Source organism: Streptomyces sp. NPDC059564 (assembly GCF_042735575.1).
Lineage (GTDB): Bacteria > Actinomycetota > Actinomycetes > Streptomycetales > Streptomycetaceae > Streptomyces.
Window position 1 is genome coordinate 1 of record NZ_JBHWBP010000012.1, and the last position, 55,774, is coordinate 55,774.

At 67.6% G+C, this 55,774-nt stretch carries 60 protein-coding genes and 1 tRNA gene (1 of these 61 cut by a window edge); 53 read left to right on the forward strand and 8 right to left on the reverse strand.

From position 1 onward, the window contains the following. Positions 1-127: 127 nt before the first annotated feature. Positions 128-1,354 (reverse strand): pyridoxal phosphate-dependent aminotransferase, encoded by a 1,227-nt coding sequence (locus tag ACFV0Q_RS04695; RefSeq protein ID WP_385000446.1) that lies wholly within the window; start codon positions 1,352-1,354, stop codon positions 128-130. Positions 1,355-1,546: 192 nt separating this feature from the next. Between ACFV0Q_RS04695 and ACFV0Q_RS04700 the strand changes: the two genes are divergently transcribed. The 11 genes from ACFV0Q_RS04700 to ACFV0Q_RS04750 all read left to right on the forward strand — a co-directional run bounded on the left by ACFV0Q_RS04700 (position 1,547) and on the right by ACFV0Q_RS04750 (position 15,902). After that, a tRNA-Trp gene (locus ACFV0Q_RS04700) sits at positions 1,547-1,619 on the forward strand. A gap of 105 nt (positions 1,620-1,724) precedes the next feature. Then, complete coding sequence (gene secE, locus ACFV0Q_RS04705) at positions 1,725-2,006, forward strand: preprotein translocase subunit SecE (RefSeq protein WP_030230573.1); 282 nt, start codon at positions 1,725-1,727, stop codon at positions 2,004-2,006. A gap of 84 nt (positions 2,007-2,090) precedes the next feature. After that, complete coding sequence (gene nusG, locus ACFV0Q_RS04710) at positions 2,091-3,020, forward strand: transcription termination/antitermination protein NusG (protein WP_385000450.1); 930 nt, start codon at positions 2,091-2,093, stop codon at positions 3,018-3,020. Positions 3,021-3,189: 169 nt separating this feature from the next. Further along, positions 3,190-3,624: a 50S ribosomal protein L11 gene (gene rplK, locus ACFV0Q_RS04715; RefSeq protein WP_351821568.1), complete on the forward strand. Its 435-nt coding sequence runs from the start codon at positions 3,190-3,192 to the stop codon at positions 3,622-3,624. Positions 3,625-3,710: 86 nt separating this feature from the next. Further along, complete coding sequence (gene rplA, locus ACFV0Q_RS04720) at positions 3,711-4,439, forward strand: 50S ribosomal protein L1 (RefSeq protein ID WP_266574562.1); 729 nt, start codon at positions 3,711-3,713, stop codon at positions 4,437-4,439. Between the two features lie 192 nt (positions 4,440-4,631). Further along, entirely contained in the window at positions 4,632-5,597 is a 966-nt protein-coding gene (locus ACFV0Q_RS04725; protein WP_385000454.1) for a hypothetical protein, read from the forward strand. Positions 5,598-5,649: 52 nt separating this feature from the next. Further along, complete coding sequence (locus tag ACFV0Q_RS04730) at positions 5,650-6,534, forward strand: hypothetical protein (protein WP_385000457.1); 885 nt, start codon at positions 5,650-5,652, stop codon at positions 6,532-6,534. Between the two features lie 289 nt (positions 6,535-6,823). Further along, entirely contained in the window at positions 6,824-7,354 is a 531-nt protein-coding gene (rplJ, locus tag ACFV0Q_RS04735; RefSeq protein WP_385000460.1) for a 50S ribosomal protein L10, read from the forward strand. Positions 7,355-7,464: 110 nt separating this feature from the next. Continuing rightward, positions 7,465-7,845: a 50S ribosomal protein L7/L12 gene (gene rplL, locus ACFV0Q_RS04740; RefSeq protein ID WP_385000463.1), complete on the forward strand. Its 381-nt coding sequence runs from the start codon at positions 7,465-7,467 to the stop codon at positions 7,843-7,845. A gap of 577 nt (positions 7,846-8,422) precedes the next feature. Next, positions 8,423-11,905 (forward strand): DNA-directed RNA polymerase subunit beta, encoded by a 3,483-nt coding sequence (gene rpoB / locus ACFV0Q_RS04745; protein ID WP_385000466.1) that lies wholly within the window; start codon positions 8,423-8,425, stop codon positions 11,903-11,905. Between the two features lie 97 nt (positions 11,906-12,002). Continuing rightward, the gene (locus ACFV0Q_RS04750; RefSeq protein WP_385000469.1) at positions 12,003-15,902 is read left to right on the forward strand and encodes a DNA-directed RNA polymerase subunit beta'; all 3,900 of its coding nucleotides are present in this window, start codon (positions 12,003-12,005) and stop codon (positions 15,900-15,902) included. A 59-nt stretch (positions 15,903-15,961) separates the two neighbouring features. Here ACFV0Q_RS04750 and ACFV0Q_RS04755 read toward each other — a convergent pair whose 3' ends face one another. The 6 genes from ACFV0Q_RS04755 to ACFV0Q_RS04780 form a co-directional block, all read right to left on the reverse strand. Beyond that, positions 15,962-16,909: a M48 family metalloprotease gene (locus ACFV0Q_RS04755; RefSeq protein ID WP_385000472.1), complete on the reverse strand. Its 948-nt coding sequence runs from the start codon at positions 16,907-16,909 to the stop codon at positions 15,962-15,964. Between the two features lie 2 nt (positions 16,910-16,911). Next, positions 16,912-17,943, reverse strand: a complete 1,032-nt coding sequence (locus tag ACFV0Q_RS04760; protein WP_385000475.1) for a hypothetical protein — start codon at positions 17,941-17,943, stop codon at positions 16,912-16,914. Between the two features lie 16 nt (positions 17,944-17,959). Continuing rightward, positions 17,960-20,080, reverse strand: coding sequence for a hypothetical protein (locus ACFV0Q_RS04765; protein ID WP_385000477.1), 2,121 nt, complete (start codon positions 20,078-20,080; stop codon positions 17,960-17,962). Next, a complete protein-coding gene (locus ACFV0Q_RS04770) occupies positions 20,077-20,835 on the reverse strand; it encodes a hypothetical protein (protein ID WP_385000480.1) in 759 nt (252 codons plus the stop codon). Before ACFV0Q_RS04770 ends, ACFV0Q_RS04765 begins: the two co-directional genes overlap by 4 nt. 107 nt (positions 20,836-20,942) lie before the next feature. Continuing rightward, positions 20,943-21,650: a Crp/Fnr family transcriptional regulator gene (locus ACFV0Q_RS04775; RefSeq protein ID WP_385000483.1), complete on the reverse strand. Its 708-nt coding sequence runs from the start codon at positions 21,648-21,650 to the stop codon at positions 20,943-20,945. 90 nt (positions 21,651-21,740) lie between these two features. Beyond that, positions 21,741-24,236, reverse strand: a complete 2,496-nt coding sequence (locus ACFV0Q_RS04780; protein ID WP_385000486.1) for a YfhO family protein — start codon at positions 24,234-24,236, stop codon at positions 21,741-21,743. A 402-nt stretch (positions 24,237-24,638) separates the two neighbouring features. Here ACFV0Q_RS04780 and rpsL point away from each other — a divergent pair, with 402 nt between their 5' ends. The 41 genes from rpsL to glmM all read left to right on the forward strand — a co-directional run bounded on the left by rpsL (position 24,639) and on the right by glmM (position 53,681). Then, positions 24,639-25,010, forward strand: a complete 372-nt coding sequence (rpsL, locus tag ACFV0Q_RS04785; RefSeq protein ID WP_007265893.1) for a 30S ribosomal protein S12 — start codon at positions 24,639-24,641, stop codon at positions 25,008-25,010. A 2-nt stretch (positions 25,011-25,012) separates the two neighbouring features. Beyond that, positions 25,013-25,483 (forward strand): 30S ribosomal protein S7, encoded by a 471-nt coding sequence (gene rpsG, locus ACFV0Q_RS04790; RefSeq protein WP_007265894.1) that lies wholly within the window; start codon positions 25,013-25,015, stop codon positions 25,481-25,483. 39 nt (positions 25,484-25,522) lie between these two features. Further along, positions 25,523-27,652, forward strand: a complete 2,130-nt coding sequence (gene fusA / locus ACFV0Q_RS04795; RefSeq protein ID WP_385000489.1) for an elongation factor G — start codon at positions 25,523-25,525, stop codon at positions 27,650-27,652. A 150-nt stretch (positions 27,653-27,802) separates the two neighbouring features. Next, a complete protein-coding gene (tuf, locus tag ACFV0Q_RS04800; RefSeq protein WP_266841135.1) occupies positions 27,803-28,996 on the forward strand; it encodes an elongation factor Tu in 1,194 nt (397 codons plus the stop codon). 187 nt (positions 28,997-29,183) lie between these two features. Further along, on the forward strand, positions 29,184-30,353 hold the full coding sequence (locus ACFV0Q_RS04805; protein WP_385000492.1) for a hypothetical protein: 1,170 nt from the start codon (positions 29,184-29,186) through the stop codon (positions 30,351-30,353). A 464-nt stretch (positions 30,354-30,817) separates the two neighbouring features. Next, positions 30,818-31,126, forward strand: a complete 309-nt coding sequence (gene rpsJ, locus ACFV0Q_RS04810; RefSeq protein ID WP_003948644.1) for a 30S ribosomal protein S10 — start codon at positions 30,818-30,820, stop codon at positions 31,124-31,126. A 14-nt stretch (positions 31,127-31,140) separates the two neighbouring features. Then, on the forward strand, positions 31,141-31,785 hold the full coding sequence (gene rplC / locus ACFV0Q_RS04815; protein WP_007265899.1) for a 50S ribosomal protein L3: 645 nt from the start codon (positions 31,141-31,143) through the stop codon (positions 31,783-31,785). A gap of 4 nt (positions 31,786-31,789) precedes the next feature. Next, positions 31,790-32,440, forward strand: a complete 651-nt coding sequence (gene rplD / locus ACFV0Q_RS04820) for a 50S ribosomal protein L4 (RefSeq protein ID WP_030388861.1) — start codon at positions 31,790-31,792, stop codon at positions 32,438-32,440. Continuing rightward, positions 32,440-32,763 carry a 50S ribosomal protein L23 gene (gene rplW, locus ACFV0Q_RS04825; RefSeq protein ID WP_030154694.1) on the forward strand — a complete coding sequence of 108 codons (324 nt, stop codon included), beginning with the start codon at positions 32,440-32,442 and terminating at the stop codon, positions 32,761-32,763. Before rplD ends, rplW begins: the two co-directional genes overlap by 1 nt. Before the next feature lie 39 nt (positions 32,764-32,802). Next, positions 32,803-33,639, forward strand: a complete 837-nt coding sequence (rplB, locus tag ACFV0Q_RS04830) for a 50S ribosomal protein L2 (RefSeq protein WP_008739715.1) — start codon at positions 32,803-32,805, stop codon at positions 33,637-33,639. 12 nt (positions 33,640-33,651) lie between these two features. Then, complete coding sequence (rpsS, locus tag ACFV0Q_RS04835) at positions 33,652-33,933, forward strand: 30S ribosomal protein S19 (protein WP_008739713.1); 282 nt, start codon at positions 33,652-33,654, stop codon at positions 33,931-33,933. A 43-nt stretch (positions 33,934-33,976) separates the two neighbouring features. Next, a complete protein-coding gene (gene rplV, locus ACFV0Q_RS04840; protein ID WP_007265904.1) occupies positions 33,977-34,324 on the forward strand; it encodes a 50S ribosomal protein L22 in 348 nt (115 codons plus the stop codon). Then, complete coding sequence (gene rpsC, locus ACFV0Q_RS04845) at positions 34,324-35,166, forward strand: 30S ribosomal protein S3 (RefSeq protein ID WP_030230639.1); 843 nt, start codon at positions 34,324-34,326, stop codon at positions 35,164-35,166. The genes rplV and rpsC overlap by 1 nt, the downstream gene beginning before the upstream one ends. 5 nt (positions 35,167-35,171) lie before the next feature. Continuing rightward, positions 35,172-35,591, forward strand: a complete 420-nt coding sequence (rplP, locus tag ACFV0Q_RS04850) for a 50S ribosomal protein L16 (protein WP_008739704.1) — start codon at positions 35,172-35,174, stop codon at positions 35,589-35,591. Continuing rightward, positions 35,591-35,815, forward strand: a complete 225-nt coding sequence (rpmC, locus tag ACFV0Q_RS04855; RefSeq protein ID WP_008739703.1) for a 50S ribosomal protein L29 — start codon at positions 35,591-35,593, stop codon at positions 35,813-35,815. Before rplP ends, rpmC begins: the two co-directional genes overlap by 1 nt. Then, positions 35,815-36,096 carry a 30S ribosomal protein S17 gene (gene rpsQ / locus ACFV0Q_RS04860; protein WP_030008467.1) on the forward strand — a complete coding sequence of 94 codons (282 nt, stop codon included), beginning with the start codon at positions 35,815-35,817 and terminating at the stop codon, positions 36,094-36,096. Before rpmC ends, rpsQ begins: the two co-directional genes overlap by 1 nt. Positions 36,097-36,234: 138 nt before the next feature. Further along, positions 36,235-36,603 (forward strand): 50S ribosomal protein L14, encoded by a 369-nt coding sequence (rplN, locus tag ACFV0Q_RS04865; RefSeq protein WP_008739701.1) that lies wholly within the window; start codon positions 36,235-36,237, stop codon positions 36,601-36,603. 2 nt (positions 36,604-36,605) lie between these two features. Beyond that, a complete protein-coding gene (gene rplX, locus ACFV0Q_RS04870) occupies positions 36,606-36,929 on the forward strand; it encodes a 50S ribosomal protein L24 (protein WP_030230645.1) in 324 nt (107 codons plus the stop codon). Continuing rightward, entirely contained in the window at positions 36,929-37,480 is a 552-nt protein-coding gene (gene rplE, locus ACFV0Q_RS04875) for a 50S ribosomal protein L5 (protein ID WP_030154702.1), read from the forward strand. Before rplX ends, rplE begins: the two co-directional genes overlap by 1 nt. 5 nt (positions 37,481-37,485) lie before the next feature. Continuing rightward, complete coding sequence (locus ACFV0Q_RS04880; protein WP_003956452.1) at positions 37,486-37,671, forward strand: type Z 30S ribosomal protein S14; 186 nt, start codon at positions 37,486-37,488, stop codon at positions 37,669-37,671. Between the two features lie 223 nt (positions 37,672-37,894). After that, a complete protein-coding gene (rpsH, locus tag ACFV0Q_RS04885; RefSeq protein WP_007265911.1) occupies positions 37,895-38,293 on the forward strand; it encodes a 30S ribosomal protein S8 in 399 nt (132 codons plus the stop codon). A gap of 20 nt (positions 38,294-38,313) precedes the next feature. Beyond that, positions 38,314-38,853 (forward strand): 50S ribosomal protein L6, encoded by a 540-nt coding sequence (gene rplF / locus ACFV0Q_RS04890; RefSeq protein WP_385000496.1) that lies wholly within the window; start codon positions 38,314-38,316, stop codon positions 38,851-38,853. Between the two features lie 2 nt (positions 38,854-38,855). Next, positions 38,856-39,239 carry a 50S ribosomal protein L18 gene (gene rplR, locus ACFV0Q_RS04895; RefSeq protein WP_030008471.1) on the forward strand — a complete coding sequence of 128 codons (384 nt, stop codon included), beginning with the start codon at positions 38,856-38,858 and terminating at the stop codon, positions 39,237-39,239. A gap of 45 nt (positions 39,240-39,284) precedes the next feature. Continuing rightward, positions 39,285-39,887, forward strand: a complete 603-nt coding sequence (gene rpsE, locus ACFV0Q_RS04900) for a 30S ribosomal protein S5 (RefSeq protein ID WP_266574523.1) — start codon at positions 39,285-39,287, stop codon at positions 39,885-39,887. Next, positions 39,887-40,069 carry a 50S ribosomal protein L30 gene (gene rpmD, locus ACFV0Q_RS04905; protein ID WP_053682614.1) on the forward strand — a complete coding sequence of 61 codons (183 nt, stop codon included), beginning with the start codon at positions 39,887-39,889 and terminating at the stop codon, positions 40,067-40,069. Before rpsE ends, rpmD begins: the two co-directional genes overlap by 1 nt. A gap of 1 nt (position 40,070) precedes the next feature. Further along, positions 40,071-40,526 carry a 50S ribosomal protein L15 gene (gene rplO / locus ACFV0Q_RS04910; protein WP_267012759.1) on the forward strand — a complete coding sequence of 152 codons (456 nt, stop codon included), beginning with the start codon at positions 40,071-40,073 and terminating at the stop codon, positions 40,524-40,526. A 188-nt stretch (positions 40,527-40,714) separates the two neighbouring features. Beyond that, on the forward strand, positions 40,715-42,028 hold the full coding sequence (secY, locus tag ACFV0Q_RS04915) for a preprotein translocase subunit SecY (protein WP_385000501.1): 1,314 nt from the start codon (positions 40,715-40,717) through the stop codon (positions 42,026-42,028). After that, positions 42,028-42,675, forward strand: a complete 648-nt coding sequence (locus tag ACFV0Q_RS04920) for an adenylate kinase (RefSeq protein WP_385000504.1) — start codon at positions 42,028-42,030, stop codon at positions 42,673-42,675. Before secY ends, ACFV0Q_RS04920 begins: the two co-directional genes overlap by 1 nt. A 93-nt stretch (positions 42,676-42,768) precedes the next feature. Then, positions 42,769-43,620, forward strand: a complete 852-nt coding sequence (gene map / locus ACFV0Q_RS04925) for a type I methionyl aminopeptidase (protein WP_385000507.1) — start codon at positions 42,769-42,771, stop codon at positions 43,618-43,620. A 138-nt stretch (positions 43,621-43,758) separates the two neighbouring features. After that, a complete protein-coding gene (infA, locus tag ACFV0Q_RS04930) occupies positions 43,759-43,980 on the forward strand; it encodes a translation initiation factor IF-1 (protein WP_003956442.1) in 222 nt (73 codons plus the stop codon). Between the two features lie 74 nt (positions 43,981-44,054). Beyond that, the gene (gene rpmJ, locus ACFV0Q_RS04935; RefSeq protein WP_003956441.1) at positions 44,055-44,168 is read left to right on the forward strand and encodes a 50S ribosomal protein L36; all 114 of its coding nucleotides are present in this window, start codon (positions 44,055-44,057) and stop codon (positions 44,166-44,168) included. A 199-nt stretch (positions 44,169-44,367) separates the two neighbouring features. Then, the gene (gene rpsM, locus ACFV0Q_RS04940) at positions 44,368-44,748 is read left to right on the forward strand and encodes a 30S ribosomal protein S13 (protein ID WP_007265919.1); all 381 of its coding nucleotides are present in this window, start codon (positions 44,368-44,370) and stop codon (positions 44,746-44,748) included. A gap of 54 nt (positions 44,749-44,802) precedes the next feature. Continuing rightward, on the forward strand, positions 44,803-45,207 hold the full coding sequence (gene rpsK / locus ACFV0Q_RS04945) for a 30S ribosomal protein S11 (protein WP_003956432.1): 405 nt from the start codon (positions 44,803-44,805) through the stop codon (positions 45,205-45,207). Between the two features lie 195 nt (positions 45,208-45,402). Continuing rightward, a complete protein-coding gene (locus tag ACFV0Q_RS04950; RefSeq protein ID WP_008739666.1) occupies positions 45,403-46,425 on the forward strand; it encodes a DNA-directed RNA polymerase subunit alpha in 1,023 nt (340 codons plus the stop codon). A 105-nt stretch (positions 46,426-46,530) separates the two neighbouring features. After that, positions 46,531-47,004, forward strand: a complete 474-nt coding sequence (gene rplQ / locus ACFV0Q_RS04955) for a 50S ribosomal protein L17 (RefSeq protein WP_030653663.1) — start codon at positions 46,531-46,533, stop codon at positions 47,002-47,004. Positions 47,005-47,105: 101 nt separating this feature from the next. Beyond that, positions 47,106-47,957: a tRNA pseudouridine(38-40) synthase TruA gene (gene truA, locus ACFV0Q_RS04960; RefSeq protein ID WP_385000511.1), complete on the forward strand. Its 852-nt coding sequence runs from the start codon at positions 47,106-47,108 to the stop codon at positions 47,955-47,957. 53 nt (positions 47,958-48,010) lie between these two features. Then, positions 48,011-49,630 (forward strand): ATP-binding cassette domain-containing protein, encoded by a 1,620-nt coding sequence (locus tag ACFV0Q_RS04965; protein WP_385000514.1) that lies wholly within the window; start codon positions 48,011-48,013, stop codon positions 49,628-49,630. A gap of 66 nt (positions 49,631-49,696) precedes the next feature. After that, the gene (locus tag ACFV0Q_RS04970; RefSeq protein WP_385000517.1) at positions 49,697-50,950 is read left to right on the forward strand and encodes a glycosyltransferase family 87 protein; all 1,254 of its coding nucleotides are present in this window, start codon (positions 49,697-49,699) and stop codon (positions 50,948-50,950) included. Between the two features lie 234 nt (positions 50,951-51,184). Then, the gene (rplM, locus tag ACFV0Q_RS04975; RefSeq protein ID WP_073912858.1) at positions 51,185-51,628 is read left to right on the forward strand and encodes a 50S ribosomal protein L13; all 444 of its coding nucleotides are present in this window, start codon (positions 51,185-51,187) and stop codon (positions 51,626-51,628) included. 42 nt (positions 51,629-51,670) lie between these two features. After that, a complete protein-coding gene (gene rpsI / locus ACFV0Q_RS04980) occupies positions 51,671-52,186 on the forward strand; it encodes a 30S ribosomal protein S9 (protein WP_266574493.1) in 516 nt (171 codons plus the stop codon). Between the two features lie 136 nt (positions 52,187-52,322). Continuing rightward, a complete protein-coding gene (glmM, locus tag ACFV0Q_RS04985; protein WP_385000521.1) occupies positions 52,323-53,681 on the forward strand; it encodes a phosphoglucosamine mutase in 1,359 nt (452 codons plus the stop codon). A 149-nt stretch (positions 53,682-53,830) separates the two neighbouring features. Here glmM and coaA read toward each other — a convergent pair whose 3' ends face one another. After that, positions 53,831-54,850, reverse strand: coding sequence for a type I pantothenate kinase (gene coaA / locus ACFV0Q_RS04990; protein WP_385000524.1), 1,020 nt, complete (start codon positions 54,848-54,850; stop codon positions 53,831-53,833). A 278-nt stretch (positions 54,851-55,128) separates the two neighbouring features. Between coaA and ACFV0Q_RS04995 the strand changes: the two genes are divergently transcribed. Further along, a protein-coding gene (locus tag ACFV0Q_RS04995) for a hypothetical protein (RefSeq protein ID WP_385000527.1) crosses the window boundary here: on the forward strand, positions 55,129-55,774 show its 5' portion. Its footprint extends 140 nt past the window's final position; only the first 646 of its 786 coding nucleotides appear in the window; it begins with the start codon at positions 55,129-55,131; the stop codon falls past the right edge of the window.

Sequence of the window (55,774 nt, forward strand, 5' to 3'; positions counted from 1 at the left end):
ACACCACCCCCGCCCCCGGGGGGGGCGCGCGGGTGGTGTTGGGGGGGTTGTTGGGGCCAAACCCCCCGGCGCCCGGGGGGGCCGGCGCGGCCCCCCCGGGGGCCCCCCCCCGCTCAGGGGGGGGCTGCTAGGCCTTGGCTTCTGCCAGGAGCTTCTGGAGGCGGGAGACGCCCTCGACCAGGTCCTCGTCGCCCAGGGCGTAGGAGAGGCGCAGGTAGCCCGGGGTGCCGAAGGCCTCGCCGGGGACGACCGCGACCTCGGCCTCGTCCAGGATCAGGGCCGCCAGCTCGACGGAGGTCTGCGGGCGCTTGCCGCGGATCTCCTTGCCGAGGAGGCCCTTGACCGAGGGGTACGCGTAGAACGCGCCCTCGGGGGTCGGGCAGAAGACGCCCTCGATCTCGTTCAGCATCCGCACGATCGTCTGGCGGCGGCGGTCGAAGGCGGTCCGCATCTCGTGGACGGCGTCCAGGTTGCCGGAGACGGCGGCCAGCGCCGCGACCTGGGCCACGTTGGAGACGTTGGAGGTGGCGTGCGACTGCAGGTTGGTCGCGGCCTTCACGACGTCCTTGGGGCCGACGATCCAGCCCACGCGCCAGCCGGTCATCGCGTACGTCTTGGCGACGCCGTTGACGATGATGCACTTGTCGGCCAGCTCGGGGACGATCGCCGGCAGGGAGACGAACTTGGCGTCGCCGTAGACGAGGTGCTCGTAGATCTCGTCGGTCAGGACCCACAGGCCCTTGTCGGCGGCCCAGCGGCCGATCGCCTCCGCGTCGGCCTCGCTGTAGACGGCGCCCGTCGGGTTGGACGGGGAGACGAACAGGACGACCTTGGTGCGCTCGGTGCGCGCGGCCTCCAGCTGCTCGACGGAGACCCGGTAGCCGGTGGTCTCGTCGGCGACGACCTCGACCGGGACGCCGCCCGCCAGGCGGATCGACTCCGGGTAGGTGGTCCAGTAGGGAGCCGGGACGATGACCTCGTCACCCGGGTCGAGGATGGCGGCGAAGGCCTCGTAGATGGCCTGCTTGCCGCCGTTGGTCACCAGGATCTGGGAGGCGTCCACCTCGTAGCCCGAGTCGCGCAGCGTCTTCGCGGCGATCGCGGCCTTCAGCTCGGGCAGGCCGCCGGCCGGCGTGTAGCGGTGGTACTTCGGGTTGCGGCAGGCCTCGACCGCGGCCTCGACGATGTAGTCCGGGGTCGGGAAGTCGGGCTCGCCCGCGCCGAAGCCGATCACCGGGCGCCCGGCGGCCTTGAGGGCCTTGGCCTTGGCGTCCACGGCGAGGGTCGCGGACTCGGAAATGGCGCCGATACGGGCGGACACCCGGCGCTCGGAGGAAGGCGTTGCAGAGGTCATGCGGCCAATCGTCCCAGACGGCCGAGAAGCCCCGCACACCGTTTCAGGTACCGGACGGAGGACGTCCGGATGTCTTCTGTTCGACGTCAGGGCCCGGACCACGTACACTCACCTGTCGTTGGCCCTCGCCAGCCGCCCCAAAGCGTGAGCACTCCGTGCACCCGCTCGGATGCGGTAGGTTGGGGAACGCAAAGGGTCGTAGCTCAATTGGTAGAGCACTGGTCTCCAAAACCAGCGGTTGGGGGTTCGAGTCCCTCCGGCCCTGCTCCACACTCCTTCTCGGATGTGTGCGCAGGTACGTACTTCGATGCAACGCCGTGCGGCGCAACCGGGCGCGGCTACGGCCACGACCCGGATTCAGGTGAGAGACGTGACGGACGCCCTGGGCTCCATCGACATGCCTGACGCCGAGGACGACACTCGCGAGAAGAAGGCCCGCAAGGGCGGCAAGCGCGGCAAGAAGGGCCCTCTGGGCCGGCTCGCGCTGTTCTACCGCCAGATCGTCGCGGAACTCCGCAAGGTCGTATGGCCCACCCGTAACCAGCTCTCGACGTACACCACCGTGGTGATTGTGTTCGTCGTCATCATGATCGGTCTGGTGACCGTGATTGACTATGGGTTCCAGGAAGCCATCAAGTTCGTCTTCGGCTGATCCCCGCGGAGGGCGGCGCCTTGATGGGTGCCGCCCGTTTTCGCATGTTCGACCACCTTTTGTATCCAGGAAGAAGCAGCCACCGTGTCTGACCCGAACCTGAACGCGAGCCACGACTCCGTCGAGTCCGTCGAGGACGCGCTCGACATCGTCGAGGCGGCGGACGCGGACCGCGACGAAGTCGAGCTCGCCGACGCCGAGGCCGGTGGCGCTGCTGAGGAAGCCGCGCTCCACGTCGAGTCCGCCGCGGGCGAGGATGCAGACGACGCCGAGGCTGAGGACGACGCCGAGGTCGAAGAGGCCGAGGACGACGAGGACGCCGACGACGAGGGTGCCGCCGAGGCCGAGGCCGACGAGGAGGCCGAAGAGGCCGCCCCGGTCGAGCCCGCCGAGCCGGTCGACCCCATCCAGGCCCTCCGCGACGAGCTGCGCCTGCTCCCCGGCGAGTGGTACGTGATCCACACCTACGCGGGCTACGAGAAGCGCGTGAAGGCGAACCTGGAGCAGCGTGCCGTCTCGCTGAACGTCGAGGAGTTCATCTACCAGGCCGAGGTGCCCGAGGAAGAGATCGTCCAGATCAAGAACGGCGAGCGCAAGAACGTCCGGCAGAACAAGCTGCCCGGTTACGTTCTCGTCCGCATGGATCTGACGAACGAGTCCTGGGGCGTCGTCCGCAACACGCCTGGCGTCACCGGCTTCGTCGGCAACGCGTACGACCCGTACCCGCTGACCCTCGACGAGATCGTCAAGATGCTCGCCCCCGAGGCGCAGGAGAAGGCCGCCAAGGCCGCCGCGGAAGAGGCCGGCCTGCCCGCGCCCGCCGTCAAGCGCACCATCGAGGTCCTGGACTTCGAGGTCGGCGACTCGGTCACCGTCACCGACGGCCCGTTCGCCACGCTCCAGGCGACGATCAACGAGATCAACCCTGACTCGAAGAAGGTCAAGGGCCTCGTCGAGATCTTCGGCCGCGAGACCCCGGTCGAGCTGAGCTTCGACCAGATCCAGAAGAACTGACCCAGGTCTTCTGAGCGACGCTTCCGGACAGGTCAGATCGCCCCGCAAAGGGTGGTCTGACCTGCTCGGTTTTTAGCCCCGCGCCTATACCCGTTATCGTGGTGCGGTATGCCTCCATCCGGATGACCGGTTGGCGGCTGAAAACTCTCACTAGGACCCGGAGAGAGCAATGCCTCCCAAGAAGAAGAAGATCACGGGGCTTATCAAGCTCCAGATCAAGGCCGGTGCGGCCAACCCGGCTCCGCCGGTCGGCCCCGCGCTCGGTCAGCACGGCGTCAACATCATGGAGTTCTGCAAGGCCTACAACGCCGCGACCGAGTCGCAGCGTGGCATGGTCGTGCCGGTGGAGATCACGGTCTACGACGACCGTTCCTTCACCTTCATCACCAAGACTCCGCCGGCCGCGCGCCTCATCCTGAAGAGCGCGGGCGTGGAGAAGGGCTCCGGCGAGCCGCACAAGACCAAGGTCGCGAAGCTGACGCGTGACCAGGTCCGCGAGATCGCCACGATCAAGATGCCCGACCTGAACGCCAACGACATCGACGCCGCCGAGAAGATCATCGCCGGCACCGCGCGTTCGATGGGCATCACGGTCGAAGGCTGATTCAGCCACCCCAGCACCACAGTGGTAGGACCAAGCGCTGGTCCGCACCACGACTCCACGCCTGAAGTCACTACACAGGAGCAGAAGTGAAGCGCAGCAAGACTCTCCGCGCTGCGGACGCCAAGATCGACCGGGAGAAGCAGTACGCCCCGCTCGAGGCCGTCCGTCTCGCCAAGGAGACCTCCGCGACCAAGTTCGACAGCACCGTCGAGGTCGCCTTCCGCCTGGGTGTCGACCCGCGCAAGGCCGACCAGATGGTCCGTGGCACCGTGAACCTCCCGCACGGCACCGGCAAGACCGCCCGGGTCCTGGTCTTCGCGACCGGTGACCGTGCTGCGGCCGCGGAAGCCGCCGGCGCCGACATTGTCGGCGACGACGAGCTGATCAACGAGATCGCCAAGGGCAACCGCCTCAACGAGTTCGACGCCGTTGTCGCCACCCCGGACCTCATGGGCAAGGTCGGCCGCCTCGGCCGCGTGCTCGGTCCCCGTGGCCTCATGCCGAACCCGAAGACCGGCACCGTCACGATGGACGTCGCCAAGGCTGTCACCGAGATCAAGGGTGGCAAGATCGAGTTCCGCGTCGACAAGCACTCGAACCTGCACTTCATCATCGGCAAGGTCTCCTTCTCCGATGAGCAGCTGGTCGAGAACTACGCGGCGGCCCTGGACGAGATCATCCGTCTGAAGCCGTCCGCCGCGAAGGGCCGCTACATCAAGAAGGCCGCCCTGAGCACCACGATGGGTCCCGGCATCCAGCTGGACTCCAACCGCACCCGGAACCTCCTCGTCGAGGAAGACCCGGCTGCTGTCTGATCTCCGCTGAGCCCCCGGCTCATCTGAGGGACCGAAACGGGCCCCTCGCCCCCTTCACAGGGCGGCGAGGGGCCCGTTTTACGTGTTTCGGGCCACAAATGCCGAACTGGGCGGTAACCCGCGCGCGAGGGCCCGGCGGGGAAACGTAGGGTCGGCGTGAAAGCGAACGATCACACAGGGGTGGGGATCTCTATGTCTGCATACCGCAGGAAGGCCGCGGGCGCGGCGCTGGCCGCAGTGCTGCTCGTGGGCGGGGCCACGGCGTGCGAGAACGGCAAGAAGGACGACTCCGGCAAGGCCGCCGGAGCGCCGTCCGCGCAGCCCACCGCTGCGGTGGCGGGCGGTTCGGCCACCGAGGCCCTCACCGCGGCCTACAAGAAGACCTCGGACGCCAAGTCGGCCAAGGTGCGCATGACGATGAAGATGTCCGGCGCGCTCGGCGGCGAGAACATCGAGATGACCGGCGTCCAGGGATGGGACCCGCAGGTCATGGACATCACCATGAAGGGCGGGCTCGGCAAGTCCGGCATCGACTCCATGCGCATGGTCATGTCCGGGGACGTCATGTACATGGAGCTGCCGGCCGACTCGCCGATGTCCGCGGGCATCGACGGCAAGCGCTGGATGAAGCTCGACATGAAGGCCGCGGCCGAGGCCTCGGGAGACGCCGGGGCACTGAAGGAGCTCGGCGGCATGGGCGGCATGGGCGGCATGAGCGGGATGGAGCAGAGCCAGGACCCCGCCAAGCAGCTGGCCCTGCTGCTCGCCTCGCCGAACGTGAAGCTCGTCGGGTCCGAGAAGGTCGAGGGCGCCGACACCCAGCACTACAAGGGCACTCTGACCTTCGAGGAGATGCTCGCCGCGAACGAGGGCTCCAAGGCGCTGCCGGAGGCCGACCGCGCGAAGCTCACCGAGGCCATGAAGAAGGCCGGCATCAAGGGCTACGACATGGACGTCTGGGTGAACAAGGACGGCTACCCGGCCCGTATGAAGGTCGCCATCGGCACGCCCGGGGGCTCCCTCGACGTGGACGCCTCCTACTCGGACTACGCCGCGACGGCCACCGTCCGGACCCCGCCCGAGAACGAGACCCTCGACCTCTTCGCCATGCTCAAGGACCTCGGCGCCAAGGGCGCCGGCTCCGGAGCAGGGGCCTGACCAGCCCCGCAGTGCCTTTCGCGACACCAGAACCACCCATGGGGGAGAACCAATGAACACGGCTGTACTGACCCGGGCCGGCATCGCCGCGGCGGGGGCCGCACTGCTCGTGGGCGGCCTCACCGCCTGCGGGACCGACAAGGCCGAGGGGACGGCCGAGGGCAAGCCGGCGGCGGCGAAGGCGGAGACGCCGGCGGACGCGGTGAAGGCGTCCTACGTGAAGACGGCGGCCGCCAAGTTCGCCAAGTTCGAGATGACCATCACCCCGGGCAACGGCAAGGCCGAACAGCTCGCCGGCACGAAGGGCTGGTACCCGTCGAGCACCGGCATCGACGCCGGCGGCGCCGACGACCAGATCATGCTGGGCGACGTCATCTACACCCACTCGGACAAGCCCCTGGAGGGCAAGTCCTGGATGAAGATGAACCTGAACAAGGACGGCAAGCCCCGCTCCCGGTTCAACGACGACCCGGCCGACTACCTCGCCGTGCTCCTGGGCCAGCAGAAGCTGACGCTGGTCGGCACCGAGCAGACCGACGGCGGGGAGGCCCGGCACTTCAAGGGCAGCCTCACCAACGCCGACCTGCTCGCGGCGGACGAGTCCACCAAGGTGATGGAGGCGGCCAACCGGCAGTACCTCCACGAGGCGCTGAAGGACTACGTCAGCCTGGACGTGGACGTGTGGATCGGCAAGGACGGCTACCCCGTCCGCGTCGAGTCCGTGCAGGGCACCAAGGACCGCACGACGAAGATCTCGGCGAAGTTCTCCGGCTACGGCACGACCGCGCCGGTCACCGCGCCGCCCGCCGACCAGGTGGCCGACTTCGACGACGTGATGAAGGGCATCGACGACAAGCTCAAGGGCGTCGACGACACGCTGAAGGAGGCCGACCAGACCCTGAAGGACGCGGGGCTGGGCGGTCTCGGCGGCTCCTGAGTGCCTCGGGAGCGCCCGGAATTCCCGGGCGCTCCCGAGGCGATTTGCCTCGTACGGTTGCCTTCGCGTACGCTTCCGGAGAAGCCAAAGACCGCTGGTCGTTGCCGTGCTCGAAAGAGAACGGTGGCCGAAGGATTCGCTGCGAGCGGACGTCCTGCGCAGGTGTTCGAGGAAAGTTCCCGGAATTTCATTTCGGTTGAGCCGTGCCCCGTGCGCCATGCGCCGGGGCGTTTTGCTTGTCCAGCCCCTTCTGAGCGGTCCTCATCACCCGGAAGGAGGCCGACGCTCTATGGCAAGGCCCGACAAGGCTGCCGCGGTAGCCGAGCTCACGGACGCGTTCCAGAGCTCGAACGCCGCCGTGCTGACCGAGTACCGGGGTCTCACCGTCGCGCAGCTCAAGACGCTGCGTCGTTCGCTCGGTGAGAACGCCCAGTACGCCGTGGTGAAGAACACGCTGACCAAGATTGCGGCCAACCAGGCCGGGATCACCGCGCTGGACGAGCACTTCGCTGGTCCGACCGCGGTCGCCTTCATCACCGGTGACCCGGTGGAGTCGGCGAAGAGCCTGCGTGACTTCGCCAAGGACAACCCGAACCTCATCATCAAGGCGGGTGTCCTTGATGGTAAGGCGCTCACCGCCGATGAGATCAAGAAGCTTGCGGACCTCGAGTCCCGCGAGGTTCTGCTCAGCAAGCTGGCCGGCGCGTTCAAGGGCAAGCAGTCCCAGGCTGCCTCGCTCTTCCAGGCGCTGCCGTCGAAGTTCGTCCGCACTGCGGAAGCGCTTCGCGTCAAGCTCGCCGAGCAGGGCGGTGCCGAGTAATTCGGCTCGCGCACTGATCTACGCCGCCTAGTGCGTGGGTCGTAGCGGGCCGTTACGCCCGCCTCTCTATACATCCGGCACCTGCCGAATTAGTGGAAGGATCGCCCATCATGGCGAAGCTCTCTCAGGACGACCTCCTCGCCCAGTTCGAGGAGATGACCCTCATCGAGCTCTCCGAGTTCGTGAAGGCCTTCGAGGAGAAGTTCGACGTCACCGCCGCCGCGGCCGTCGCCGTTGCCGGTCCGGGTGCCCCGGTTGCCGCTGAGGCCGCTGAGGAGCAGGACGAGTTCGACGTCATCCTCACCGGTGCCGGCGACAAGAAGATCCAGGTCATCAAGGTCGTGCGCGAGCTGACCTCCCTGGGTCTGAAGGAGGCCAAGGACCTCGTGGACGGCGCCCCGAAGCCGGTTCTCGAGAAGGTCGCCAAGGAGGCCGCTGACAAGGCCGCCGAGGCCCTCAAGGCTGCCGGCGCTGGCGTCGAGGTCAAGTAACACCTCTGAGGCCGTCTGACGGCCTCTGCCAAGGGCGATCACCCGTAAGGGTGGTCGCCCTTTGGCGTACCCACAGTGCCTGACTTGCCCTGGTCTCGTTGGGGAGTAGGGTGATCATCGTTGCTCCTGAGCAGGGTCCCGAGATGATCCGCTCGGAGCACGGGGCCTTGACGAACGGCCAGCGGCGCGCAATTCTCAGAGCCGTCGCCAGCTCGGTCGGTCCGATCCGAGATCCGAGGCATGGATCGACTACGAAGAGGGCAGTACTGATACGCGCTCTGTGTGCGAGAGAGCGCCGCAGCGTTGGATGCAGGGTTGGTTCGAAACAACATGGGGAAGGCCTGTTGCCGGTTTCCGGAAACCTGGTCTGGACATCAGTGAGCCAAGTGGCTACACTGACCCTTTGCGCTGCCTGTTAGCTGACCCCTGCCCGTCGCCAGGGTCATGCCCACGCTTGAGCACACTTGATTGATACGCCCCGACCTGGTCTTTTCGTCCGGCAGGGGAGGCTCCGTCTTCTGTGTCGGCTGGGACCGGTACGCGCGTAGTGAGTCCGAGCCCTCGGAAGGACCCCCTCTTGGCCGCCTCGCGCAACGCCTCGACCAATACGAACAACGGTGCCAGCACCGCCCCGCTGCGCATCTCCTTTGCAAAGATCAAGGAGCCCCTCGAGGTTCCGAACCTCCTGGCGCTGCAGACCGAGAGCTTTGACTGGCTGCTCGGCAACGCCGCCTGGAAGTCCCGCGTCGAGTCGGCGCTTGAGAGTGGACAGGACGTCCCCACCAAGTCCGGTCTGGAAGAGATCTTCGAGGAGATCTCGCCGATCGAGGACTTCTCCGGGTCGATGTCGCTGACCTTCCGCGACCACCGTTTCGAGCCGGCGAAGAACTCTGTCGACGAGTGCAAGGACCGCGACTTCACGTTCGCGGCGCCGCTGTTCGTCACGGCCGAGTTCACGAACAACGAGACCGGAGAGATCAAGTCTCAGACGGTCTTCATGGGCGATTTCCCGCTCATGACCAACAAGGGCACCTTCGTCATCAACGGCACCGAGCGTGTCGTCGTGTCGCAGCTCGTCCGTTCCCCCGGTGTCTACTTCGACTCCTCCATCGACAAGACGTCCGACAAGGACATCTTCGCCGCCAAGATCATCCCGTCCCGGGGTGCCTGGCTCGAGATGGAGATCGACAAGCGCGACATGGTCGGTGTCCGCATCGACCGCAAGCGCAAGCAGTCCGTCACCGTCCTCCTGAAGGCTCTCGGCTGGACCACCGAGCAGATCCTCGAGGAGTTCGGCGAGTACGAGTCCATGCGCGCCACCCTGGAGAAGGACCACACCCAGGGCCAGGACGACGCGCTGCTCGACATCTACCGCAAGCTGCGTCCGGGCGAACCGCCGACCCGCGAGGCCGCTCAGACGCTGCTCGAGAACCTCTACTTCAACCCGAAGCGCTACGACCTCGCCAAGGTCGGCCGCTACAAGGTGAACAAGAAGCTCGGCGCGGACGAGCCGCTGGACGCCGGTGTGCTCACCACCGACGACATCATCGCGACGATCAAGTACCTCGTGAAGCTCCACGCGGGCGAGACCGAGACCACCGGTGAGTCGGGCCGTTCGATCGTCGTCGAGACCGACGACATCGACCACTTCGGCAACCGTCGTCTGCGCAACGTCGGCGAGCTCATCCAGAACCAGGTCCGTACGGGTCTGGCTCGTATGGAGCGCGTCGTCCGCGAGCGGATGACGACCCAGGACGTCGAGGCCATCACGCCGCAGACCCTGATCAACATCCGGCCGGTCGTCGCCTCCATCAAGGAGTTCTTCGGCACCAGCCAGCTGTCGCAGTTCATGGACCAGAACAACCCGCTGTCGGGTCTGACGCACAAGCGTCGTCTCTCGGCGCTGGGTCCCGGTGGTCTGTCGCGTGAGCGGGCAGGCTTCGAGGTCCGTGACGTGCACCCGTCGCACTACGGCCGCATGTGCCCGATCGAGACCCCTGAAGGCCCGAACATCGGTCTGATCGGCTCGCTCGCCTCCTACGGCCGCGTCAACGCGTTCGGTTTCGTCGAGACCCCGTACCGCAAGGTCATCGACGGCGTCGTCACCGACGACGTCGACTACCTGACGGCCGACGAGGAAGACCGCTTCGTCATCGCCCAGGCCAACGCCGGCCTGTCCGACGACATGCGCTTCACGGAGAACCGCGTACTGGTTCGCCGTCGTGGCGGCGAGATCGACTACATCGCCGGCGACGACGTCGACTACATGGACGTCTCCCCGCGCCAGATGGTGTCCGTCGCGACCGCGATGATCCCCTTCCTGGAGCACGACGACGCCAACCGTGCCCTCATGGGCGCGAACATGATGCGCCAGGCCGTTCCGCTCATCAAGGCGGAGGCCCCGCTCGTCGGCACCGGCATGGAGTACCGCTGTGCGGTCGACGCCGGTGACTCGATCCGTGCGGAGAAGGACGGTGTCGTCCAGGAGGTCTCGGCCGACTACATCACCGTCGCCAACGACGACGGCACGTACACCACGTACCGCGTCGCCAAGTTCTCCCGCTCGAACCAGGGCACCTCGGTCAACCAGAAGGTCATCGTCAACGAGGGTGACCGGATCATCGAGTCCCAGGTCCTCGCCGACGGTCCCGCGACCGAAGAGGGCGAAATGGCCCTCGGCAAGAACCTGCTCGTCGCGTTCATGCCGTGGGAAGGTCACAACTACGAGGACGCGATCATCCTGTCGCAGCGCCTCGTGCAGGACGACGTCCTCTCCTCGATCCACATCGAGGAGCACGAGGTCGACGCCCGTGACACCAAGCTCGGCCCCGAGGAGATCACCCGGGACATCCCGAACGTCTCCGAGGAGGTCCTCGCGGACCTCGACGAGCGCGGCATCATCCGCATCGGTGCGGACGTCGTCGCCGGCGACATCCTGGTCGGCAAGGTCACGCCCAAGGGTGAGACCGAGCTGACCCCGGAGGAGCGCCTGCTCCGCGCGATCTTCGGTGAGAAGGCCCGCGAGGTGCGTGACACCTCGCTCAAGGTTCCTCACGGTGAGATCGGCAAGGTCATCGGTGTCCGCGTCTTCGACCGCGAGGAGGGCGACGAGCTTCCTCCGGGCGTGAACCAGCTGGTCCGCGTCTACGTCGCCCAGAAGCGCAAGATCACCGACGGTGACAAGCTCGCCGGCCGCCACGGCAACAAGGGTGTCATCTCCAAGATCCTTCCGATCGAGGACATGCCCTTCCTTGAGGACGGCACGCCGGTCGACATCATCCTGAACCCGCTGGGTGTCCCGTCCCGAATGAACCCGGGACAGGTCCTGGAGATCCACCTCGGCTGGCTCGCCAGCCGCGGCTGGGACGTCTCCGGCCTGGCGGAGGAGTGGGCCGAGCGGCTGAAGGTCATCGGCGCCGACAAGGTCGCGCCGGGTACCAACGTCGCCACCCCGGTGTTCGACGGTGCGCGTGAGGACGAGCTCGCGGGCCTGTTCGAGCACACCATCCCGAACCGCGACGGTGACCGCCTGGTCCTCCCGTCCGGCAAGGCGCGTCTGTTCGACGGCCGCTCCGGCGAGCCGTTCCCGGACCCGATCTCCATCGGGTACATGTACATCCTCAAGCTCCACCACCTGGTCGACGACAAGCTCCACGCCCGTTCGACCGGTCCGTACTCGATGATCACGCAGCAGCCGCTGGGTGGTAAGGCACAGTTCGGTGGCCAGCGCTTCGGTGAGATGGAGGTGTGGGCGCTCGAGGCTTATGGCGCCGCTTACGCCCTCCAGGAGCTGCTGACCATCAAGTCCGATGACGTCACCGGCCGCGTGAAGGTCTACGAGGCCATCGTCAAGGGCGAGAACATCCCCGAGCCGGGCATTCCCGAGTCCTTCAAGGTGCTCATCAAGGAAATGCAGTCGCTCTGCCTCAACGTGGAGGTGCTGTCCTCGGACGGCATGTCCATCGAGATGCGCGACACCGACGAGGACGTCTTCCGCGCGGCGGAGGAGCTCGGTATCGACCTGTCCCGGCGTGAGCCGAGCAGCGTCGAAGAGGTCTGACGGGCCTGACGGGGGGCTCGCTCAAGAGCCCCCCGTCATCCCCGGGACCGTTCAGACCATGATTGAGACTCGACCCCGAAAGAGGGATTGACGCACAGTGCTCGACGTCAACTTCTTCGACGAGCTGCGGATCGGCCTTGCCACCGCGGACGACATCCGAACCTGGTCGCACGGCGAGGTCAAGAAGCCGGAGACCATCAACTACCGCACCCTCAAGCCCGAGAAGGACGGACTCTTCTGCGAGAAGATCTTCGGTCCTACCCGGGACTGGGAGTGCTACTGCGGTAAGTACAAGCGTGTCCGCTTCAAGGGCATCATCTGTGAGCGTTGTGGCGTAGAGGTCACGCGTGCCAAGGTGCGCCGTGAGCGGATGGGCCACATCGAGCTTGCCGCTCCCGTGACCCACATCTGGTACTTCAAGGGCGTCCCGTCGCGCCTGGGCTACCTGCTGGACCTCGCGCCGAAGGACCTCGAGAAGGTCATCTACTTCGCCGCGTACATGATCACGTTCGTGGACGACGAGCGCCGCACCCGCGACCTCCCGTCGCTGGAGGCGCACGTCTCCGTCGAGCGCCAGCAGATCGAGAACCGCCGTGACGCGGACCTCGAAGGCCGTGCCAAGAAGCTCGAGACCGACCTGGCCGAGCTTGAGGCCGAGGGTGCGAAGGCCGACGTACGCCGCAAGGTGCGCGAAGGTGCCGAGCGCGAGATGAAGCAGCTGCGTGACCGCGCCCAGCGCGAGATCGACCGCCTCGACGAGGTGTGGGCCCGCTTCAAGAACCTCAAGGTCCAGGACCTGGAGGGCGACGAGCTCCTGTACCGCGAGCTGCGTGACCGCTTCGGCACGTACTTCGACGGCTGCATGGGCGCCGCCGCGCTGCAGAAGCGCCTGGAGTCCTTCGACCTCGACGAGGAGGCCGAGCGCCTCCGCGAGATCATCCGTACCGGCAAGGGCCAGAAGAAGACCCGTGCGCTCAAGCGCCTCAAGGTCGTCTCCGCGTTCCTGCAGACCAGCAACAAGCCCAAGGGCATGGTTCTGGACTGCGTGCCGGTGATCCCGCCGGACCTGCGTCCGATGGTGCAGCTGGACGGTGGCCGCTTCGCGACCTCCGACCTGAACGACCTGTACCGCCGCGTGATCAACCGCAACAACCGTCTGAAGCGTCTCCTCGACCTCGGTGCCCCCGAGATCATCGTGAACAACGAGAAGCGCATGCTTCAGGAGGCCGTGGACGCCCTCTTCGACAACGGTCGTCGTGGTCGTCCGGTGACCGGTCCCGGTAACCGTCCGCTGAAGTCCCTGAGCGACATGCTCAAGGGCAAGCAGGGTCGATTCCGTCAGAACCTCCTCGGCAAGCGCGTGGACTACTCCGCGCGTTCCGTGATCGTCGTCGGTCCGCAGCTGAAGCTGCACCAGTGTGGTCTGCCCAAGGCCATGGCGCTGGAGCTCTTCAAGCCGTTCGTGATGAAGCGCCTGGTCGACCTGAACCACGCGCAGAACATCAAGTCGGCGAAGCGCATGGTCGAGCGTGGCCGTACGGTCGTCTACGACGTGCTCGAAGAGGTCATCGCCGAGCACCCGGTTCTCCTGAACCGTGCGCCCACGCTGCACCGCCTCGGCATCCAGGCCTTCGAGCCCCAGCTGGTCGAAGGCAAGGCCATCCAGATCCACCCGCTCGTCTGCACCGCGTTCAACGCGGACTTCGACGGTGACCAGATGGCCGTGCACCTGCCGCTCTCCGCGGAGGCGCAGGCCGAGGCCCGCATCCTGATGCTGTCCTCGAACAACATCCTCAAGCCGGCCGACGGCCGTCCGGTCACGATGCCGACCCAGGACATGGTCCTCGGTCTGTTCTTCCTGACCACCGACGGTGAGCTCCGCGACGTCAAGGGCGAGGGCCGCGCGTTCGGCTCCACGGCCGAGGCGATCATGGCGTTCGACAACGGCGAGCTCGCGCTGCAGTCGTCCGTCGACATCCGCTTCCCGGTGGGCACCATCCCGCCGCGCGGCTGGGTGGCGCCGGTCGCCGAAGAGGGCGAGCAGGAGTTCCAGCCGGGTGACAGCTTCCGTCTGAAGACCACGCTGGGTCGTGCGCTCTTCAACGAGCTGCTGCCCGAGGACTACCCGTTCGTCGACTACTCGGTGGGCAAGAAGCAGCTCTCCGAGATCGTCAACGACCTGGCGGAGCGCTACCCCAAGGTCATCGTGGCGGCGACGCTCGACAACCTGAAGGCGGCCGGCTTCCACTGGGCGACCCGTTCGGGCGTCACCGTGGCCATCTCCGACGTCGTCGTTCCCGAGGCGAAGAAGGAAATCGTCGCGGGCTACGAGGCCAAGGACGAGAAGGTCCAGAAGCAGTACGAGCGCGGTCTGATCACCAAGGAAGAGCGCACTCAGGAGCTCATCCAGATCTGGACGCAGGCGACCAACGAGGTCGCCGAGGCGATGAACGCGAACTTCCCCAAGACGAACCCCATCTTCATGATGGTTGACTCGGGTGCCCGAGGAAACATGATGCAGATGCGACAGATCGCCGGTATGCGTGGTCTGGTGTCGAACGCGAAGAACGAGACCATCCCGCGTCCGATCAAGGCGTCCTTCCGTGAGGGCCTCACCGTTCTGGAGTACTTCATCTCCACGCACGGTGCCCGTAAGGGTCTGGCGGACACCGCCCTGCGTACCGCCGACTCGGGTTACCTCACCCGTCGTCTGGTGGACGTCTCGCAGGACGTCATCATCCGCGAGGAGGACTGCGGCACCGAGCGCGGCCTCAAGCTCAAGATCGGTGTCAAGGACGAGGCGGGTGTCCTCCGCAAGGCGGACGACGTCGAGACCTCCGTGTACGCCCGCATGCTGGCCGAGGACGTCGTCATCGACGGCAAGGTCATCGCGCCGGCGAACGTGGACCTCGGCGACGTGCTCATCGACGCCCTCATCGCGAACGGCGTCGAGGAGGTCAAGACCCGCTCGGTCCTGACCTGCGAGTCCGCGGTCGGCACCTGTGCCTTCTGCTACGGCCGCTCGCTGGCCACCGGCAAGCTGGTCGACATCGGTGAGGCGGTCGGCATCATCGCCGCCCAGTCCATCGGTGAGCCCGGTACCCAGCTGACGATGCGTACCTTCCACACCGGTGGTGTGGCCGGTGACGACATCACGCAGGGTCTGCCGCGTGTCGTCGAGCTCTTCGAGGCCCGTACCCCGAAGGGTGTCGCCCCGATCTCCGAGGCCGCCGGCCGCGTGCGGATCGAGGAGACCGAGAAGACGAAGAAGATCGTCATCACGCCCGACGACGGCAGCGAGGAGACGGCCTTCCCGATCTCCAAGCGCGCCAAGGTCGTGGTGTCCGAGGGCGAGCACGTCGAGGTGGGCCAGAAGCTCACCGCGGGTGCCACCAACCCGCACGACGTGCTGCGCATCCTCGGCCAGCGCGCCGTCCAGGTCCACCTGGTCGGCGAAGTCCAGAAGGTCTACAACTCGCAGGGCGTGTCGATCCACGACAAGCACATCGAGATCATCATCCGGCAGATGCTGCGCCGCGTGACGATCATCGAGTCCGGCGACGCGGAGCTCCTGCCGGGCGAGCTCGTCGAGCGCTCGAAGTTCGAGACCGAGAACCGTCGTGTGGTCACCGAGGGCGGTCACCCCGCCTCCGGCCGTCCGCAGCTGATGGGTATCACCAAGGCCTCGCTGGCGACGGAATCCTGGCTGTCGGCCGCCTCCTTCCAGGAGACGACCCGAGTCCTGACGGATGCGGCGATCAACGCCAAGTCCGACAGCCTCATCGGCCTCAAGGAGAACGTCATCATCGGTAAGCTCATCCCGGCCGGTACGGGTCTGTCCCGCTACCGCAACATCCGGGTCGAGCCCACCGAGGAAGCCAAGGCCGCGATGTACTCGGCCGTCGGCTACGACGACATCGACTACTCGCCCTTCGGCACCGGCTCCGGCCAGGCTGTCCCGCTGGAGGACTACGACTACGGCCCGTACAACGGCTGAGTCGCAGCAGAGCAGTAACCGCAGGGCGGTCACCCGAGAGGGTGGCCGCCCTGCGGCGTTCACCGGCCCCGTGTCGGCACCAGGTACGGCTGGAGGCGGTGCAGGCGGGTGCGGTGGTGTGGATGCGGGGAGAGCATCAGCCGCAGTGTGCTCGGTGCGTCCTCCTCCGGTTCCACGGCGAGGACCTCGGCGAGCTGGGGTGCGAAGCCCAGCGCCGCCGCGTGCCGGTCCGCCCGCAGTTCCGCACGTCGGCCCACGGCGGCCGTCAGGAACGGGAGAGCCACCAGGAGCAGCGGCAGTCCGAAGGTCAGGGTCAATGCCCGGTACGAGACGCACCCCAGGATGGCCAGGATGGCGAGGGCGGCGGGCACGGACACGCGTTTCGCGCCGCGCAGCGCGGAGCGTGCGGCGGTTACCAGAGCCAGCCCCAGAAGCCGGCCCGGGAGGGCGTACCACCAGCTGAGCAGCCGTGTCCAGGTGTGACCGGCGGTGTGGTGCCCCAGCTCGTGGGCGAGGACCGCCGCCAGCTGCGAGGTGGACAGGGTTTCCAGGGAGTGGCGCGTGACGATCACGAGGTGTCCACCGGCCGACGTGGCGGTCACCTCCGCGCTCTCCTCGATCCACAGGGCGTACCGGCTGCCTTCCACCCCGGCCCGGGCCGTCACCTCGCGCCATACGGGTGCCAGTACGGCGACCTCGTGGGGCAGCGGATGCTTCAGATGGAGCAGGTACCGGGCGAGCAGCGTCTCGGTCGGCCGGTGGAGGCCCAGGACACCGGCCGCCAGCCAGAGAGCCGCGGGTATCCAGTACGGGACTCCCGAGGCTGATTCCAGCCCCCGGCTCAGCAGCAACACGATCAACAGACTGAAGGCGATGCCGGGCAACTGCAGGACGAGTCCGCCGACGGCCGTGAGGTCGGTGGTGCGCTGGTGTGCCCGGTAGTGCACGCGGGTGCCCGGAGCATGCCGGTAGTCGAGGTCGTCGTCGCGCTCGGGGGGCTTCCGCATGGTCATTCCCTGCCCGGCTCGACCGGGGTCCGGCCGTAGCCGGGAGGCAGGTCTCGGGAAGGGGACTCGTCCGTGACCTCGGGCTCGGCGGAGGCCGTACTGCCCGGGAGCCGCTGGGTGAGTACTTCGTTCAGCGTGCGGAATGCGTGCCGGCGGGGCTCGGCCAGCTCGTGGGTCTCTGCCTCGGCCTTGTCGAACAGTTTCGTGACCAGTTGCAGCTGGGCCGTGACCAGGCTCTGCTGGTCCGCGCGGAGGTTGGCCATCACGAGTTGGGTGTCCTCGGGGTGCTGGCTCAGGTACCAGGCCAAGGCCTTCACTCCGCCCTCCTCCAAGTGCTCCTGGTAGAGCTCGATCTTCTCCGCGCGCAGGCGCAGCAGGGCGGCCCGTCGCCGTTCCTCCGCGGCGTCGGCCTGTTCCCCGAGCACATGGCCGAGGATCTGCTCGCTGTTCTGGTGCTGGATGCCCTGCATGCGGATCTCGTGGTCGATCGCTTCCTGGTTCCGGTGCAGGCGCAATGTCCATGAGGCCTTCAGCCCCGCGCAGGCCCCCAGCGGAGTCCAGGCGGTGGCCGCCTTCAGCAGTTCCGCCTCGGCGATCGCGCTGTCGGTCACGGAGTGGTGGCGTGAGATGCCCCGGGCAGACTGTTCCAGCTCCTCCAGCAGCAGGCGGGGAACGTCCCGGAGGCCGCTGCCGACGAATCGGACCGGATCGCTTACCCGCCACCGCAGGTCCACGTCCGCCTGGAACTCCAAGGCGTCGTTCGAGCTGGGGAGGCTCAGCCCGGCCCGGACGGGGTGGAGGCCCATGTCCACCTCGTACACGGCGCTGTAGCGGCTGGTGGCTCTCGGGCGGTGCGGTGGACGGAAGACCACGTATTCGCCCTGCTTGGTCGCATAGACCAGACAGTGGTCGAAGCGGGTCAGGCGCTTGCGGCGCAGGTCCAGGCGAGCGAGCTGGCGGACGCTGATCACCGGGTCGATCAGCTCGGTGTGGCGGTCGGCGGTCTGTAACCAGTCGAAGGCGGTCGGAGACATCGTTTTCTCCTTGGGATCAGGTCAGGTGCAGGGCTGTGAGCAGGCTGTCGGCTACCGGCGGCCTTGGCCCACCGTCGTCCCCACGGACCGTCTGGAGGAGGTGCACGATGCGCTGCTCCTCTGTCTCGTCCGTGATCAGCGAGGGCAGTAGCTCCGCGAGTGCCCATTCGGCTTCCCTGTCCGCGTCGGCGGCCAGAACCCAGGTGGTGAGGACGCGGAGGGCATCGAGGGTGAACGCCCGGTCTCCGAGGGCGGACCTCCAGAGCCGGCGGATCGCTTCGGCCGCAGGATCCAGGTCCAGGCGGCTCCGCGCGTACCCGCGCAGGATCAGGGGGTGGTGGTCGTTGCCTTCCTCGGTGTGCCGGCAGGCGCCGAGGAACCCTCGCACGGAGAGTTCGAAGACCGACGGGTGGTCGTCCAAGGTGCGCAGCACCTCGGCGAACACGCGTGGGGCGGCCGGGGACAGGAGCAGCAGTTCGACCGACTGGGCGAGCTCGCCTGCCAGGGGATGTTCGGTCTCCGGGTCGTACTGCTTGCGTGCCTGAACGCGCAGCGCGGTGAGTGCGGCCTCGGGACGCTCGTCTCCCACCAGGCCCTGGGCCCGTATGCCCACCCAGGAACGACGCGGGTCCTCGTCCGCGGTCCAGCCGTCGATGATCCGGAGGATGTTCGGGGTGCGGGCGCGGTGGGCGAGGACGAGGGCGCTCACCGCTCCGATCCGGTGCTGAGGGTTTCTGGAGACGGTCCAGGGCTCGATGACCAGTGCCATCGCGGACGGGAGATCCGTGGAGGCCAGTGCCGCCACCGTCGCCGCGGCACGGGTACGGACGAACGAGCGTCCGTCCTCGGTGAGCTGTCCGAGCCACTCAACCAGGGCGGGGCGGGCCGACGGGTGCCCGGTCCATACCTCGCGCAGCAGCACGAAGGCGGTGCGATCGTCCCAGAACGCTGCCTTCTGCTGGCGGACCGGGCCCCATTCGGTGTGCTCCTCGGCGGGATAGGGGCGGGCACGGGCGAGCCGGAGCCGGTGGCCGATGTGGGTACCGAAGACGGGCACGGCCTTGGGCAGGGACGAGTTCGTGGTCTGCTGCAGGGCCTGGAAGAGGAGGTCGCTGAGTTCGGCCGTGAGGGCGTACGGGCCGTCGTTGAACGCGGCGAGAGCAATGAGGAAGGCCTTCTCCCGGAGGTGCAGCGCGTCCTCGTCCGTCTCGAACCACTCCTGGACCTGCCGGGCGAGGAGCTCCAGCGAAGAGTTCTGGAGGGTCCTTTCATCGATCCCGCCCAACGCGAACCGGCTGAGTTCCGCGGCGTACGCGACGATCTCGCGAGGTTGGTGTCTGCGTGGCAGGAAGTCGGACACCGCGGCCAGCCCCATGAGCCGGTGTGTGGCGTCGAGCCCCGTCATCCGCTTCAGGTGTGACCGGAGGAGGGAGGAGGCCGTGGGCGGCTCCCAGGACCAGGTGCGCACGTCATCGTCGAGCCACGGCCGCAGCCCCGTGGTGATCACGAGGAAGCCGCCGTGGTCCCGTAAATGGGCACGGAGCGCGAACAGGTGGGTGTCGCGCAGGGGCTGATCGCGGCTGGTCACCATGTCGCACAGGACGTATCCGGTGGCCTTGCCCTCGGCCAGCGCGGGGAGCAGTTCCCCCGGGCGGGTCTCCCGGTCCAGGGAGTGCACCGGCGTAGCACCGAGCCGCCGCAGCAGCATCAGGGCCGCGGTGCGTCGCCCGGTGCAGGGGGCGCCGGTCAGTACCAGGACCCGTTCGTTGTCGAGCCGCTCCAGCAGTTCGTCGAACGGGGTTCCCTCGGTGACGAAGGTGAGGGCGAGATCGTCCAAGACCTTGGCCGGATACTCGCCGGTCGCCTGTGCGGTTGCGGATCGGCCGAAGTGGAAGTGGTTCTGGACCACATCGCCGTTGACCTGGTCGGCGAACACCCCGCGGTTCACACCGTCGAACTGCAGCTTCGGTGCGTGCCGGTTGATGTCCCGCTGAGTGTCCCAGGCTGCCTGAGGCCGTTGCTCCTCCTCAGGGGCTTCCGTATCACCCTGCTTCGCATCTCCCGGCTCGGTGCCTTCGGGCTTGTCCTCCGGCGCGGCCTTCTGGTCCGGCTGATCGCCGGGCGCGGGTGACGTCATGCGGGTTCACCCGGTCCGCCACCGTGGAACGAGATGCCCCCGTTGATGGTGCCGCTCTGGATGACCGTTCCGATCCGCGCGCCGACGATGCCGTTGTTCGTGCCCTGGAAGCTGACCGTGCTGCCGCCGGGGGCGTCTTCGGAACCCGCGGGCACCGCAGCCTGCGGTGCCGACGGGGCGGCGGTCGGCAGGGGCCCGTGCAGCCAGGCCTTCAGCGGGCCGTTCTTGCTGTCGACCGTGACTTGGTGGAAGGCGTCGGCCGGGATGCCGGTGTGATCGTGCCGCACGATGCCCGCGTACACGGATTCGGACACGCAAAGGGCGATGTCCCCGGTCCGCTCGCGCAGTGCGGCCCGAAGCGCCTCGGCGTCGAGCAGTCGGCACGCGTGGTTGAGGTCGGAGCCGACCCAGCCGTCGACGGCGTCGACCGTGACGAATCCCGTGGCCACCACCGCGCGCAGTCTGATCTGGGCCGTGCTGGAAGCCATCCGGTTCACGGCCCGCAGCTGGGACGGCGCTTCGGTGAGCAGGACGCGCAGGAGTGCGGTCAGCGGGGCGTTCGCGTCGATCATCACCAGCACGCCGTCACCCCGGTCGGCGCGCAGGTGGTGGGTCTGGTCGATGCCCGCGGCCTGCAGGACGCGTTCTACGACGTCGTAGAGCATGCGCCGCAGGTACGCCTGTTCTACGTCGTCCCGGTCACTGAACTTTTCGATGTCGAGCAGGAGCAGGTTGCGGTTGAGCGGGTCGGTCATGACTGCCTCTCGTGAGTCGCGTGCTGTGCGGAACAGCGTGCGGGCACGGGAGACGCGAGTGTGAGGGCAGATGACGCACTGGGAGTGTGACCGTGTGCACTGACCGCTCAGGCGCCCGGGCGGCCGATCCGCCGCAGGACGTCCGGTCGTACGATCACGAGCGCACGGCGGCCGGTGCTCACGACACCCCGGTCGCGGAGGTCCTTCAGTTGCCGCTGCACCATCTCGCGCGAGGCCCCGACCGCACCTGCGAGCTCCTGTTTGGTGAGCGGGACGGTGATCTCCACGCCGTCGTCGGTGCGACGGCCGTGCGTTCGGGCGAGGTCGAGGAGAAGCGTGGCCAGGCGCTCCCGGACGCTCATCGAAGCGAACTCCAGTTGCCGCCGATCGCCGGAACGCGTGCGGTCGGCGGTGAGGCCGAGGAGGGTGAGAGCCACCGAGGGGGAGCGCGCGATGAACTCGCGGAAGGTGCGGTGATCGATGGCCGCGGCCCTGACCGGTTCCAGGGCAGTGACGGTCGCCGACCGGGGACGGCCGGTCACGGCCGACGATTCGCCGACGATGTCGCCGGGTCCGCGCAGGGCGAGGAGGCCCTGATAGCCACTGGGCGCGGAGGCTGTGACCTTGGTCCATCCGGTGAGGATGAGCAGCACGTGCGTCGACGGCTCGTGCTGCTGGATCAGCGGAGCCCGGGGATCGAACGCCAGCTCGCGGCCCAGCTTCCGTAAGGCGGTGGCGTCTTCCAGCTCCAGCCGGGCCAGGAAGGGGACGCGATCGTCCAGCCCTCCGTCGCCCGGGAGATAACCCGAATCCATGCGAGTCCCCCGATCATTCCGGCCAGCCAATGTACTCACCCTGCGGCTTCGTGGGCTGCGGAAACAGCGGGATTGGCCCTGAAGAGACGGTCAGCCTGTCCGGGGTCCCCGGCGGCGGCGGAGGTAGGGCGTGGTGGTGGCCGAGGCCAGGGTGAGGAGGGCCAGGGTGGCGGCGGCCAGGCCTGGGGTGAGGCCCTTGGGGGTGAAGGTGCAGGAGAGCTTTTCCGTGCCCGGGGGGAGGGGGACCGCGACCAGGCCGTGGAAGGGGCGGAGCGGGGCGTCGCACTGCCAGCCCGGGACGGCCGTCATGGCGAAGACGGCGGTGCCCGTGGCGCCCTTCGGGAGGGTGGCCTCGATGGTGTGGCCGCCCGCGGTGACCTTCGTGGCGCCGGTGGCGGTCAGGTGGCCGACCGCCGTGTCGAGGGCGGCGCGGTCGAGGCAGCTGATGGGGTGGCGGCCGGCGGTGGCGTTCGCCGTACGGGTGTCGACGGTGACCTCCAGGCGGCCGGACGCGGGGACCGGGCCCAGGGGCAGGACGCCGCTCATGCGGTCCTCCAGGGGGAGCCGGGTGGCTCCGGCGCGGAGGGTGCCGTAGAGCTCGGGGGAGTACCAGTAGGCCTCGGAGCCGGGGGTGCACTGGGCGGCGTACGTCTGCTCGGTGGCGGTGCCGCCCCGGGTGACCTCGGGGACGTCGTAGACGGTGGCGCCGAGGACGGTCTCCTGGCGGGCGTAGACGCTGTCGGCGGGGTTCGGGGAGGTGTACCCCGTGGTGCGGACCGTGACCAGCGGCGGCGCCGGGAACTTCGAGGCGGTCCAGGTGCCCGGGGCGGCGCCGGGGCGGACCCGGGCGCCGATCGAGAAGATCGCGTCGAGCACCGGGTTGTCGGCGCCGAAGAAGGTCCGGCCGTCGTTCTTGTAGCCGTAGCCGAGGGGTTCGAGGGCCTGGTACGTGGCCTCGGGCAGGTAGCTGCTGTAGTACTGCGGGCCCTCCGCCTGGAGGGCGAGGGCGTCGTTGTACGAGGTCTGCGGCGCGCCCGAGTCCGTCCGGTAGGCGGGCCAGCCGTCCACCCCTCGGACGGCCTCGTGGTGGTCGGTGATCGACCGGCTGGAGGTGGCGGCCGGCTTCGCCCAGCGCTCGCGCGCCCGGCGGGCGTCGGCGTTGGCCGCGGCGACGGTGGACTCCGCGAACACCACGCCGACCATCAGGACCGCCGCCACGGGGATCAGGACGCGGCGCTTCCCGCCCAGCGCGAGCAGGACCAGGGCCAGCAGGGAGACCGCTCCGCCGCCCAGGACGGCCGGCCAGGTCCAGCCGCCGAAGTCGTCGGTGTGGCGCAGCACGAAGGTGGCCACGACCAGCAGCGCGGCGGCGAGGGCCAGGTGGAGCGGGCGCGGCCGGTGGGCCAGCGCCAGCCAGGCCACGATGACCACCATGCCGCTGAAGACGAAGGCCTCGCGGTACGGATTGCCGTTCGGGACCGCCAGCCCGTGCCACACGTACTGGGTCGGCGGGAACTGGAAGGAGGCGACGACGAGCAGGGTCGCGGCCGCCCACACCAGCCGGGTCTTCTTCGCGATGGCCGTGTTGAAGAGGAAGCTGCCCGCCAGGATCAGCCCCAGCGAGGCGACGTACAGGCGCGGCCGGCCGCCCCACAGGTGGGTGGCCGGGAGCATCCCGGCCAGGAAGACCTCGATCCGCACCGGGTCGAAGGCGGCGGCCTTCGTGGGCTGCGCCGCGCCGCTGGACAGGAACGACGGCAGGAGGAGCGGCAGGGTCAGGAGGATGCCCACCGCCGCCGCCGAGGCCGCCCGCCACAGGGCGCGCAGCCGCTGCGCGCCGGTCAGGTCCAGGGTGACGAGCCGGACGGCCAGCAGGACGCAGGCGGCCATCGTGGCCATCATGGCGGTGTAGAAGTTCCCGTACCAGGCGAGGGCGACGAACAGCGCCACGCCCGGCCAGCGGCGCCCCTCCAGGCACCATTCGACGGCGATGCCGAGGAGCGGGAGCGCGACCAGGCCCCACAGCCACATCGGGATGTAAGAGGCGTCGCTGAGCGCCCACCCGCACAGTCCGTACGTCGCCCCGAGCACGCCGCGCTGCCACCACGGGCCGGGGTGCAGCTTGCCGAGGTAGACGGTCATCAGGGCGGCTGCGGTGCCCATCGTGACCGGCGTGATCGCGAAGACGGCCAGGTCCACGTGCTCGCGCGGGACCAGCACGGCCAGCCAGGAGAACGGGTTGCCGAGGTAGGTGTAGTAGTCGGACAGGAACTGCTGTCCGAAGCCGCCGCGCCAGCTGAACAGGACGTCGCCGGCGGCCTGGCCGTGGACCAGGTCCCACAGGGCGCGGTGGAAGGGCACGTACTGGTTGGCCTGGTCGTTGATGGCCCGGCCGGTGTTGCCGAAGGGGAAGCCGCCGCGGGCCGCCCAGGCCGCGCAGAAGGCGCCCGAGGTGACGAGGAAGGCCAGCAGGGGCCCGTAGAGGCGGGTCAGCCGCCCGGCACGGCGTGGGGACCCGGGGGTCCGGCCGCCGCCGGGGGGCGGCGGGGTGTCCGCCGTCGTCGGCTCCGTGGTGACCGTCCCCAATGTCCTGCTCCTGGCGCTCGTACGTATTTGGTCTGACTCGCTGGGATTCGCTGGCAGTGTAGTTCGCCCGCTCTACCACGCCGGCGTGACGACCGCACGGCCACCCCGGCTCGAGGGGCCCACGCCCGTGTGGCGCCTGAGCTGTGAGGCCGCTTGAGCCGGGGCGGTGAGGCTTATGTTTTGACCGGAGTGGATGCGGTGGGTACGCTCAGACCTTGTGCCTGGGGTGTGCCTGGGCTCCCGTGCGTGTCCATCAACCGCATGCGAGCCCGCATCGGCCACCGCGATCCATGCGTTTCCGTGCTTGCGCGGAGGTCCGCCGGATCCGACACACCCGACCGCGTGGGTCGGCAAATGTTCCAGGTTAGCTTCACTACACGGCACACAGAAACCGGAGAAGTAGTGCCTACGATCCAGCAGCTGGTCCGTAAGGGCCGGCAGGACAAGGTCGAGAAGACAAAGACCCCCGCGCTTGAGGCTTCGCCCCAGCGTCGCGGCGTCTGCACGCGTGTGTTCACGACCACCCCGAAGAAGCCGAACTCGGCGCTGCGTAAGGTCGCGCGTGTGCGTCTGACCTCTGGCATCGAGGTCACCGCTTACATTCCGGGTGAGGGACACAACCTGCAGGAGCACTCGATCGTGCTCGTGCGTGGTGGCCGTGTGAAGGACCTGCCGGGTGTTCGTTACAAGATCATCCGCGGTGCGCTTGACACCCAGGCTGTCAAGAACCGCAAGCAGGCCCGCAGCCGCTACGGCGCCAAGAAGGAGAAGTAAGAATGCCTCGTAAGGGCCCCGCCCCGAAGCGCCCGGTCATCATCGACCCGGTCTACGCATCTCCTCTGGTGACCTCGCTCATCAACAAGATCCTCCTGAACGGCAAGCGCTCCACCGCCGAGCGCATCGTTTACGGCGCCATGGAAGGCCTCCGCGAGAAGACCGGCAACGACCCGGTCATCACGCTGAAGCGCGCGCTGGAGAACGTCAAGCCGTCCCTCGAGGTCAAGTCCCGCCGTGTCGGTGGCGCGACCTACCAGGTTCCGGTCGAGGTCAAGCCGGGTCGCCAGTCGACCCTGGCGCTCCGCTGGCTCGTGGGTTACTCCCGCGCCCGCCGCGAGAAGACCATGACCGAGCGCCTGATGAACGAGCTTCTCGACGCCTCGAACGGCCTCGGTGCGGCCGTCAAGAAGCGCGAGGACACGCACAAGATGGCCGAGTCCAACAAGGCCTTCGCGCACTACCGCTGGTAGTCCCAACCCACATCGAGACCGAGAGAAGACTGAGCCGATATGGCTACCACTTCGCTTGACCTGGCCAAGGTGCGCAACATCGGCATCATGGCTCACATCGACGCGGGCAAGACGACCACCACCGAGCGCATCCTGTTCTACACCGGTGTGTCTTACAAGATCGGTGAAGTCCACGACGGCGCTGCCACGATGGACTGGATGGAGCAGGAGCAGGAGCGCGGCATCACGATCACGTCTGCCGCGACGACCTGCCACTGGCCGCTCGAGGACGTCGACCACACCATCAACATCATCGACACCCCGGGTCACGTTGACTTCACCGTCGAGGTGGAGCGTTCGCTCCGCGTCCTCGACGGCGCCGTCACCGTGTTCGACGGTGTCGCCGGTGTGGAGCCGCAGTCCGAGACCGTTTGGCGTCAGGCGGACCGCTACGGCGTGCCGCGCATCTGCTTCGTCAACAAGCTCGACCGTACCGGTGCCGAGTTCCACCGCTGCGTCGACATGATCGAGTCCCGCCTCGGCGCGGTCCCGATCGTCATGCAGCTGCCGATCGGTGCCGAGGCCGACTTCCAGGGTGTCGTCGACCTCGTCACCATGAAGGCGTTCGTCTGGTCCGCCGAGGCGACCAAGGGCGAGATGTACGACATCGTCGACATCCCCGCCACGCACACCGAGGCCGCCGAGGAATGGCGCGCCAAGCTGGTGGAGCAGGTCGCCGAGAACGACGACCAGCTCATGGAGCTGTTCCTGGAGGGCGTCGAGCCCACCGTCGAGCAGCTGCACGACGCCGTGCGTCGCATCATCATCGGTTCCGGCAAGGGCACGGGCGCCACGATCACCGCGGTGTTCTGTGGCACGGCGTTCAAGAACAAGGGCGTCCAGCCCCTGCTCGACGCCGTCGTCCGCTACCTGCCGTCGCCCCTGGACATCGAGGCCATCGAGGGCCACGACGTCAAGGACGCGGAGCTGGTCGTGAAGCGCAAGCCGTCCGACGAGGAGCCCCTCGCGGCGCTGGCGTTCAAGATCATGAGCGACCCGCACCTCGGCAAGCTCACCTTCGTCCGGGTTTACTCGGGCCGCCTGGAGGCCGGCACCTCGGTGCTGAACTCCGTCAAGGGCAAGAAGGAGCGCATCGGCAAGATCTACCGCATGCACGCCAACAAGCGTGAAGAGATCGACGCGGTGGGCGCCGGCGACATCGTCGCCGTCATGGGCCTGAAGCAGACCACCACCGGTGAGACGCTGTGTGACGACAAGGCACCCGTGATCCTGGAGTCCATGGACTTCCCGGCTCCGGTCATCCAGGTCGCCATCGAGCCCAAGTCCAAGGGTGACCAGGAGAAGCTGGGTGTCGCCATCCAGCGTCTCGCGGAGGAGGACCCCTCCTTCCACGTTCACTCGGACGAGGAGACGGGCCAGACCATCCTCGGCGGTATGGGCGAGCTGCACCTCGAGGTGCTGGTCGACCGTATGAAGCGCGAGTTCAAGGTCGAGGCCAACGTCGGCAAGCCGCAGGTCGCGTACCGCGAGACGATCCGCCAGGCCGTGGACCGTCACGACTACACCCACAAGAAGCAGACCGGTGGTACCGGTCAGTTCGCCAAGGTGCAGATCGCGATCGAGCCGATCACGGACGCCGATGGTCCGGCGTACGAGTTCGTGAACAAGGTCACCGGTGGCCGCGTGCCGAAGGAGTACATCCCTTCGGTCGACGCCGGTGCGCAGGAGGCCATGCAGTTCGGCATCCTGGCCGGCTACGAGATGACGGGCGTCCGCGTCACGCTTCTCGACGGTGGCTACCACGAGGTCGACTCCTCCGAGCTCGCGTTCAAGATCGCCGGTTCGCAGGCCTTCAAGGAGGCCGCGCGCAAGGCTTCTCCCGTGCTCCTCGAGCCGATGATGGCCGTAGAGGTCACCACGCCCGAGGACTACATGGGTGACGTCATCGGCGACATCAACTCCCGCCGTGGCCAGATCCAGGCCATGGAGGAGCGCCACGGCGCCCGCGTCGTGAAGGGCCTCGTGCCGCTTTCGGAGATGTTCGGCTACGTCGGAGACCTCCGCAGCAAGACCTCGGGTCGCGCCAGCTACTCGATGCAGTTCGACTCCTACGCCGAGGTTCCCCGGAACGTCGCTGAGGAGATCATCGCGAAGGCCAAGGGCGAGTAACTCTTCCGAGTACACGCTTTAGGCTTGCCACCGGAGCCTCTGGGGCAACAGGAGTAACCCTCCCGTTGCCCCGGGGGAACCGGCTATCCAGCAAAGATCACCTGGCGCCGATGATTCAAGGCGTACAGAACCACTCTCAGGAGGACCCCCGTGGCGAAGGCGAAGTTCGAGCGGACTAAGCCGCACGTCAACATCGGCACCATCGGTCACATTGACCACGGTAAGACGACCCTCACGGCCGCCATTACCAAGGTGCTGCACGACAAGTACCCGGACCTGAACGCGGCTTCGGCCTTCGATCAGATCGACAAGGCTCCTGAGGAGCGTCAGCGCGGTATCACCATCTCGATCGCGCACGTCGAGTACCAGACCGAGGCGCGTCACTACGCCCACGTCGACTGCCCGGGTCACGCGGACTACATCAAGAACATGATCACCGGTGCCGCGCAGATGGACGGTGCCATCCTCGTGGTCGCCGCCACCGACGGCCCGATGCCGCAGACCAAGGAGCACGTGCTCCTGGCCCGCCAGGTCGGCGTTCCGTACATCGTCGTCGCCCTGAACAAGGCCGACATGGTGGACGACGAGGAGATCCTGGAGCTCGTCGAGCTCGAGGTCCGCGAGCTGCTCTCCGAGTACGACTTCCCGGGCGACGACCTGCCGGTCGTCCAGGTCTCCGCGCTGAAGGCGCTCGAGGGCGACAAGGAGTGGGGCGACAAGCTCCTCGGCCTGATGGACGCCGTCGACGAGGCGATCCCGACCCCGCCGCGTGACACCGAGAAGCCGTTCCTGATGCCCGTCGAGGACGTCTTCACGATCACCGGTCGTGGCACCGTCGTCACCGGCCGCATCGAGCGTGGTGTCCTCAAGGTCAACGAGACCGTCGACATCATCGGCATCAAGACCGAGAAGACCACCACCACGGTCACCGGCATCGAGATGTTCCGCAAGCTGCTCGACGAGGGCCAGGCCGGCGAGAACGTCGGTCTGCTCCTCCGTGGCATCAAGCGCGAGGACGTCGAGCGCGGCCAGGTCATCATCAAGCCCGGTTCGGTCACGCCGCACACCGAGTTCGAGGCCGCCGCGTACATCCTGTCGAAGGACGAGGGTGGCCGTCACACCCCGTTCTTCAACAACTACCGCCCGCAGTTCTACTTCCGTACCACGGACGTGACCGGCGTCGTGACCCTCCCCGAGGGCACCGAGATGGTCATGCCGGGCGACAACACCGACATGACGGTCGCGCTGATCCAGCCGGTCGCCATGGAGGAGGGCCTGAAGTTCGCCATCCGTGAGGGTGGTCGTACCGTGGGCGCCGGCCAGGTCACCAAGATCACGAAGTAATTTCGTGCTCTGACCTGGTAGCTCGCGCGAGCGGGCACCATGTTCGGCAGAAGGGCCCCTTTCCCACCGCTCCGGCGGCGGGGGAGGGGCCCTTCTCCGTACCCCCATAAAAGCCGCGTAAGGGCCCTGTGAGAGGCTCACCGGCAGTTCGGGTACATCGCATGGGGTCACAGGGGTGGGAAGCGGTATGGGGCAGCACGACGACGGCGGGCCGGGCATCTCCGACGAGGAGTGGGCGCGGTTCAGCGAGCAGATCGCGCGGGAGTCCGCGGACGCTCCGAAGGAGCCGTCGGCGCGGGCGCGGATGGTGACCGAACGGCTGCGCGGTGAGGACGAGGCCAGGGCGCGGGCGGCTCGGCCCGGGGGGTTCGGGCGTCGGCCGAAGCCGGGGCGAAACGATCCGCCGGGGTGGCGGACCGGGCCGGCGTGGCAGGAGACGGAGGGCCGGGGGAAGGGCAGGCGGCGGCTCAAGGCGGCTGCCGCGATCGTTTTCATCGCGGCGCTCGCGCTGGTCGCCGTACGGCCGGAGCTGGTGATCGACAAGCTGACGGGCAAGGCCGAGGCCCGTGAGGAGGCCGCTAAGGCCGCCCCGCTGCCGGCGGAGTCCGTACGCCCGACCGCGGCCCCGGGGGACGTGTACCCGGACCAGCCGACCCTGAAGGACCCGTTCCGGGGTTCTCCGGCCCTGCAGTGGGCGGACGGCGCCGCCGCCATCGAGGTGCCCACGGCGACCGCCCTGGCCGGGATGTCGCAGGAGCAGGTCGCGGACGCGCTCGCGAAGGCGAAGGCCTTCCTGGTCGCCGCGAACCTGGACCCCGCGACCCTGCGGGGCGCGCGGCCGGAGGCGGCACTGGCGCTGCTGGACCCCCAGCAGCCGGAGGTGCCGCAGCGCCTGGAGCGCGCCCTGGCGCAGCCCGGCGCCCCGGACAACCCCGTCACCCTGTTCACGCGCTTCGACCCGGCCGAGGTCCGGCCCGTCGGCGACGTGGTCAAGGTGCGCGGCAGCATGCGGGCGGAAGCGGGGGACCCGGGGGAACTCCGGGTGGTCACCGACTACACCTTCGTGCACCCGATGACGAAGGGGGAGCGGAGCGTGCAGCGGACGATCGTGCGCCGGCAGATCACCTTCTCGCTGCTCGATCCGTCGCGCTGGCAGGCCACCAAGGGGAAGCTCCAGTTGCACGCGTACCACTCGGAGTGGTCGAACGTGCAGTGCGAGGCGACCGGCGGCTTCCTGCATCCGGACTTCCCGCAGGACGCGCTGGGCGGAACGCATCCTTCCGGACCGGCGACGGATCCGTACGACCGCAGCGGCGACATTCAGGGCGCGGGGTGCAGGACCCTCACGCGGTCCTGACCAGGGAGGCCCCGCCGGGAAACCGTCGCGCCGCAGTTTGACGTGATCGTCCGGCGGGGTATTCTCTTCGGCCCGATTGGCCAGGTACGTGTCTCGTATGGCAGACTACTCAAGTTGCTCGGTTGAGTGCCGATGCTGTGCGCCTCCCGCCGGGAGGACCGGAAGCGAGTCCCACAGTACTCGTCGTCCTTAATCTGCCTTTCGGGGCAGCAATGAGGACGGACGTACGGGAATCTTCTGGGAAGTGTCAGCACGGTGCCCACCAGGCACTCGGTGGGTGTTTCTCCCCCGATGCGCGGTCCGGGACCGCATCCCCTTGGACGAGGGAATTTCCGTATGGGAATTTTCTGTAGAGGGAGTGCGACACGCCCGACCGCGTGGGTCGGAGAGAAGCCGCGGGATCCGTCCCGCAGCCGACCGAGAGCCAGAGCGTTTCCACATACAGACAGGACTACGGAGTAGCCATGGCGGGACAGAAGATCCGCATCCGGCTCAAGGCCTACGACCACGAGGTCATCGATTCCTCGGCGAAGAAGATCGTCGAGACGGTGACGCGCACTGGTGCGTCGGTCGCGGGCCCGGTGCCGCTGCCCACTGAGAAGAACGTGTACTGCGTCATCAAGTCGCCGCACAAGTACAAGGACTCGCGCGAGCACTTCGAGATGCGCACGCACAAGCGCCTGATCGACATCCTCGACCCGACTCCCAAGACCGTTGACTCGCTGATGCGCCTGGACCTTCCGGCCGGCGTTGACATCGAGATCAAGCTCTGAGAGGCGTCGAGAAGATGGCAAAGCAGATCAAGGGCGTCCTGGGCGAGAAGCTCGGCATGACCCAGGTCTGGGACGAGAACAACCGTGTCGTCCCGGTGACCGTGGTCAAGGCCGGACCCTGCGTCGTTACCCAGGTCCGTACGAACGACATCGACGGCTACGAGTCGGTCCAGATCGCCTTCGGCGAGATCGACCCGCGCAAGGTGAACAAGCCCCTCAAGGGCCACTTCGCCAAGGCCGACGTGACCCCCCGCCGCCACCTGGTGGAGCTCCGCACCTCCGACGCCAGCGAGTACACGCTCGGCCAGGAGATCACTGCTGAGGTGTTCGAGTCCGGCGTCAAGGTTGACGTCACGGGCAACAGCAAGGGCAAGGGCTTCGCCGGTGTCATGAAGCGGCACAACTTCCGGGGCCTCGGCGCCGGTCACGGTGTGCAGCGCAAGCACCGCTCCCCCGGTTCGATCGGTGGCTGCGCCACCCCTGGGCGTGTCTTCAAGGGCATGCGCATGGCCGGTCGTATGGGTAACGAGCGCGTCACCACCCAGAACCTGACCATCCACGCGGTTGACGCGGAGAAGGGTCTGCTCCTTATCAAGGGTGCGGTCCCCGGTCCGAACGGCGGCCTCGTCCTGGTCCGTACCGCGGCCAAGGGGGCTTGAGGTAATGAGCACCATTGACATCCTTTCGCCGGCAGGCGACAAGGCCGGTACCGTCGAGCTCCCCGCGGAGATCTTCGACGCGAAGACCAGCGTTCCGCTGATCCACCAGGTCGTTGTCGCCCAGCTGGCTGCTGCCCGTCAGGGCACGCACAAGACCAAGCGTCGTGGCGAAGTCCGTGGTGGTGGCCGCAAGCCGTACCGCCAGAAGGGCACCGGCCGCGCTCGCCAGGGTTCGACCCGCGCTCCGCAGTTCGTCGGCGGTGGCGTCGTCCACGGCCCGCAGCCGCGTGACTACTCCCAGCGGACCCCGAAGAAGATGAAGGCCGCCGCCCTCCGCGGTGCCCTCTCGGACCGTGCGCGTCACTCCCGCATCCACGTCGTCACCGGCGTGGTCGAGGGTGCCGCCTCCACGAAGGCCGCCAAGACGCTGTTCGGCAAGATCTCGGAGCGCAAGAACCTGCTCCTGGTCGTCGACCGCGCCGAAGAGGCCGCGTGGCTGTCCGCCCGCAACCTGCCCCAGGTTCACATCCTGGAGCCGGGCCAGCTGAACACGTACGACGTGATCGTCTCTGACGACGTGGTCTTCACTCAGGCCGCTTTCGAGTCCTTCGTGTCTGGCCCCAAGGCCGATGAGACCGAAGGGAGCGACGCCTGATGTCTGAGGCGACCGTTACCAGCAAGACCTTCACCGACCCGCGCGACCTGCTGATCAAGCCGGTTGTCTCGGAGAAGAGCTACGCGCTGCTGGACGAGAACAAGTACACGTTCATCGTCGCGCCCGGCTCCAACAAGACCCAGATCAAGCAGGCCGTCGAGGCGGTCTTCGGGGTCAAGGTCACCGGGGTCAACACGATCAACCGTCAGGGTAAGCGCAAGCGCACCAAGACCGGTTTCGGCAAGCGCGCTGACACCAAGCGCGCCATCGTGACCCTCGCTGAGGGCGACCGAATCGACATCTTCGGCGGCCAGGCCTCCTAACGGAGGTCTAGTCGTCCGGAATCGGACGAGGACTGAGAAATGGGTATCCGCAAGTACAAGCCGACGACCCCGGGCCGTCGTGGCTCCAGCGTCGCCGACTTTGTCGAGATCACGCGGTCCACGCCGGAGAAGTCGCTGGTTCGCCCCCTGCACAGCAAGGGCGGCCGTAACAACACCGGTCGGATCACCGTTCGCCACCAGGGTGGTGGACACAAGCGCGCCTACCGCGTGATCGACTTCCGTCGTCACGACAAGGACGGCGTGCCGGCCAAGGTCGCGCACATCGAGTACGACCCCAACCGCACCGCGCGCATCGCGCTCCTGCACTACGCGGACGGCGAGAAGCGCTACATCATCGCGCCGAAGGCTCTGAAGCAGGGCGACCGGATTGAGAACGGCCCCACGGCCGACATCAAGCCCGGTAACAACCTGGCCCTTCGCAACATCCCGGTCGGTACCACGATCCACGCGATCGAGCTCCGTCCCGGTGGTGGCGCCAAGTTCGCCCGTTCCGCGGGTGCCTCCGTGCAGCTGCTGGCGAAGGAGGGCACGATGGCCCACCTTCGTATGCCTTCCGGTGAGATCCGCCTGGTCGACGCGCGCTGCCGCGCGACGGTCGGCGAGGTCGGCAACGCCGAGCAGTCGAACATCAACTGGGGCAAGGCCGGCCGCATGCGCTGGAAGGGCGTTCGCCCGTCCGTCCGCGGTGTCGCGATGAACCCGGTCGACCACCCGCACGGTGGTGGTGAGGGCAAGACCAGTGGTGGTCGCCACCCGGTCTCCCCGTGGGGTCAGAAGGAGGGTCGTACTCGCTCGCCGAAGAAGGCTTCGAGCAAGTACATCGTCCGCCGCCGCAAGACGAACAAGAAGCGCTAGGAGCGGGTTTAGATGCCGCGCAGTCTCAAGAAGGGGCCCTTCGTCGACGACCACCTCGTAAAGAAGGTGGACGTCCAGAACGAAGCCGGCACCAAGAACGTCATCAAGACCTGGTCCCGTCGCTCGATGATCATCCCCAGCATGCTGGGTCACACCATCGCGGTGCACAACGGCAAGACCCACGTCCCGGTGTTCGTCACCGAGTCGATGGTCGGCCACAAGCTCGGCGAGTTCTCGCCGACTCGCACCTTCCGCGGCCACGTCAAGGACGACCGGAAGTCGAAGCGCCGCTAAAGGCGGGGTGGTTATGACTATGACTTACACCGAAGGGACAACCATGGAAGCCAGGGCCCAGGCGCGGTACATCCGCGTCACGCCCATGAAGGCCCGCCGAGTGGTGGACCTTATCCGTGGCATGGATGCCACGGAGGCTCAGGCGGTCCTGCGTTTCGCCCCGCAGGCCGCGAGCGTGCCGGTCGGCAAGGTGCTGGACAGCGCCATTGCCAACGCCGCACACAACTACAACCACCCGGACGCCTCCACGCTGGTCATCAGCGAGGCGTACGTGGACGAGGGCCCGACCCTGAAGCGGTTCCGTCCGCGTGCCCAGGGCCGTGCCTACCGGATCCGCAAGCGGACCAGCCACATCACCGTGGTCGTCAGCAGCAAGGAAGGTTCCCGGTAATGGGCCAGAAGGTAAACCCGCACGGGTTCCGGCTCGGCATCACCACCGACTTCAAGTCGCGTTGGTACGCCGACAAGCTGTACAAGGACTACGTCAAGGAAGACGTCGCCATCCGCAGGATGATGACGTCCGGCATGGAGCGCGCCGGCATCTCGAAGGTTGAGATCGAGCGCACCCGTGACCGCGTGCGTGTGGACATCCACACCGCTCGTCCGGGCATCGTCATCGGCCGCCGTGGCGCCGAGGCCGACCGCATCCGCGGTGACCTCGAGAAGCTCACGGGCAAGCAGGTCCAGCTGAACATCCTCGAGGTCAAGAACCCCGAGCTTGACGCTCAGCTGGTTGCCCAGGCCGTTGCCGAGCAGCTCTCCTCCCGCGTCTCCTTCCGTCGCGCCATGCGTAAGAGCATGCAGGGCACGATGAAGGCCGGCGCCAAGGGCATCAAGATCCAGTGTGGCGGCCGTCTCGGCGGCGCCGAGATGTCCCGCTCCGAGTTCTACCGCGAGGGTCGTGTGCCGCTGCACACGCTGCGCGCGAACGTGGACTACGGCTTCTTCGAGGCCAAGACCACCTTCGGCCGTATCGGTGTGAAGGTCTGGATCTACAAGGGCGACGTCAAGAACATCGCCGAGGTTCGCGCCGAGAACGCTGCGGCCCGTGCGGGTAACCGCCCGGCCCGTGGTGCTCAGGGCGCTGGCGACCGTCCCGCCGGCCGTGGTGGCCGTGGTGGCGAGCGCGGCGGCCGTGGTGGCCGCAAGCCGCAGCAGGCTGCTGGTGTCGAGGCCCCCAAGGCCGACGCTCCCGCCGCCGCTCCGGCCGAGAGCACCGGAACGGAGGCCTGACCGACATGCTGATCCCTCGTAGGGTCAAGCACCGCAAGCAGCACCACCCGAAGCGCAGCGGTATGGCCAAGGGCGGTACTGAGGTCACGTTCGGTGAGTACGGCATCCAGGCGCTGACCCCGGCTTACGTGACGAACCGCCAGATCGAGGCGGCTCGTATTGCGATGACCCGCCACATCAAGCGTGGCGGCAAGGTCTGGATCAACATCTACCCGGACCGCCCGCTGACGAAGAAGCCTGCCGAGACCCGCATGGGTTCCGGTAAGGGTTCTCCCGAGTGGTGGATCGCCAACGTGCACCCGGGCCGGGTCATGTTCGAGCTGTCCTACCCGAACGAGAAGATTGCTCGTGAGGCGCTCACCCGCGCTGCTCACAAGCTTCCGATGAAGTGCCGGATTGTTCGGCGCGAGGCAGGTGAGTCGTGATGGCGACGGGAACCAAGGCGTCCGAGCTGCGTGAGCTCGGCAACGAGGAGCTCGTTGGCAAGCTGCGCGAGGCCAAGGAGGAGCTGTTCAAGCTCCGCTTCCAGGCGGCCACGGGTCAGCTGGAGAACAACGGCCGGCTCAAGTCCGTCCGTAAGGACATCGCTCGCATCTACACCCTGATGCACGAGCGTGAGCTCGGTATCGAGACGGTGGAGAGCGCCTGATGAGCGAGAACAACGTGACTGAGAAGACCGAGCGCGGTTTCCGCAAGACCCGTGAGGGTCTGGTCGTCAGCGACAAGATGGACAAGACCGTCGTCGTCGCCGTCGAGGACCGCGTGAAGCACGCCCTGTACGGCAAGGTCATCCGCCGTACGAACAAGCTCAAGGCGCACGACGAGCAGAACGCTGCCGGCGTCGGCGACCGCGTCCTCATCATGGAGACGCGTCCGCTGTCGGCGAGCAAGCGCTGGCGCATCGTCGAGATCCTCGAGAAGGCCAAGTAAGGAAATTCGCGCAAGCGAATTCCAAACAGACACAGTCTGAGGGGTTTCCCTCAGGTTCGTTCCGCCAGGCTCGGTGGGGGCGGTAGCTCTTCGGAGTGAGGCCCCCGCCGGGAACCGGCAGACAAACAGGAGATACACGTGATCCAGCAGGAGTCGCGACTGCGTATCGCCGACAACACTGGTGCCAAGGAAATCCTTTGCATCCGTGTTCTCGGTGGTTCCGGTCGCCGCTACGCGGGCATCGGTGACGTCATCGTCGCCACCGTCAAGGACGCGATCCCCGGTGGCAACGTGAAGAAGGGTGACGTCGTCAAGGCGGTCATCGTTCGCACCGTCAAGGAGCGTCGCCGCCAGGACGGCTCGTACATCCGCTTTGACGAGAACGCCGCCGTCATTCTGAAGAACGACGGCGACCCTCGCGGCACCCGTATCTTCGGCCCGGTGGGCCGTGAGCTGCGCGAGAAGAAGTTCATGAAGATCATCTCGCTCGCGCCGGAGGTGCTGTAAGCATGAAGATCAAGAAGGGCGACCTGGTTCAGGTCATCACCGGTAAGGACAAGGGCAAGCAGGGCAAGGTCATCGCGGCCTTCCCCGCCAACGACCGCGTCCTCGTCGAGGGTGTCAACCGGGTCAAGAAGCACACCAAGGCCGGCCAGACCGCTGGTGGCTCGCAGACCGGTGGCATCGTGATCACCGAGGCGCCGATCCACGTCAGCAACGTTCAGCTGGTTGTGGAGAAGGACGGCCAGAAGGTCGTTACCCGCGTCGGTTTCCGCTTCGACGACGAGGGCAACAAGATCCGCGTTGCCAAGCGGACGGGTGAGGACATCTGATGGCTACCACTCCGCGTCTCAAGACGAAGTACCGCGAGGACATCGCGGGCAAGCTGCGTGAAGAGTTCTCCTACGAGAACGTCATGCAGATCCCCGGCCTCGTGAAGATCGTGGTCAACATGGGTGTGGGCGACGCCGCCCGCGACTCCAAGCTGATCGACGGCGCCATCCGCGACCTGACGACGATCACCGGTCAGAAGCCGGCCGTCACGAAGGCCCGCAAGTCCATCGCGCAGTTCAAGCTGCGTGAGGGTCAGCCGATCGGCTGCCACGTCACCCTCCGTGGTGACCGCATGTGGGAGTTCCTGGACCGTACGCTGTCGCTCGCGCTGCCGCGTATCCGTGACTTCCGTGGTCTGTCGCCGAAGCAGTTCGACGGCCGTGGCAACTACACCTTCGGTCTCACGGAGCAGGTCATGTTCCACGAGATCGACCAGGACAAGATCGACCGTACCCGGGGTATGGACATCACCGTGGTCACCACGGCGACCAACGACGCTGAGGGCCGCGCGCTCCTTCGTCACCTCGGCTTCCCCTTCAAGGAGGCGTAAGCGAGATGGCGAAGAAGGCTCTCATCGCGAAGGCTGCCCGTAAGCCCAAGTTCGGTGTGCGTGCGTACACCCGCTGCCAGCGCTGCGGTCGCCCCCACTCCGTGTACCGCAAGTTCGGCCTGTGCCGCGTGTGCCTTCGTGAGATGGCTCACCGTGGCGAGCTGCCGGGCGTGACCAAGAGCTCCTGGTAAATCCCTCTCGTCCGCAAGGACTTGAGCGGTACCAGGCACTCTCGGTAAGCATCTGGACGGCGGCCGCCCGCCCGCGCATGCCTTAGGCTTGTGTGGTTGGGCGTCCGCCGCCCATAACGACTTACTACGCCGTAGGTCCCCGCGCCGCACCCGTCCCGCCTCTGAGTGGGGAGAGGGATGGCGCATACAGGAAACCCCGGCGAGAGAGGCCGAAGGCCACTTCATGACCATGACTGACCCGATCGCAGACATGCTCACTCGTCTGCGTAACGCTAACTCGGCGTACCACGACACCGTGGTAATGCCGCACAGCAAGATCAAGTCGCACATCGCGGAGATCCTCAAGCAGGAGGGTTTCATCACCGGCTGGAAGGTCGAGGACGCCGAGGTCGGCAAGAACCTCGTCCTCGAGCTGAAGTTCGGGCCGAACCGTGAGCGCTCCATCGCGGGCATCAAGCGGATCTCGAAGCCCGGTCTGCGCGTGTACGCGAAGTCCACCAACCTGCCGAAGGTCCTCGGCGGCCTGGGCGTGGCGATCATCTCCACGTCCCACGGTCTCCTGACCGGCCAGCAGGCAGGCAAGAAGGGCGTAGGTGGGGAAGTCCTCGCCTACGTCTGGTAGTCGGGAACGGAGGAAAAGCAATGTCGCGAATCGGCAAGCTCCCCATCCAGGTTCCCGCCGGTGTGGACGTCACCATCGTCGGCCAGACGGTCTCCGTGAAGGGCCCCAAGGGTTCCCTCGCGCACACCGTCAAGGCGCCGATCGAGATCGTCAAGGGTGAGGAAGGCGTTCTGAACGTCACCCGCCCGAACGACGAGCGTCAGAACAAGGCCCTGCACGGCCTGTCCCGCACGCTGGTGGCGAACATGATCACCGGCGTGACCACGGGGTACGTCAAGGCTCTCGAGATCAGCGGTGTCGGTTACCGCGTCGCCGCGAAGGGCTCCGACCTGGAGTTCCAGCTTGGCTACAGCCACCCGATCCTGATCGAGGCGCCCGACGGCATCTCCTTCAAGGTCGAGTCGCCCACCAAGTTCACGGTCGAGGGCATCGACAAGCAGAAGGTCGGCGAGGTCGCCGCCAACATCCGCAAGCTGCGGAAGCCCGACCCGTACAAGGCCAAGGGTGTCAAGTACGCCGGCGAAGTCATCCGCCGCAAGGTCGGAAAGGCTGGTAAGTAGCCATGGCATACGGTGTGAAGATCGCCAAGGGCGACGCGTACAAGCGCGCTGCCAAGGCTCGCCGCCACATCCGCATCCGCAAGAACGTCTCGGGTACGGCGGAGCGTCCGCGCCTCGTCGTGACGCGTTCCAACCGCAACATCGTTGCTCAGGTCATCGACGACCTCCAGGGTCACACCCTGGCGTCGGCGTCGACCCTGGACGCTTCGATCCGCGGTGGCGAAGGCGACAAGAGCTCGCAGGCCCAGGCTGTCGGCGCGCTCGTCGCCGAGCGTGCCAAGGCTGCGGGTGTCGAGACCGTCGTGTTCGACCGCGGTGGCAACCGATACGCCGGGCGCATTGCCGCTCTGGCTGACGCCGCCCGCGAAGCCGGGCTGAAGTTCTAAGCCCCGGTTCCGGGACTCACGGACGTAACAGAGAGAGGTAATCCAATGGCTGGACCCCAGCGCCGCGGAAGCGGTGCCGGTGGCGGCGAGCGGCGGGACCGGAAGGGTCGCGACGGTGGCGCTGCCGCCGAGAAGACCGCTTACGTTGAGCGCGTTGTCGCGATCAACCGCGTCGCCAAGGTTGTCAAGGGTGGTCGCCGCTTCAGCTTCACCGCGCTGGTCGTGGTGGGCGACGGTGACGGCACCGTAGGTGTCGGTTACGGCAAGGCCAAGGAAGTTCCCGCGGCCATCGCCAAGGGCGTCGAGGAAGCCAAGAAGAACTTCTTCAAGGTTCCCCGCATCCAGGGCACCATCCCGCACCCGATCCAGGGCGAGAAGGCGGCCGGCGTTGTCCTGCTGAAGCCTGCTTCCCCCGGTACCGGTGTTATCGCCGGTGGCCCGGTGCGCGCCGTTCTGGAGTGCGCCGGCGTTCACGACATCCTGTCGAAGTCCCTGGGCTCCGACAACGCGATCAACATCGTGCACGCGACCGTGGCGGCCCTCCAGGGCCTGCAGCGTCCCGAGGAGATCGCGGCTCGCCGTGGTCTGCCCCTCGAGGACGTCGCCCCCGCGGCTCTCCTTCGTGCACGTGCCGGGGCGGGTGTCTGATGGCCCGCCTCAAGATCACGCAGACGAAGTCGTACATCGGCAGCAAGCAGAACCACCGCGACACTCTGCGTTCGCTCGGGCTCAAGCGCCTGAACGACGTGGTCGTCAAGGAGGACCGCCCCGAGTTCCGCGGAATGGTGCAGACCGTCCGCCACCTCGTGACGGTTGAGGAGGTTGACTAACATGGCTGAGAACAGCCCGCTGAAGGCCCACAACCTCCGTCCCGCCCCCGGTGCCAAGACCGCGAAGACCCGTGTCGGTCGTGGTGAGGCGTCGAAGGGTAAGACGGCCGGTCGTGGTACGAAGGGCCAGAAGGCCCGCTACCAGATCCCGCAGCGCTTCGAGGGTGGGCAGATGCCCCTCCACATGCGTCTGCCGAAGCTCAAGGGCTTCAAGAACCCGTTCCGCACCGAGTTCCAGGTTGTCAACCTGGACAAGCTCGGCGCTCTCTACCCCGAGGGTGGAGAGGTCACGGTGGCCGATCTGGTCGCCAAGGGCGCGGTGCGCAAGAACAGCCTCGTCAAGGTCCTGGGCCAGGGCGAGATCTCCGTGGCGCTGCAGGTTTCGGTTGACGCCGTCTCCAGCTCCGCCAAGGAGAAGATTGCCGCCGCGGGCGGCACCGTCACCGAGCTCGTCTAAGACGAAAACTCAGTGACAAATAGCTAGAAACCCGACCGGGGATGCCTCACATATGGGGCATCCCCGGTTGGTCGTTCCACGGGAGGTGCAGACGCCGGTAAGGTGGCCTGCACCTTTGCTTGTACACATTCGTCGATCCCTCAGACCGTCACCTCTGACGCAGTAGCGCGGGGGTCGCAGGAGGCACCGTGCTCACCGCGTTCGCCCGGGCGTTCAAGACGCCCGACCTGCGCAAGAAGCTGCTCTTCACGCTCGGCATCATCGTGCTGTATCGGCTCGGGTCCCACATCCCGGTACCCGGCGTGAGCTACAAGAACGTTCAGATCTGCGTTGACTCGATGGGGAGCAGCAACAGCCTCTTCGGTCTGGTCAACATGTTCAGCGGCGGTGCGCTGCTGCAGATCACGATCTTCGCGCTCGGCATCATGCCCTACATCACGGCGAGCATCATCCTGCAGCTGCTGACCGTGGTCATCCCGAAGCTGGAGAACCTCAAAAAAGAGGGTCAGTCCGGCACGGCGAAGATCACTCAGTACACGCGCTATTTGACGGTCGCGCTCGCGATCCTTCAGGGAACCGGCCTGGTCGCCACCGCGCGTACCGGCGCCCTGTTCGGTAGCTGCCCGGTCGCTCGGGAGATCGTCCCGAACCACTCGATCTTCACCACGGTCACCATGGTGATCACCATGACCGCGGGTACCTGCGTCGTCATGTGGCTCGGTGAGCTGATCACCGACCGCGGCATCGGCAACGGCATGTCGATCCTCATGTTCATCTCCATCGCCGCCGGCTTCGTCAGCGCGCTGTGGACGATCAAGCTCCAGGGCAAGATCGCTGGAGGCTGGGTCGAGTTCGGCGTGGTCATCCTGGTCGGCCTCGCGATGGTCGCCCTGGTGGTCTTCGTCGAGCAGGCGCAGCGAAGGATCCCTGTTCAGTACGCCAAGCGCATGATCGGACGCCGGGCTTACGGCGGTACGTCCACTTACATCCCGCTCAAGGTGAACCAGGCCGGTGTCATCCCGGTGATCTTCGCCTCGTCGCTGCTGTACATCCCGGCACTGATCGTGCAGTTCAGCGGCTCGCAGGCCGGCTGGGCGGTCTGGATCCAGAAGCACTTCGTCAAGGGTGACCACCCGTACTACATCGCGGCCTACTTCCTCCTGATCGTTTTCTTCGCGTTCTTCTACGTGGCGATCTCGTTCAACCCCGAGGAAGTTGCGGACAACATGAAGAAGTATGGTGGCTTCATCCCGGGCATCCGCGCCGGCCGGCCCACCGCTGAGTACCTGAGCTACGTACTCAACCGCATCACGTGGCCCGGCTCGCTGTACCTGGGTCTGATCGCTCTCGTGCCGACAATGGCGTTGGCGGGCTTCGGGGCGAACCAGAACTTCCCGTTCGGCGGGACGAGCATCCTGATCATCGTGGGTGTGGGTCTGGAAACCGTGAAGCAGATCGAGAGCCAGCTCCAGCAGCGCAATTACGAAGGGTTCCTCCGCTGATGCGAATCGTCCTCGTCGGACCTCCCGGTGCGGGCAAGGGAACGCAGGCCGCGTTCCTTGCCAAGAACCTGTCGATCCCGCACATCTCCACGGGCGACCTCTTCCGCGCCAACATCAGCCAGAACACCGAGCTGGGCCTGCGCGCGAAGGCGTTCATGGACGCCGGTGACCTCGTCCCCGACGAGATCACCATCGGCATGGCCAAGGACCGCATGGAGCAGCCGGACGCCGCGAACGGCTTCCTGCTCGACGGTTTCCCGCGCAACGTGTCCCAGGCCGAGGCTCTGGACGAGATGCTCAAGGGCGCGGGCATGAAGCTCGACGCCGTTCTCGACCTGGAGGTCGAGGAGGACGAGGTCGTCAAGCGGATCGCCGGCCGGCGGATCTGCCGCAAGGACTCCGCGCACGTCTTCCACGTCGCGTACGCGGCGCCGAAGGCCGAGGGCGTCTGCGACACCTGTGGCGGCGAGCTGTACCAGCGTGACGACGACTCCGAGGCGACCGTCCGCAACCGGCTGAAGGTCTACCACACGCAGACCGAGCCGATCATCGGCTACTACAAGTCGCAGGGCCTCCTGGTGACGATCCCCGCCCTCGGCGAGGTGCAGGAGATCACGAAGCGGGCGATGGACGCCCTGAAGAAGTAGTACCCCTGTTGTGCAGGTACGGCCGCGGTGTCCCCAGGGCATCGCGGCCGTACTGTTGAGAAGACCCGTTTCGAAGCTGGAAGGCACGCCCCCATGGTGCAGATCAAGACCCCCGAGCAGATCGCGAAGATGCGCGAGGCAGGGCTGGTCGTCGCCGCGATCCACGCGGCGACCCGTGAGGCGGCCGTACCGGGCGCCACGACGCGGGATCTGGACATGGTGGCCCGCAAGGTGATCGCGGACGCCGGGGCCAAGTCGAATTTCCTCGGCTACGGGGGCTTCCCCGCGACCATCTGCACCTCGGTGAACGAGGTCGTCGTCCACGGCATCCCGGACGACAAGACGGTCCTCAAGGACGGCGACATCATCTCCATCGACGCCGGCGCCATCATCGACGGCTGGCACGGCGACGCGGCGTACACGGCCTTCGTGGGCACCGGTCACGCACCGGAGCTGGTCGAGCTCTCCCGGGTGACGGAGGAGTCGATGTGGGCCGGCATCGCGGCGATGAAGCTCGGCAACCGGCTGGTGGACATCTCGAAGGCGATCGAGACGTACATCAAGCGCCAGCCGCGGCCGACCACCGGTGAGCACAGCCTCGGCAAGTTCGGGATCATCGAGGACTACGGCGGCCACGGCATCGGTTCCGAGATGCACATGGACCCGCACCTGCTGAACTACGTCTCGCGCAAGCGCGGCAAGGGCATCAAGCTCGTCCCGGGCGTCTGCCTGGCGATCGAGCCCATGGTCTCCCTGGGCACGGCCCAGACGGAGGTCCTGGCGGACGACTGGACGGTCATCACGACGGACGGCACCTGGTCCTCGCACTGGGAGCACTCCATCGCCCTGACCGAAGAGGGGCCCATCGTCCTGACCAGCCCCGACTGCGGCAAGGCGAAGCTGGCGGAGTACGGAGTCACCACGGCTCCCGACCCGCTGGCGTAATGATCTACACTCTGGGGCAAACTTTCCGGATTCGTCTTTCTGGGTGCCCTGACGTAGACTGACTCGTCGGCTCTCGTGCACTTCCATGCCTGCATGGAGCGCGAAGCCGATCAAGGTAGCCGATTCGAAAGGCGAAGCGTGGCCAAGAAGCAAGGTGCCATCGAAATCGAGGGCACCGTGATCGAGTCCCTCCCGAACGCGATGTTCAAGGTGGAACTCCAGAACGGTCACAAGGTCCTCGCGCACATCAGCGGCAAGATGCGCATGCACTACATCCGCATCCTCCCTGATGACCGGGTCGTCGTGGAGCTGTCTCCGTACGACCTGACGCGTGGCCGGATCGTCTACCGATACAAGTAGATCTTGTCTTCACTCCCGCCTGGGCGTCTTGTCCCGGCGCGGGTGGTGGCACTGACCCGGAGAACCTCACCAACATGAAGGTCAAGCCGAGCGTCAAGAAGATCTGCGACAAGTGCAAGGTGATCCGCCGTCACGGTCGGGTCATGGTCATCTGCGACAACCTGCGCCACAAGCAGCGCCAGGGCTGACGCACGCCGACCGACCTGCCTTAACGCAGTTCTTCGCGCGACGTAAGAAAACGTACATACGCAGAACCCGCCCAGCCCTCACGGGGGCCGGCGGTACCTCCGGCGGGGGCCGGGGACCCGGACGTACCACCACCCATCAAGGGTGGTCGGCGGTCGGGAGTGGTTCTGCGGAAGACCCCCGAACACACAGGAGCCATTTGTGGCACGCGTTTCCGGTGTTGACATCCCGCGCGAAAAGCGTGTGGAGATCGCACTCACCTACGTCTTCGGTATCGGGCGCACCCGGTCCAAGGAGATCCTCGCCTCCACGGGCGTGAACCCGAACACCCGCGTTCGTGACCTGGCCGAAGAGGACCTCGTCAAGATCCGCGAGTACGTGGACGCCAACCTCCGCACCGAGGGTGACCTCCGCCGCGAGATCCAGGGCGACATCCGCCGCAAGATCGAGATCCAGTGCTACCAGGGCATCCGCCACCGTCGTGGCCTGCCGGTGCACGGTCAGCGCACCAGCACGAACGCGCGTACCCGCAAGGGCCCGCGTCGCGCGATCGCCGGTAAGAAGAAGCCGGGCAAGAAGTAGTCCTGTTCAGCGGTCTTGCGCTGTAGGACCGACCACCTCCCGTAGGAGATTTAGATGCCCCCCAAGGGTCGTCAGGGCGCTGCCAAGAAGGTGCGCCGCAAGGAAAAGAAGAACGTCGCTCACGGGCACGCCCACATCAAGAGCACGTTCAACAACACGATCGTCTCGATCACGGACCCCTCGGGCAACGTGATCTCCTGGGCCTCCGCCGGCCACGTCGGCTTCAAGGGCTCGCGCAAGTCCACCCCCTTCGCCGCGCAGATGGCCGCCGAGTCGGCCGCCCGCCGCGCGCAGGAGCACGGCATGCGCAAGGTTGACGTCTTCGTCAAGGGTCCGGGCTCCGGCCGCGAGACCGCGATCCGCTCCCTCCAGGCCACCGGCCTCGAGGTCGGCTCGATCCAGGACGTCACCCCCACCCCGCACAACGGCTGCCGCCCGCCGAAGCGCCGCCGCGTCTGATCCGGGGCGGCGCCCTTCCCCGCCGTCGCGGGGGTGATCCGCGCCGCCGCGTCTGACGCAGCGGACGCACTTGTGCGTTCTTGAGTGTCCGGGCGGTACGAACCCCTCGCGGGGGACGTACCGCCCGTACCCTTGTAGTTCGTAGTACCCGTCGGGCGTCAAATAGTGGGCGTCCACGACTGAAGGAACACAGACATGCTTATCGCTCAGCGTCCTTCGCTGACCGAAGAGGTCGTCGACGAGTACCGCTCGCGGTTCGTGATCGAGCCGCTCGAGCCGGGCTTCGGCTACACCCTCGGCAACTCCCTGCGCCGTACGCTCCTGTCCTCGATCCCGGGTGCCGCTGTCACCAGCATCCGCGTGGACGGCGTCCTGCACGAGTTCACCACCGTGCCGGGTGTCAAGGAAGACGTCACCGACATCATCCTCAACATCAAGCAGCTGGTCGTCTCCTCGGAGCACGACGAGCCGGTCGTGATGTACCTGCGCAAGCAGGGTCCCGGCCTGGTCACCGCTGCCGACATCGCGCCCCCGGCCGGTGTCGAGGTGCACAACCCGGACCTGGTCCTCGCCACGCTCAACGGCAAGGGCAAGCTGGAGATGGAGCTGACCGTCGAGCGCGGTCGCGGCTACGTCTCCGCCGTCCAGAACAAGCAGCTGGGCCAGGAGATCGGTCGCATCCCGATCGACTCCATCTACAGCCCGGTCCTCAAGGTCACCTACAAGGTCGAGGCGACCCGAGTCGAGCAGCGCACCGACTTCGACAAGCTGATCGTCGACGTCGAGACCAAGCAGGCCATGCGCCCGCGCGACGCCATGGCGTCCGCCGGTAAGACCCTGGTCGAGCTGTTCGGCCTGGCGCGCGAGCTCAACATCGACGCCGAGGGCATCGACATGGGCCCCTCGCCGACGGACGCGGCCCTGGCCGCCGATCTGGCGCTGCCGATCGAGGAGCTGGAGCTCACGGTCCGCTCGTACAACTGCCTCAAGCGCGAGGGCATCCACTCCGTGGGTGAGCTCGTGGCGCGTTCCGAGGCCGACCTGCTCGACATCCGCAACTTCGGTGCGAAGTCGATCGACGAGGTCAAGGCGAAGCTGGCCGGCATGGGCCTGGCCCTCAAGGACAGCCCGCCCGGATTCGACCCGACCGCCGCCGCCGACGCCTTCGGCGCGGATGACGATGCCGATGCGGGCTTCGTCGAGACCGAGCAGTACTAAGAAAGCTTGTGGGGGGCCGACGCCCCCCACACCCCCCTCTCGCGACCGCTTGAGGGAACTGACTCCGGTACCTGACACGGCCGGTGCAGATTTGAAGGAGTAACAATGCCGCGTCCCGCAAAGGGTGCCCGTCTGGGCGGCAGCGCCGCGCACGAGAAGCACCTCCTCGCGAACCTCGCGAAGGCGCTCTTCGAGCACGGCCGCATCACCACCACCGAGGCCAAGGCCCGCCGCCTGCGTCCCTACGCCGAGCGTCTGGTCACCAAGGCCAAGAAGGGCGACATCCACAACCGTCGCCTGGTGCTGCAGACGATCACGGACAAGAGCATCGTGCACACGCTGTTCACCGAGATCGCCCCGCGCTACGAGAACCGCCCCGGTGGTTACACGCGCATCACCAAGATCGGCAACCGTCGTGGCGACAACGCCCCGATGGCCGTCATCGAGCTGGTCGAGGCCCTGACGGTCGCCCAGCAGGCCACTGGTGAGGCCGAGGCCGCCACCAAGCGTGCGGTCAAGGAGGCGGAGGCCAAGGCCGAGGCCACCGAGACCGAGGTCGAGGAGACCAAGGAGGCCTGATCCCGCTCCGGGATCGAGCTTGCTTGATCGGCTCTGAACGGGCCCGCCCCTTCCCGGGGCGGGCCCGTTCTGCATTGCGCGACTCTGAGAGGATCTGTCACGTGAGTGACGAGGTGGAGCCCGGGCACGTCCGGGTGCGGCTGGACCTGTCGTACGACGGCAAGGACTTCTCCGGCTGGGCGAAACAGCGCACGCTGCGGACCGTGCAGGGGGAGCTGGAGAGCGCCCTGCAGACCGTGATGCGCCTCAAGGAACCGGTCGACCTGACCGTGGCCGGGCGGACCGACGCCGGAGTGCACGCGCGCGGGCAGGTCGCGCAGTTCGACCTGGCCGAGGAGGTGTGGGCCGAGCACCACGACAAGCTGCTGCGCCGCCTCGCGGGGCGGCTGCCGCAGGACGTACGGGTGTGGCGGGCCGCCGAGGCCCCCGAGGGCTTCAACGCCCGGTTTTCGGCCATCTGGCGCCGCTACGCGTACCGCGTCGGCGACCACCAGGCCGGAGTGGACCCGCTGCGCCGCGGGCACGTGCTGTGGCACCAGTGGCCGCTGGACGTCGACGCCATGAACGAGGCCGCCGCCGCGCTGCTCGGCGAGCACGACTTCGCCGCGTACTGCAAGAAGCGCGAGGGCGCCACGACCATCCGTACGCTCCAGCAGCTCAGCTGGGAGCGGGCCGACGACGGGATCGTCACGGCCACCGTCCGGGCCGACGCCTTCTGCCACAACATGGTCCGCTCGCTGGTCGGCGCCCTGCTGCACGTGGGCGACGGGCACCGGCCGGTGGAGTGGCCCGGGCAGGTGCTGGCCGCCGCGGTACGGGACTCCTCGGTGCACGTGGTGAAGCCGCACGGGCTCACCCTGGAGGAGGTCGGCTACCCCGCGGACGAGCTGTTGGCCGCCCGCAGCAAGGAGGCCCGCAACATGCGCACCCTCCCGGGTGCCGGCTGCTGCTGAACGCCGGCTAATCCGGTTGGGTGGATCGCGGCGCGACCGGGAGAATGCCCCGCATGGGACATCTCGAAGCCAGCCACCTGGAGTACTACCTTCCCGACGGGCGGGTCTTGCTCCCCGACGTCTCCTTCCGCGTGGGGGAGGGGTCGGTGGTGGCCCTGGTGGGGGCGAACGGCGCCGGCAAGACCACCCTGCTCAAGCTGATCTCCGGTGAGCTCCAGCCGCACGGCGGCGGGGTCACGATCAGCGGCGGGCTCGGCGTGATGTCGCAGTTCGTGGGCTCGGTCCGGGACGAGACGACCGTACGGGACCTGCTGGTGTCGGTGGCGCAGCCGCGGATCCGGGAGGCCGCGAAGGCCGTGGACCGGGCCGAGCAGCTGATCCTGACGGTGGACGACGAAGCCGCCCAGATGGCGTACGCGCAGGCGCTCAGCGACTGGGCCGACGTACAGGGCTACGAGGCGGAGACCCTGTGGGACGTCTGCACCATGGCCGCGCTGGCGATCCCGTACGACAGCGCGCAGTTCCGCGAGGTGCGCACACTGTCGGGCGGTGAGCAGAAGCGGCTCGTCCTGGAGGCGCTGCTGCGCGGGCCGGACGAGGTGCTGCTGCTCGACGAGCCGGACAACTACCTCGACGTCCCGGGCAAGCGCTGGCTGGAGGAGCAGCTCGCCGCCACCCGCAAGACGGTGCTGTTCGTCTCCCACGACCGGGAGCTGCTCACCCAGGCCGCGGAGAAGATCATCAGCCTGGAGGCGAGCCCGACGGGCAGCGACGTGTGGGTGCACGGCGCGGGCTTCGCGACGTACCACGACGCCCGCAAGGAGCGTTTCGCGCGCTTCGAGGAGCTCAAGCGGCGCTGGGACGAGGAGCACGCGCGGCTGAGGGCGCTGGTGCTGCGGCTGCGCAACCAGGCGGCGTCCAGCCCCGACATGGCCTCGCGCTACCGGGCGATGCAGACCCGCTTCCAGAAGTTCGAGGAGGCCGGCCCGCCGCCGGAGCCGCCGCGCGAGCAGGACATCCGGATGCGGCTCAAGGGCGGCCGGACGGGCGTGCGCGCGCTGACCGTGGAGAACCTGGAGCTGACGGGGCTGATGAAGCCCTTCTCGCTGGAGGTCTTCTACGGGGAGCGGGTCGCGGTGCTCGGCTCGAACGGTTCCGGCAAGTCGCACTTCCTGCGGCTGCTGGCGGGCGAGGACGTCAAGCACACGGGCACCTGGAAGCTGGGCGCGCGGGTGCTGCCCGGGCACTTCGCGCAGACGCACGCCCACCCGGAGCTTTTCGGCCGCACCCTCGTCGACATCCTGTGGACGGAGGCGGCCAAGCCGCTCGGCCAGGCCATGGGCGCCCTGCGCCGTTACGAGCTGGAGCGCCAGGGCGAGCAGCCCTTCGAGAAGCTCTCGGGCGGTCAGCAGGCGCGTTTCCAGATCCTGCTGCTGGAACTGGCCGGAACCACGGCGCTGCTGCTGGACGAGCCGACGGACAACCTCGACCTGGAATCGGCGGAGGCCCTGCAGGACGGGCTGGAGGCGTACGACGGCACTGTGCTGTGCGTCACGCACGACCGCTGGTTCGCGCGCACATTTGACCGTTACTTGGTCTTCGGTTCGGACGGTGTTGTGCGGGAGACTCAGGAACCCGTCTGGGACGAACGTAGGGTCGATCGGAAGCGCTAGGGGCGGTTCAACCCCTTGGCGGGTCGAGGGGGAGGCGCTGTGGGGCTGCGGCCTAGCATCTGGCTCATGAAGTGGGACCGTCCGTCCGCCGCCGACCGGCGGACCGCCTGGCTGCTGGAGCCGGCGCCCCGGTCGTGGCGGGTGGTCTCGCTGCTGATCCTCCTGGTCATCGCGGTCTCGACGAGCCTGCGGGCGAACTGGGGCTCGGACAACGCCTTCGTGGTCAAGGCCGCGGACGCGCTGCTGGCGGGGGTCTCCCCGTACGAGGACAAGCGGTTCCTGTACCTGCCGAGCGCCGTGATCATGGCGGTGCCGGAGGCGATGCTCCCGCAGGTGGTGCTGCGCTGGCTGCTGCCGGTGGGGATGACGGGGCTCGTCGGGATCGGCTGGTGGGCCTCGTTGCGGCTGTTCGCGGTGCCGCTGTGCTCGCGCTTCGCGGTGGGCGGCTTCGGGCTGCTGGCCCTGGCGTACAAGCCGTACGTGAACCTCGTGCTGATCGGGAACTGGACGGCGATCTCGGCGGCCGCGCTGCCGGTGGCGCTGCTGCTCGCGCACCGGCGTTCCTGGGTCGCGGCGGGGCTGGTGGTGGGGCTCGCCATCGCCTGCAAGCCGATGCTGGTGCCGGTCGGGCTGCTCTTCGTACTGGCCCGGCAGTGGCGGGGGCTGGCGGTGGCGGTGCTGGTGCCGGTGGGGGTGTCGCTGGCGGGGGCGCTGCTGATGCCGAGCCCGACGCTGTTCTTCACCAAGACCCTGCCGTTCCTGTTCAAGGGGCAGGACGCCTACGCGCTGCCCTGGGACGCCTCGCCGATCGCGGTGCTGCCGCGGCTGGGGCTGCCGGAGCCGGTGGCGGTGGTGCTGGCCGGGGCGGGGGCGCTGGCGGTGCTGTGGGCGGTCGCGGTGCGGTGGCGGCGCGAGGACGACGGTGACACGGGCGAGCTGAGGCTCGCGGAGACGGCCTGCATGGTGATGCTCGCCGTGTTCCTGGTGTCGCGGCCGTCCTTCGACCACTACCTGCTGCTGGTGCTGCCGCTGCTGCTGGCGTCGGGGGTGCGGGAGGGCTCGATGCCGCGTTCGCCCTGGTTCTGGGTGGCGCTGGTGCCGCAGCTGGCGGTGGTTCCGTGGCCTTCGGAGTTCGAGCACAAGCGGCGGGCGTTCCGGGATTTCGCGGCGCTGTGCGCGCTCGCGGGGCTGTGCGCGTGGCGTGCGTTGCGGCCGGACCGGGTTACTCTGGAACCTGTACGAACTACGGGGTCCCCACCCAGGACCGAACCGGAGTGCGCCGCGACCCCCGTCGAGACGGGATCGCGGACCGCGTTTTGACCCTTCCAGGTCTTCAGGGGTACCCTGCTGGTTCGTTATGCGTATTGGCTTGCTCATTCTCACGTGAATTTGCCTTACGCCGGTCCACCGGGCCGATGACCAGCGGTACACACGGGTTGCGTCCCCGATGTGGACCAGGGCTGTCGTGATCGTCCGTGGTGACCCATGTCAGGACCCGTCCCTCGGGCTCACCCCCCGGGGATGACCCACCACTGAAGAAGCGAAGGCATACGCGTGCGTACGTTCAGCCCCAAGCCCGGCGACATCTCGCGCCAGTGGCTCGTCATCGACGCCCAGGACGTTGTCCTCGGCCGTCTGGCGACCCAGGCCGCTGCCCTCCTGCGGGGCAAGCACAAGCCGACTTACGCCCCCCACATGGACATGGGCGACTTCGTCATCATCGTCAACGCCGACAAGGTTCACCTGTCCGGCAACAAGGCGACCCAGAAGATGGCGTACCGCCACTCCGGCTACCCGGGTGGTCTCCGCTCCGTGCGTTACGACGACCTCCTGGCGAACAACCCGGAGAAGGCCGTCGAGAAGGCCATCAAGGGCATGCTCCCCAAGAACACCCTGGGCCGTCAGATGCTCTCGAAGCTGAAGGTCTACTCGGGCGACCAGCACCCCCACGCTGCCCAGCAGCCGGTGCCGTTCGAGATCACCCAGGTCGCGCAGTAGTTCCGGCCACCCCCTAAGACGTAGAAAATTCTGAGGAGCATCGTGGCCGAGACCACCGCCGAGACCCCCGTCGAAGAGTTCGAGGGCGTCGAGGAGTACACCACCGAGTCCGAGGTCGTCGTCGAGGGCGACTACACCTCCGAGTCGCTTGCCGGTCGCTTCGGTGACCCCCAGCCGGCCGCCGGCCTGGGCCGTCGCAAGAACGCCATCGCCCGCGTCCGGATCGTTCCGGGCACCGGCAAGTGGAAGATCAACGGTCGCACCCTTGAGGACTACTTCCCCAACAAGGTGCACCAGCAGGAAGTCAACGAGCCGTTCAAGCTCCTCGAGCTGGACAACCGCTACGACGTCATCGCCCGCATCTCGGGTGGCGGCGTTTCCGGCCAGGCCGGCGCCCTGCGCCTCGGCGTGGCCCGTGCGCTGAACGAGGCGGACGTGGACAACAACCGCCCGGCGCTGAAGAAGGCCGGCTTCCTCTCCCGCGACGACCGTGCGGTCGAGCGCAAGAAGGCCGGTCTCAAGAAGGCCCGTAAGGCTCCGCAGTACAGCAAGCGTTAATCTGCGCCTGCTGTTCTGCAACGAAACCGCCCCGGCAGCACTCTCTGTGCTGTCGGGGCGGTTCGTTTACCGCCACAAGCGGCAAATACCTGTCACAAGCGGTCACAAAGCGAAGCGTGAACTCGGGAGGACAACAGTGGGACGACTCTTCGGGACGGACGGTGTACGAGGCGTCGCCAATGCGGATCTGACGGCTGAGCTCGCGCTCGGCCTCTCCGTGGCGGCCGCACACGTACTGGCCGAGGCGGGCACCTTCGCGGGCCACCGGGCCACGGCGGTCGTCGGCCGCGATCCCCGCGCGTCGGGCGAATTCCTGGAGGCCGCGGTCGTCGCGGGCCTCGCCAGCGCCGGCGTGGACGTCCTGCGCGTCGGTGTGCTGCCCACCCCGGCGGTGGCGTATCTCACCGGTGCGCTGGGCGCCGACCTCGGCGTGATGCTCTCCGCGAGCCACAACGCCATGCCCGACAACGGCATCAAGTTCTTCGCGCGCGGCGGCCACAAGCTCGCCGACGACCTGGAGGACCGCATCGAGTCGGTCTACGAGGAGCACCGCACGGGCGCTCCCTGGGACCGGCCCACCGGCTCCGGCGTCGGCCGGGTCTCCGACTACACCGAGGGCTTCGACAAGTACGTCGCCCACCTCATCGCGGTCCTCCCGAACCGTCTCGACGGCCTCAAGGTCGTCCTCGACGAGGCCCACGGCGCGGCCTCCTTCGTCTCCCCCGAGGCCTTCACCCGGGCGGGCGCGGAGATCATCACGATCGGCGCCGAGCCCGACGGCCTGAACATCAACGACGGCTGCGGCTCCACCCACCTGGACCTGGTCAAGCAGGCCGTGGTCGAGCACGGCGCCGACTTCGGCATCGCGCACGACGGCGACGCCGACCGCTGCCTGGCGGTGGACGGCTCCGGCGCCGAGGTCGACGGCGACCAGATCCTCGCGGTGCTGGCGCTGGCCATGCGCGAGGCCGGCCAGCTGCGGGAGAACACCGTGGTCGGCACCGTCATGTCGAACCTGGGCTTCAAGCTGGCCATGGAGGCCGAGGGCATCCAGGTCGTGCAGACCGGGGTCGGCGACCGGTACGTGCTGGAGTCGATGAAGGAGAACGGCTACGCGCTGGGCGGCGAGCAGTCCGGCCACGTGATCATCCTCGACCACGCGACCACCGGCGACGGCACGCTGACCGGCCTGATGCTGGCGGCCCGCGTCGCGGCCACCGGGCGGTCCCTGGCCGACCTGGCCGGGGTCATGAAGCGGCTGCCGCAGATCCTGATCAACGTCCCGGACGTGGACAAGTCCCGGGTCGCGACCTCCGGCGAGCTGGCCGCGGCCGTCGCCGACGCCGAGCGCGAGCTGGGCACCACCGGCCGGGTGCTGCTCCGTCCGTCCGGTACGGAGCCCCTCGTCCGGGTGATGGTGGAGGCCGCCGACATCGAACAGGCCCGCGCGGTCGCCGGGCGGCTCGCGGACGTCGTGAAGTCGGCGCTGGGCTAGGCCCTCCTCGTCGAAGGTGCGCCGTGGCGCACCCGGCGGGCGGATCATCCGGCCCCGCTGGGTGCGCCACGGCCGTTTCCAGCCGATGGGGGATGCGGTGTGCCCGCACCCTCGTGGCCGGCGCGTGCGGTGGCCGCAGAGCGCCGTGCTCAGAGTTTGCGCAGGCTCAGCTTCTGCACCTTGTGGTCCGGGCCCTTGCGCACGACGAGCGTGGCGCGGCCGCGGGTGGGCGCCACGTTCTCCAGCAGGTTGGGCTTGTTGATGGTCCGCCACATCGTCTGGGCGTACTCCAGGGCCTCCTCCTCGGAGACCTGGGTGTACTTGCGGAAGTAGGAGAAAGGATTCTGGAACGCGGTCTCGCGCAGCTTCCGGAAGCGGTTGAGGTACCAGCGCTCGATGTCCTCGGGGCGGGCGTCCACGTACACGCTGAAGTCGAAGTAGTCGGCGAGACCGACGCGGGTGCGGCCGTCCTTGCCGGGCAGGGCGGGCTGGAGGACGTTCAGCCCCTCGACGATCAGGATGTCCGGGCGGCGGACCACGAGCTGCTCGCCCGGGACGATGTCGTAGATCAGGTGCGAGTACACCGGCGCCGTGACCTCGTCCTTGCCCGCCTTGATGTCCGCGACGAAACGGGTCAGCGCGCGCCGGTCGTAGGACTCCGGGAAGCCCTTGCGGGAGGTCAGGCCGCGCCGCTGGAGCTCCTTCATCGGGAACAGGAACCCGTCCGTGGTGACCAGCTCGACGCGCGGGTGCTCCGGCCAGCGGGCGAGGAGGGCCTGGAGCAGACGGGCCACCGTGGACTTGCCGACGGCGACCGAGCCGGCGACGCCTATCACGAAGGGGGTGCCCTGCTGGGCGCCGTGGCCGTTGCCCGCGTCGCCGAGGAAGGTGTTGAGGGTGCCGCGGAGGTTGCTGGTGGCGCCGACGTACAGGTTGAGCAGGCGGGAGAGCGGGAGGTAGACGTCCCGCACCTCGTCGAGGTCGATGACGTCGCCGAGGCCGCGCAGCCGCTCGACCTCCTGCGCCGTCAGCGGCAGCGGCGTCCGCTCGCGCAGGGCGCTCCATTCGGCCCGCGTGAGGTCGACGTACGGGGAGGCGTCGGGCACCCGGCGGGGGCCGGAGCGCTCCGGTCCGGGCTCCGGCGTGCAACGCGTCGGCGATGTGATCACAGGCCCATTGTCGGGGCTCGGGGGCGCGCGTGGATGGTGGGGTCGGTCACGTGGGTGCGGGACGGGCGGGAAGACGCAGGTGGAGGGGGCGTACGGGGGGTGTGCGGGGGGTTGTACGCGAGCGGGTATCGATCGGAAGGCCGTCCCGTCTCATGCGGATCACGATTGGCCGCCAGGGGCGGCGACACCGGTGGGGCGGGCCGGGGCGACCGTACATTGATCGACACCGCGGCGCTGATCAGCGCCCTCGCGGTGTTCTTTCTCTGGGGGAATCCTTCGTGCGCACCACGCTCGTCCGTCGTACCGTCCTGACCGCCTCCGCGGTCTCCCTGGCCCTGCTCGCGACCGCCTGCGGCGCCGGCAAGGCCGACACCAAGGCCGACGCCAAGCCCGAGCCGCGGCCGTCCGCGCCGTCGAGCGCCGCCCCGGCGGCCAAGGGCAAGACCGACTCGGAGCTGTCCGCGCTGCTGGTCACCCAGGCCGACGTGCCGGACCACGTCGAGGCGAAGGACGTGGCCAAGAAGGCCTCCGAGGACCAGGGCAACGCGGGAACCGTCGACAAGCCCGAGTGCAAGGCGCTGGTCGACGCCTACACCCAGCGGAAGATCGGCACGCCGACCGGAACCGCCCTCACGGCCCTGGCCGCGAAGCCGAAGGAGCTCGGCCCGAACGCGACCGAAGAGGAGAAGGCGGCCGCGATCATGGGTGCCCTCACCACCACCACGACGGTGACCGGCCTCACGTCGTACGACGGCAAGGGCGCCGAGGAGATGGTGGCGTCCGTCAAGGCGGCGGGCACGGCGTGCCCGGCCGGCTTCTCGGTGACCGCGGGAAGCGACGTCACCAAGTTCGACAGCGTCAAGCCCGGCCAGTCCGCCTCCGTGGGCGACGAGGCCGTCAGCCTGGTCCTCACCATGGACCTGG

Bases quoted from the DNA above. Each gene is read 5' to 3' on its own strand.
- rplB (WP_008739715.1), top strand. From the start codon at position 32,803: ATGGGTATCCGCAAGTACAAGCCGACGACCCCGGGCCGTCGTGGCTCC.
- ACFV0Q_RS04730 (WP_385000457.1), top strand. From the start codon at position 5,650: ATGAACACGGCTGTACTGACCCGGGCCGGCATCGCCGCGGCGGGGGCC.
- rplX (WP_030230645.1), top strand. From the start codon at position 36,606: ATGAAGATCAAGAAGGGCGACCTGGTTCAGGTCATCACCGGTAAGGAC.
- rpsS (WP_008739713.1), top strand. From the start codon at position 33,652: ATGCCGCGCAGTCTCAAGAAGGGGCCCTTCGTCGACGACCACCTCGTA.
- rpsK (WP_003956432.1), top strand. From the start codon at position 44,803: ATGCCCCCCAAGGGTCGTCAGGGCGCTGCCAAGAAGGTGCGCCGCAAG.
- ACFV0Q_RS04755 (WP_385000472.1), bottom strand. From the start codon at position 16,909: ATGCGGAAGCCCCCCGAGCGCGACGACGACCTCGACTACCGGCATGCT.
- ACFV0Q_RS04775 (WP_385000483.1), bottom strand. From the start codon at position 21,650: ATGGATTCGGGTTATCTCCCGGGCGACGGAGGGCTGGACGATCGCGTC.
- ACFV0Q_RS04920 (WP_385000504.1), top strand. From the start codon at position 42,028: ATGCGAATCGTCCTCGTCGGACCTCCCGGTGCGGGCAAGGGAACGCAG.
- rplW (WP_030154694.1), top strand. From the start codon at position 32,440: ATGTCTGAGGCGACCGTTACCAGCAAGACCTTCACCGACCCGCGCGAC.
- ACFV0Q_RS04770 (WP_385000480.1), bottom strand. From the start codon at position 20,835: ATGACCGACCCGCTCAACCGCAACCTGCTCCTGCTCGACATCGAAAAG.
- map (WP_385000507.1), top strand. From the start codon at position 42,769: ATGGTGCAGATCAAGACCCCCGAGCAGATCGCGAAGATGCGCGAGGCA.
- rplL (WP_385000463.1), top strand. From the start codon at position 7,465: ATGGCGAAGCTCTCTCAGGACGACCTCCTCGCCCAGTTCGAGGAGATG.
- ACFV0Q_RS04970 (WP_385000517.1), top strand. From the start codon at position 49,697: ATGAAGTGGGACCGTCCGTCCGCCGCCGACCGGCGGACCGCCTGGCTG.
- rplV (WP_007265904.1), top strand. From the start codon at position 33,977: ATGGAAGCCAGGGCCCAGGCGCGGTACATCCGCGTCACGCCCATGAAG.
- rplF (WP_385000496.1), top strand. From the start codon at position 38,314: ATGTCGCGAATCGGCAAGCTCCCCATCCAGGTTCCCGCCGGTGTGGAC.
- rplO (WP_267012759.1), top strand. From the start codon at position 40,071: ATGGCTGAGAACAGCCCGCTGAAGGCCCACAACCTCCGTCCCGCCCCC.
- ACFV0Q_RS04695 (WP_385000446.1), bottom strand. From the start codon at position 1,354: ATGACCTCTGCAACGCCTTCCTCCGAGCGCCGGGTGTCCGCCCGTATC.
- rplP (WP_008739704.1), top strand. From the start codon at position 35,172: ATGCTGATCCCTCGTAGGGTCAAGCACCGCAAGCAGCACCACCCGAAG.
- rplJ (WP_385000460.1), top strand. From the start codon at position 6,824: ATGGCAAGGCCCGACAAGGCTGCCGCGGTAGCCGAGCTCACGGACGCG.
- rplD (WP_030388861.1), top strand. From the start codon at position 31,790: ATGAGCACCATTGACATCCTTTCGCCGGCAGGCGACAAGGCCGGTACC.
- rplK (WP_351821568.1), top strand. From the start codon at position 3,190: ATGCCTCCCAAGAAGAAGAAGATCACGGGGCTTATCAAGCTCCAGATC.
- rpmD (WP_053682614.1), top strand. From the start codon at position 39,887: ATGGCCCGCCTCAAGATCACGCAGACGAAGTCGTACATCGGCAGCAAG.
- ACFV0Q_RS04760 (WP_385000475.1), bottom strand. From the start codon at position 17,943: ATGTCTCCGACCGCCTTCGACTGGTTACAGACCGCCGACCGCCACACC.
- ACFV0Q_RS04965 (WP_385000514.1), top strand. From the start codon at position 48,011: ATGGGACATCTCGAAGCCAGCCACCTGGAGTACTACCTTCCCGACGGG.
- rpsC (WP_030230639.1), top strand. From the start codon at position 34,324: ATGGGCCAGAAGGTAAACCCGCACGGGTTCCGGCTCGGCATCACCACC.
- ACFV0Q_RS04805 (WP_385000492.1), top strand. From the start codon at position 29,184: ATGGGGCAGCACGACGACGGCGGGCCGGGCATCTCCGACGAGGAGTGG.
- rplC (WP_007265899.1), top strand. From the start codon at position 31,141: ATGGCAAAGCAGATCAAGGGCGTCCTGGGCGAGAAGCTCGGCATGACC.
- rpsG (WP_007265894.1), top strand. From the start codon at position 25,013: ATGCCTCGTAAGGGCCCCGCCCCGAAGCGCCCGGTCATCATCGACCCG.
- ACFV0Q_RS04725 (WP_385000454.1), top strand. From the start codon at position 4,632: ATGTCTGCATACCGCAGGAAGGCCGCGGGCGCGGCGCTGGCCGCAGTG.
- rpmC (WP_008739703.1), top strand. From the start codon at position 35,591: ATGGCGACGGGAACCAAGGCGTCCGAGCTGCGTGAGCTCGGCAACGAG.
- ACFV0Q_RS04880 (WP_003956452.1), top strand. From the start codon at position 37,486: ATGGCGAAGAAGGCTCTCATCGCGAAGGCTGCCCGTAAGCCCAAGTTC.
- rpmJ (WP_003956441.1), top strand. From the start codon at position 44,055: ATGAAGGTCAAGCCGAGCGTCAAGAAGATCTGCGACAAGTGCAAGGTG.
- rplQ (WP_030653663.1), top strand. From the start codon at position 46,531: ATGCCGCGTCCCGCAAAGGGTGCCCGTCTGGGCGGCAGCGCCGCGCAC.
- rpsH (WP_007265911.1), top strand. From the start codon at position 37,895: ATGACCATGACTGACCCGATCGCAGACATGCTCACTCGTCTGCGTAAC.
- fusA (WP_385000489.1), top strand. From the start codon at position 25,523: ATGGCTACCACTTCGCTTGACCTGGCCAAGGTGCGCAACATCGGCATC.
- ACFV0Q_RS04765 (WP_385000477.1), bottom strand. From the start codon at position 20,080: ATGACGTCACCCGCGCCCGGCGATCAGCCGGACCAGAAGGCCGCGCCG.
- rpsE (WP_266574523.1), top strand. From the start codon at position 39,285: ATGGCTGGACCCCAGCGCCGCGGAAGCGGTGCCGGTGGCGGCGAGCGG.
- rplE (WP_030154702.1), top strand. From the start codon at position 36,929: ATGGCTACCACTCCGCGTCTCAAGACGAAGTACCGCGAGGACATCGCG.
- rplR (WP_030008471.1), top strand. From the start codon at position 38,856: ATGGCATACGGTGTGAAGATCGCCAAGGGCGACGCGTACAAGCGCGCT.
- rpsJ (WP_003948644.1), top strand. From the start codon at position 30,818: ATGGCGGGACAGAAGATCCGCATCCGGCTCAAGGCCTACGACCACGAG.
- rpsQ (WP_030008467.1), top strand. From the start codon at position 35,815: ATGAGCGAGAACAACGTGACTGAGAAGACCGAGCGCGGTTTCCGCAAG.
- ACFV0Q_RS04950 (WP_008739666.1), top strand. From the start codon at position 45,403: ATGCTTATCGCTCAGCGTCCTTCGCTGACCGAAGAGGTCGTCGACGAG.